Origin of the sequence: Proteus sp. G3927, assembly GCF_963894685.1 — a bacterium.
GTDB lineage: Bacteria > Pseudomonadota > Gammaproteobacteria > Enterobacterales > Enterobacteriaceae > Proteus > Proteus mirabilis.
Window position 1 is genome coordinate 57,672 of the sequence record NZ_CAWQGX010000027.1, and the last position, 57,671, is coordinate 115,342.

Here is a 57,671-nt window from a genome sequence, read left to right on the forward strand (position 1 = left end):
ATTCACGAGTCGTGTGTTTTTCTCTTAATTCTTGAGCGACCAATTGGATCGCCTCACCACTACTCATACCTTCGGACATCAGATGTTGAATTTTTTCTACTGCTTTTTGTTGTTCTTCATGTGTTAATGTAGGCATTCCTAGAAACATAATGTTACTCTTATCTTAATCGATTTCTATGTTGGTCTTTACAATAATGCAATCACTGAACTAATGATTGATAGTGTAAATGATACAGAATACTTGTTTAAATGGTCATAAAATGGATATGCAATTACAGCAACGTGAATTAACTTATACCCCTGATTTAGCATTACGGGTATTTGCACCTATCGCCTCTTTGTCTTGGTCTAGTTTACTGCATTCAGGTTTTGCCGAACATCACCATAATCGTTTTGATATTGTTGTATCCGATCCTGCTATTACCTTAGAAACACGCAAACAAATTACCACTATTAAAGAGAAAACCGGTCGAGTCAAACGCTCTAAAAAAGATCCCTTTACGCTTATCCAAACAGCATTAGACGCTTTTAATTTTCATCCAGTCAGTGATGAAAGGCTTCCTTTTCTAGGTGGCGCATTAGGTATATGGAGTTACGATTTAGGTCGTCGCATTGAAATATTACCAGAATTAGCAAAAAATGAACTTAATTTCGCTGATATGGCTATCGGTATTTATGATTGGGCACTAATTGTTGACCATCAACTGAAAAAAGCCACATTAATAAGCTACCAAGATATTGACGCACGTCTCCAATGGCTAGCAAAGCACGCTGATAATAACACAATAGAAAAAAAAGAACCTTTTGTCTTAACTTCTCCATGGCAATCAAACATGAGTAGTGATGAATACAATGAAAAAATTGCTAAAATTCATCAATACTTACTTTCAGGGGATTGCTATCAAGTCAATTTAGCGCAACGTTTTTGTGCTAATTATAGCGGTGATGAATGGAATGCATTTTTAACACTAAATCAAGCGAATAAAGCGCCATTTTCTGCTTTTATGCATTTACCTCATCATTTTGTTATGAGTATTTCTCCTGAACGTTTTATTCATTTAAGTGATCATAAAATTGAAACACGTCCAATAAAGGGTACCCTTCCCCGTAAAGCGCATCCCGATGAAGATGATGAACAAGCGCAATTGTTGGCCAATTCTCGTAAAGATCGTGCTGAAAACTTAATGATTGTCGATTTAATGCGCAATGATATTGGTAAAGTTGCCACAACAGGATCAGTTAAAGTACCTGAATTATTCGTTGTTGAACGCTTTCCCGCCGTGCACCACTTAGTCAGCACCATTACCGCTGAACTTCCAGAAAATTTAAACGCAACTGACTTATTACGTGCTGCCTTCCCCGGTGGTTCAATTACTGGCGCACCTAAAATTAGAGCAATGGAGATTATCGAAGAACTAGAGCCACATCGTCGCCATGGATATTGTGGTGCCATTGGCTATATTAGTTTTTGTGGTACGATGGATACTAATATCTCAATTAGAACCCTACTAACGGAAAAAAATAAAATTTACTGTTGGGCGGGGGGTGGAATTGTCGCTGATAGCGTTGCCGAACAAGAGTACCAAGAAACCTTTGATAAACTTGGTCAAATATTAACTGTTTTAAGTGAAGTTTCTCCCGATGACACTTATTGATACCTTTATCAATCGCTTTCAACTTACTTTACCCGAGCCGGTAAATCAGCCTATTGATGCTAAAAAATCGGCAGCGGTTTTACTGCCGATTATCAATAAGCCTAATCCAACGCTCCTCTTAACAGAGCGCGCATCAACGCTGCGCTCTCATGCCGGACAAGTTGCGCTCCCCGGAGGAAAACGCGATCCACAAGATAAAAGCCTCATTGAAACGGCATTACGTGAAGCCCATGAAGAGGTCGATATTCCGCCCAGTATGGTTTCTGTGATCGGCCAATTAGCCCCATTACGCAGTTCAGAAGGTTATTTAGTAACCCCCATTGTCGGGGTGATCCCCCCCAATTTATCTTTACGGCATAATCCCACAGAAGTCGCTTCTGTCTTTGAAATGCCATTAAGTTATGTACTCAATACTCAGCGCTATTTACCGTTAGATTTTCGTCGTGCCGGTAAAATGCATCGCATCTATTTTTACCCTTATGAAGGGCATTTGGTGTGGGGACTAACCGCAGCTATTTTACATAACCTCGCGTTGCATATTACTTAATTTATTATTTTATTACCCAACGCTATCTTTTTATCATCACCACTACAACTGTACTTAGCTATTTTAAAAAAATGTTGTAAACTAGACTATTAACGGGACGATATAATCGTAAAAACGTTCCCCTTACTATAAATAACTATATTTTTATTATTTTTTTAACCCTCACTCTTATTAAGGAGTCTGACGTGATTAGCGTTTTCGACATGTTTAAAGTGGGCATTGGGCCATCTAGCTCTCACACCGTAGGCCCCATGAAAGCGGGGAAAGAATTTGTCGATGATTTAGTCAGCCAGGATCTGATTGCGTCTGTCACTCGAGTAGCTGTTGATGTATACGGCTCATTGTCATTGACAGGCAAAGGTCACCACACTGATATCGCAATTATTATGGGCTTAGCAGGTAATGCACCCGCTACTGTCGATATTGACAGCATTCCCGGTTTTATTCGTGAAGTTGAAGAAACTGGCCGTTTACCATTAGCAAATGGATTAAAAGTTGTCGATTTTCCAGCTGAAAGTATGCATTTTAGCAATGATAATCTTTCATTACATGAAAATGGCATGACAATTCATGCTTTTGCAGGTGACAAAGAAATTTATCGTAAAACCTACTACTCTATTGGTGGTGGATTTATTGTTGATGAAGAAAACTTCGGTAAATCTGTGCTTGACAGCCAACCTGTTTCTTATCCTTATGCAAGCGCTGAAGAGTTATTAAAACATTGTAAAGAAACCGGATTATCAATCTCTAGCTTAATGATGAAAAATGAGCTAGATCTTCATACTCAAGCCGAAATTAGTGCCTATTTTGCTGATGTTTATAAAACCATGCAAGAGTGTATCGAGCATGGTTTAAATACCGAAGGCGTATTACCGGGACCACTTCGTGTTCCTCGTCGTGCTGCGTCACTAAATCGTTTATTAACTTCCAGTAATAGCCTGTCTAACGATCCGATGAAAGTCGTTGATCTTATCAATATGTTTGCACTGGCAGTGAATGAAGAAAATGCCGCAGGTGGACGAGTGGTCACCGCACCAACTAATGGTGCATGTGGTATTGTTCCAGCTGTATTGGCTTATTACGATCGCTGTATTGAAAAGGTCACGCCTGAAATTTATACCCGTTATTTCTTAGCCTCAGGGGCGATTGGTATTCTTTACAAAATGAATGCTTCTATTTCTGGCGCTGAAGTGGGTTGTCAAGGCGAAGTGGGCGTTGCTTGCTCAATGGCTGCCGCAGGACTTGCTGAATTACTCGGTGCTAGCCCTGAACAAGTCTGTGTTGCTGCTGAAATCGGTATGGAGCATAACTTAGGTTTAACTTGCGATCCTGTTGCAGGACAAGTACAAGTTCCTTGTATTGAACGTAATGCAATTGCCTCTGTTAAAGCGGTAAATGCTGCTCGTATGGCATTACGTCGCACCAGTGAACCACGAGTTTCACTTGATAAAGTGATTGAAACCATGTACGAAACAGGTAAAGACATGAACGCAAAATATCGCGAAACCTCTCGTGGTGGATTAGCAATAAAAGTTCAATGTGACTAATTAGCCTGATTTTATTTCTAAAGTCCATTTATAATAAATGGACTTTTTTTATTTCAATAATAGTTAAATCGATTTAAAATAATAACCCTATAAATAACACCTATATTATTTATCTATAAATTACTTATCTATTTTAAAATGTCAGTTAATAACTATATACCTACCAAATATAGGTTTATTTAACTTTCATTTAATTTATTCTCATTTTTATAACTTATAATTTATGTGTGTATTAATTTTTTATTTTATCTAAAAAATAAGATAAAAATAAATAAACACATTGTTTATTATATGGTTAATATTTCATCATATTGAATTTTATCATTTTTTTAACATGATAATAATATAAAAAATATATTTTCAAACGAAAAAACAATAATGATAATTATTATCAATATCATCTTTTAAATATATGAAATAATATGTTGCCTTTCATAAATAATATGATATCTTCTGCATCAAGTCATTGGGGAGTAGCCTGTCTTAAAATAAATCTCATTATTTTAAGAAGTCTGTATCAACATACTCGCTTATTTTTATTTAGCGTGGTACAGACGCCATTATTTGGTTGGCAAGACCATAGACACATAATTGTACTTCTTTGGTTGGGGGTCAATTGTGTGTATATGGAAACACCCCAACCGAGGCTATTGTTATGAGTTTTTACGCCACAATTATTCTCGCCCTTGCTCTTTCTATGGACGCATTTGCCGTCGCTGTCTGTAAAGGCGCCACCTTACATAAACCTCATTTTCGTGAAGCCCTCCGCACCGGTTTTATCTTTGGTATTATTGAAGCAAGCACCCCGATTATTGGTTGGGCATTAGGTTTATATACCAGTCAATATATTATTCAGTGGGATCACTGGGTCGCCTTTGGTTTATTGGTTATCTTGGGTGGACGAATGATTTATCAGAGTTTAAAGCGTGGTGATGATTGCATTTGTGAAGAGGCTCCTCAACGTCACGGTTCACTCTCTTTAATTGCGACAGGTATTGCCACCAGCCTTGATGCGATGGCAATTGGTGTCGGCTTAGCCTTTCTACAAGTCGATATTGTCCATACCGCGATGACCATCGGTATGATGACCATGATTATGGCAACACTGGGTATGCTGATCGGTCGCTATATTGGCCCTGTGCTTGGCAAAAAAGCTGAAATTATCGGGGGTATGGTGTTGATTGCTATCGGCTTTAATATTCTTTTTGAACATCTTGATCTGTTTATGTACGCACATTAAGTCGTCATAATATGAAAAAGCTTAGGTATGAACACAACCTAAGCTTTTTTATTCTAAACACGCTGATAAACACGAATTAGAAAATCAGTTTCACAAGCAAATTGCTCTGTTTTATCTAATGTCTCTTTTACCTCTTCACTCGCACGCCAAGCAAAAGGCGTCATTTGTAATAAATCAACCGCTTGTTTACCTGTTAACGCCATATTATAAGCAACTTGATGCTGTGCTATTAGCTTGAACCCAGCAAATATTTCATCTTTTAGTGGATGAAGATGCACTGTTGAATAAATCAACGCTTTGAGTTGATAAAGATGGCGTGGTGCGGGTGTCACCGTAATAATATATCCATCTTGAGCAATAACTCGTGTTAATTCGCTGGCATTGCAAGGGGCATAAATACGTACCACTGCATTTAATGACGCATCACAAAAAGGCAGACGTTGGCTGGACGCAACACAAAACTGAATAGGAGCATAGCGTTTTGCTGCATATTTAATGGCAACCTTCGCCACATCTAAGCCATAGACTTGTGGATTTTTTGACTTTAGTTGTTGATATATCTGATAGGTATAATACCCTTCTCCACAACCAATATCTAACACCTGAGGATTATCTTCCGGTAAATGTTCAGCCACTAATTGAGCCACTTTGTCTCGCATTGGTTGATAAAAGCCCGCATCTAAAAAATCACGCCGAGCACTAATCATCTCTGCACTATCCCCCGGCTCTTTAGAACGTTTAAATTGTACCGGGAGTAAATTAACATACCCCTCTTTAGCGCAATCAAATTGATGGTGATTGTCACAAACCCAACTATGGGCTTTAAGAGCAAGTGGCTGGGAGCAAAGTGGACATTGATAAGACATAATATTTTTACATATTCCAAAATAAAATTGGGAGAGATAATAACATATCTCCCCCAATCATGCGGAAAACCTTAATGCACAGAGACCATTTCAATGCATTGTTGACATATTGTTATTCGGTTAGCTTCGTTTTAATTTTTCGGTATTTGCAATAAATAACGCGATAACGAGCAATAAAATGGCGCCGGACTGAATCAAAGTATCTACCGAGTCTTTATGTTCAACAATAATCAGACGCACAATAGCTGTAATACCTATATAAATAAAATACCTTAAAGGAAAATGACCACCGGATAAAAAATATTTTACAATCAATGCGATAAACTCAAAATAGAGGAAGTAGATCAAAATTCCTTCTAATAACTGATAAGAAGATTCTTCAGCAGCTAAGTTAAATAATAAAGAGGCGATAACATAAGTTTCTTTGATCAAAAAACTGACTAATACGATGGCTAGAATAAGTAATCCGCAATTCAGCACCCATTGTAATATTGTTGCAATACATTTTAATAATTCTTCGCTTGATTTTCTCATAGCTTTATAACCTAAGGTTATCATTTATTGATAACAAATAATGATAGTAAACTACCTGTCGTTAACTTGGCACAAGTTTAATAGAACAATCTTTTTTCCACACCTATTTTTTATCTTTTAGGGCTAAAAACCCCAAAATAATGGCGCCATAATCGCAATATTCATCTTTAAATTTCAGCTTAGCCACTAAATTACCTATACTACTCGAGTGAAAAGGTTAATTTTTTACAGAAGGTAAATTATGGCTAAAACAATACTGGTAGCAATTGACTTATTAGAAGATGATAGAATTCACCGTATGGTTAAAGATATTCAATTTCTAGCAAGAAAAGCTGATCACTATTTTCATTTTGTCACAGTCATGCCTAATTTACGTTCTCTTGAAGCTTATGGGCTTGATTGTGATAGCCCTTCAGTTATAGAGAAAAAACATCAAGCCGTTATTTTGTTAACTGAAAAACTAGCACACTGTGTGCAACAACAATTCCAATTACCTAAAGAGCAGTACCAATGCCATGCCCTTATAGGGACACCAAATTATAATATTCTCGAACTCGCCAATAAGATGGATGTAGACACTATTGTCATTGGCTCTAGCTCTCGTAATAGACATAATATATTGCTTGGCTCTACTGCAGATTATATTGTTAACAACACCAATTGTTCTGTTTTAGTGATCCGTTGATAATTGACGATACATTGTTAATAAAAAATGCTAGGATTAAAATCAAAAACCTTTTTTTAATCCCACACTAAAATCAACCATCCCATTTTTGATTAACATATTGATGTATCATTTAAAAAATAATCTTTGCCCTGTATTAAAATCTTTGGCATTAAGATAGCTACGGCCAAGCGCACCGGTACAATGGCAACCATAAACCTCAACATGGTGACCTATTGCTTTTTTCGCTCTTTTTAACGCCGCCAGTGAGGCACAGCGAAGATGTAGCCCTCCGACAATAGCTTGGATCTTGTCATTTCCTGTTATTTTTTTCGCATGGCGAATAATCGCATCAATACCAGAATGGCTACATCCTGTAATAATCACCAGTCCTTGCTGACCTTGCCAAATTAGAAAACTATCATCAAGTACATAATCATCCGTTTCGCTACTTTCACTGACAATAACGCCATAACGTTTATGTATTTGACGCTCTGTCACTTGACCAGAATAGATAAATCTTTTATCGATAGCTTTAGGTGTCGCTGTTAACTGAAATGAAAACTGCTGTTCTAGCTGCTGTCGGTTAAAAAATGGAGTAAGGCGCTTAAATTTAATAGACTGGCGCCCCATAAAAAGTGCTGAATAACGTACTGAAAATAAATCAGGATGGGCAATAATATGTGGCTTAGTAATAAAGAAATCCTCATTTAAATGAGTTAATCCACCAAAATGATCATAGTGCCCATGGGAAATAACAATTGTCGTTAATGACGTCAAATCAATCGCCATTTTTTTAGCATTATTGATAAAAGTGAGATCTTTACCAGTATCAAATAAAATTTTACTTTCGCTTTCAGTGTCTTCTAATAGCAGTGAAAGGCCAGGATAATGGCTAAGGGCGGGATCGCTTGTCTTATTTTCTAGTAGTGCCGTAATAGTAAGCATAAATTTTAATTATTATCTTATAGGGAATAATGCATGATAATTAAAAACAGCTAGAGTGCCAAATTAAAAAAGCAGTTGATGAGACGCCATCAACCGCTTAATGGTATTACTATATAAAATAAAGAGTCGGCTATCTTGCTACCATCACTGAACGTTTCGCATAACGGGTAATATCTGCCGCTGTTGAGCCTAAATGATAGCTGTCTGCTTCAGGATTATGTGAGCTAACAACAATTAAATCAGCATTAACCTGATCGGCTATCTGCAATATGCCATCCCGTGGTTTACCAATACAGATATGCGTTTCAATACGATCTTCCGGTAAATCAAATCGAGCAATAATTTTTTTTAACTCTTTTTCTGCTGATTTTTTTAAGCATACTTGGTCAAGTTGATCGCCATTCATCACTAAGCGATAATAAGAAGATTGTGGCAACTTTGGTAAAACATACAAAAAATGGACATAGGGATCTTCTCTTTTGGCAATGTTCTCCACTAATGTAATGGCTTTATTTAGTAAGTTATCTTCATCGATATCAATGGGAACCAAAATAGTCTTATACATATCGCCTCCTATTATTTTTTAATTGTAGGATAGTCTATTTTGAAAAAAATACCGGATATAGTTAACATATTTAATAAATAGATTAATAATAATAGATATGTATAATTCACATGCACTTAAAATTTTTGAATTAAATTATACTTAGAGAAAATAAAATTTATTTTAAAATAATACATTACTTTAAATTTTAAATTAAAAAATAAAATAACAAATTTATCTTCAAAATATTCTGACTAATGGTTTAACTCAAATTAAAGTATAACCCTATCGAAAAAGATAGGGTTATATTTATCTAATGACCATTCAATTCAACTAAAAAAGATTAATTTTTTAATTGTGCTTTTTGTTTACGCTTTTTCACAAAATGATACCCTATTCCTAAAGCAATAAACCAAATGGGCGTTACCATCAATGCTTGACGGGTATCATGTTCAAATGCCAATAACACGACCATAAACACAAAAAATGCTAAGCATAGCCATGACATCACTATCCCTAATGGCATTTTATAAATAGATTGTTGATGTAATTGAGGACGTTTCTTACGATATGCTAAATAGCAGCATAAGATCATACTCCAAATAAACATAAATAATAACGCAGAGACCGTTGTTACTAACGTAAATACCCGCATCACATCTGGAATAAAATAAATTAGTACAATACCGCAAGATAAACAGAGACTCGTAAAGAGTAAACCATTGGCAGGTACTGAACGTTTTGATAGCTGGCTAAACTGTTTTGGTGCCTCCCCCTCTTTCGATAAACCAAATAGCATACGACTGGTTGAGAAGATACCACTATTTGCTGAAGAGGCGGCTGCCGTTAATACCACAAAATTAACTAAACTGGCTGCGGCTGGAATACCAATCATGACAAAGAGTTCTACAAACGGGCTTTTGTCTGCCAAAATCGAACGCCACGGCGTTACTGACATAATAATCGCCAAAGCCAAAACATAAAAAGTAATAATACGAATAGGAATAGCGTTAATCGCTTTAGGTAACGATTTCTCAGGATCACGTGTTTCAGCCGCTGCTGTACCTACTAGTTCAATCCCCACAAAGGCAAAGATAGCAATTTGAAAACCAGCAAAAAATCCGCTGATCCCTTTAGGGAACATACCGCCATCATTCCAGATATTTTCAATAGTTGCCGTGTGGCCGGCTGGAGATTGAAAATTTATGCTAATCAATACGATACCAACAATAATTAAAGAGACGATAGCGGTGATTTTGATCATCGAAAACCAAAATTCCATTTCCCCAAATAATTTTACTGTGGCTAAATTCAAAATAAGTAGTGTCAGCACACAAATAAAAGACGTTCCCCATTCAGGAAAATTGGGCGCCCAATAACTAATATAGGAGGTAATGGCAACAATATCAGCGATACCGGTGATAACCCAGCAAAACCAATAACTCCATCCAACAAAAAAGCCAGCCCAAGGCCCTAATAAATCCCCGGCAAAATCGCTAAATGATTTATATTCTAAATTTGATAATAATAGCTCTCCCATTGCTCGCATAACAAAGAACAGGACAAAGCCGATTATCATGTAAACAAAAATAATCGATGGCCCAGCTAGCGAAATGGTTTTTCCAGACCCCATAAATAAACCAGTACCGATAGCACCACCAATAGCGATTAATTGGATATGACGATTGGTTAGCCCGCGTTGTAGAGTGGCATTTTTCACTCTAACGGGCTGAGTAACTTCTGTTTGCTCTTCCATACAATACCTGAAATGTTTTCATATTTTTGATGTTGTTACGCCACTTTTTTATTTTTTCGCCGTGGCTAAGTTTGCGAAATTATTGTGACACAAATCTCAGAATAAGTAATGAAAAGATCACTTTTAGTAAAATGAGTGACGATTTGATAACCAAATAATATCCTTTCTTCATTTTAATAGACGATATTTTATACATTTGGAAAAAATTTCAAATTAAGGGTTGACCCGCCCTTAAGAGAGGAGAATAATTAGCGCATCGGGTTGTTAGCTCAGTTGGTAGAGCAGTTGACTCTTAATCAATTGGTCGGGGGTTCGAGCCCCCCACAACCCACCAAATTTACGCTGAGTAATCAGGCAGATAGGCCACTTAGAGATAAGTGGCTTTTTTGTATCTGGAAGAGAATGGCGACAAAATGGCGATAACAGCTAGCTATTATCAGGCTCATTAATTGCGTTATATAGCTGACTAATATTTAACCTATGAATTGTAATTGTAAAATAAGTGTATTACAAAATATTAAACCAATAAAAATATAAGTATTAGTATTATTGACCAATAACGGTATCAATGAAGTTTGATGGGCTAAATATCGCTTTGATTAAGCAATCTTAATGCTATTAATATCATGCTAAACAAAACCCTTTAATGGTTAATATTTACTGTTATTTTGCCAAAAAAATACCACCTATATTTTTATATAGATGGTATTTCATTAAATAAAATCTTACTGCTTATTAATAATTAAGTGTTACGATATTCCGCTTCTGCTTCATCAAAACGTTGTTGATTTTCTGCCGTTGGTGACTTACCCATTAAACTGACAATAACAATGGCTATGGACGCGAAAATAAAGCCCGGAATAATTTCATAAAGACCGAACCATTTATATTGCATCCATACCAATACCGTTAATGCACCAATTAACATTCCCGCAAAAGCACCATTACGAGTCATACGTTTCCAAGTGACAGAGATAAGGATCACCGGACCAAATGCAGCGCCAAATCCTGCCCAAGCATTACTCACCAAATCAAGTACTTTATTTTCTGGATCACGGGCTAAATAAATAGCGATAACCGCAACTAATAACACCATGCCACGACCAACCCAAACTAGCTCTTTTTGACTGGCATTTTTACGAATAAAAGGCTTATATAAATCTTCAGTTAATGCACTGGCGCAGACTAATAATTGGCAGCTTAACGTACTCATTACCGCAGCTAAAATCGCAGATAACAAAATACCAGCTATCCACGGGTTAAAAAGTAACGAAGCTAATTCCATAAAGATACGCTCATTTTTAGCCATAACTGGACCTGCAACGGCCGGATTAACTTCAAAATAAGCAATACCAAAGAAGCCCACCGCCACCGTTCCGCCTAAACAGAGGATCATCCAAGTCATACCAATACGACGCGCTTTACGAATAGTTTGATTTGAATCTGCAGCCATAAAACGCGCGAGAATATGAGGCTGTCCAAAATAACCTAATCCCCAAGCTAATAATGAAACAATAGCAATAAAATCAAGCCCTTTAAACATATCAAGATAAGCCGGATCTTTCGCTTTAATGATCTCTATAGAGGTGTCAATTCCACCAATTGAGAAAATAACAATAATTGGTGTCAGAATAAGTGCGAAAATCATTAATGTGGCTTGTACCGTATCCGTCCAACTTACCGCTAAAAAACCACCTAGGAAAGTATATGCAATGGTTGCTAGTGCACCATAAATCATCGCTTCATGATAAGGAATGCCAAAGGTAGACTCAAAAAGCATACCTCCTGCGACGACACCTGATGCACAATAAATAGTGAAGAAAATAAGAATAACTAACGCAGAAATAATGCGTAGCATTTTGCTTTTGTCATCAAAGCGAGAAGTTAAATAGTCTGGTAAAGTCAGTGCATTATTGTTTTTTTCTGTTTGTAAACGTAAGCGCCCTGCAACTAAACGCCAGTTAAGCCATGCACCTAAACATAAACCAATGGCTATCCAACTTTCGGAGATCCCCGCAAAAAAAACCACACCTGGTAACCCCATTAATAGCCAGCCACTCATATCAGAAGCGCCCGCAGAAAGTGCCGTTACTACACTACCAAGCCTTCGGCCCCCTAAAATATAATCATCAAAATTTTTTGTTGATCGATACGCTAGATAGCCGATAAAAAGCATCCCCAATATATAGATCGTAAAGGTAATTAGCATTGGCGAATTTAGAGCCATAATCGCAGTTCTCCATATATCTGTTACGATCAATTGCTATGCTTTCAACTTATGCAGGAACGTTGCACTTCGTTGCACACCAATGACCTTATCAGTTTTTATTTAAAATAATTTCTTACTGTAACAAATAAAACATTCATATCAATCCTAGAATAGGTTATAAGCATTTAACAAGAAATTAACGTATCGGTGTTTAATTTTTGTATGTAACTTCACACTATTTGCTTCGGTTGAAAGAGATTAATATTATCTCCCCATTGAAGAAAAATATATAACCTAATGAATTATAAGCATTATTTATTTATCTATCTAAGATAGTATTTTTTAACCATTTATAAAACCTGACAACTTTCACATTATTTATAAATTTATTGTTAACAATGTTGCACAAAGTTGCAACATGGCTGATATTAAGAAAAATAACTGGTCAATGTGCCGTATAAGTAAGATGCACGATATGAGGAGCACTGCATGAGTAGCACAACAATGGGTGTTAGACTTGATGAAGAAACCCGTAATAGATTAAAAGATGCTGCACAAAAATTAGATAGAACATCTCATTGGCTAATTAAACAAGCCATCTTCAATTATCTTGAACAAATTGAAAATGATCAGCTCACCCTAACCCCTATCACACAGGCTGAGCAAGATATTGAAGAAAGCACAGCCCCCCTAACGGCACATTATCAACCGTTTTTAGAATTTGCAGAGCAGATCCACCCACAATCGGTGTTACGCTCGGCAATTACTTCTGCTTATCGTATACCTGAAACACAAGCGGTGCCTATGCTACTACAGCAGGCAACACTACCTGAGCATGAGGCTCAAGCCACGCATAAACTGGCTTACTCCATTGCAGAAAAATTACGCAAACAAAAACAGGGTGTTGGACGCTCAGGTCTGGTACAAGGCTTACTGCAAGAGTTTTCTCTCTCTTCCCAAGAGGGGGTTGCCTTAATGTGTTTAGCCGAAGCTTTATTGCGTATTCCTGATAAAGCAACCCGTGATGCCCTGATCCGAGATAAAATTAGCCATGGCAATTGGCGCTCGCATTTAGGGCAAAGCCAATCTATGTTTGTCAATGCCGCCACTTGGGGTCTACTGTTTACAGGTAAACTCGTCTCTACTCATAACGAAGAGAAATTATCTAATTCTCTAAATCGCATTTTAACTAAAAGTGGTGAACCTTTAGTGCGTAAAGGCGTTGATATGGCGATGCGGTTAATGGGGGAACAATTTGTCACCGGTGAAACTATCTCCCAAGCGTTAGCCAATGCACGCAAACTTGAAGAAAAAGGCTTTAGATATTCCTATGATATGCTAGGAGAAGCGGCCTTAACGGAAAAAGATGCGCAAGACTATTTAGTCTCTTATCAACAAGCCATCCATGCCATTGGTAAAGCCTCTAATGGACGAGGTATTTATGAAGGACCGGGGATCTCCATTAAACTTTCAGCGTTACATCCCCGTTATAGTCGAGCTCAATATGATAGAGTGATGTCGGAGCTTTACCCTCGCCTACTCTCTTTAACGCTACAAGCCAAGCAATATGATATTGGTATTAATATTGATGCAGAAGAAGCGGATAGACTGGAAATATCCCTCGATTTATTAGAAAAACTCTGCTTCGAGCCTGAATTAGCGGGTTGGAATGGTATAGGATTTGTTATTCAGGCCTATCAGAAACGCTGCCCTTTAGTGATTGATTATATTATTGATTTAGCTCGCCGCAGTCGTCGCCGTTTAATGATCCGTTTAGTAAAAGGGGCTTATTGGGATAGTGAGATTAAACGCGCGCAAATGGATGGACTGGAAGATTACCCTGTTTATACCCGTAAAGTGTATACTGATGTCTCTTACCTTGCGTGTGCGAAAAAACTGCTCGCTTCACCGAATTATATTTATCCGCAATTTGCCACGCATAATGCCCATACTTTATCAGCCATTTATCATCTAGCGGGTCAAAATTACTATCCTGGTCAATATGAATTCCAATGCTTACACGGTATGGGTGAACCCCTCTATGCACAAGTTGTGGGTAAAATTGCTGATGGTAAACTTGGTCGCCCTTGTCGTATCTATGCGCCAGTAGGTACTCATGAAACCCTACTGGCTTACCTTGTGCGTCGATTATTAGAAAATGGTGCAAATACCTCGTTTGTAAATCGTATCGCTGACACCACCATCTCCTTAGATGAATTAGTTGCCGATCCGGTTAAAGAGATCAATAAAATTGCGCAAGCTGAAGGACAAATCGGACTTTCACATCCTAAAATCCCGCTCCCAATGCAGCTTTATGGTGATGAGCGTAAAAATTCACCGGGGATTGATATGTCTAATGAGCATCGTTTAGCCTCATTATCCAGTGCATTACTGACCTCTGCGATGGAAAAAATTCACAGCCATCCGCTCATTGGTGGTGAGTGTAATAGTGCAGAAGAAGTAATTGCACCACAATCTATACTCAATCCGGCAAATCACACCGATGTCGTCGGTACAGTACGTGAAACAACGGCCGCCGAAGCTAATTTTGCTTTAGATATTGCCCAAGAAAATGGTGAAATTTGGTTTGCAACCCCACCTGCGGAAAGAGCGGCGTTTTTAGTCCGCACAGCAGAACTGATGGAACAGCAAATGGGTCCATTAATGGGGGTCTTAGTCAGAGAAGCGGGTAAAACCTATAGTAATGCTATTGCAGAAGTGCGTGAGGCGATTGATTTTCTTTATTATTACTCAGCACAAGTGGCAAATGATTTTGATAATAATACCCATCGTCCTTTAGGCCCTGTTGTCTGTATTAGTCCTTGGAACTTCCCATTAGCCATCTTTAGTGGACAAATTGCAGCGGCGTTAGCGGCAGGTAATACCGTACTGGCCAAACCTGCGGAGCAAACCCCTCTGATTGCTTTTAAAGCCGTAGAACTATTTTATCAAGCAGGAGTACCTCGCAGTGCATTACAACTCTTACCGGGTCAAGGGGAGACCATTGGTGCACAATTAGTGGCAGATGAACGCGTGCGTGGTGTGATGTTTACAGGCTCTACCGAAGTTGCCCACATTTTGCAAAAAACCTTAGCGGGTAGACTCGATAGCGAAGGTCGCCCTGTTCCTTTAATTGCTGAAACAGGTGGCTTAAACGCTATGATTGTCGACTCTTCTGCCTTAACGGAACAAGTGGTCACTGACGTTATGGCCTCTGCTTATGATAGTGCGGGTCAACGTTGTTCTGCTTTGCGTATTCTCTGTATTCAAGAAGAAGTGGCTGATAGCACGATTGAAATGTTAAAAGGTGCAATGGCACAAGCCATAATAGGTGATCCAAGTCTCTTATCAACAGATATCGGCCCTGTAATTGATAAAGAGGCAAAAGCGGGTATTGAAAAACATATTCAAACTATGCGCACAGCGGGTTTTGACGTTTATCAAGCAACCTATAATCAACTTGCTAAACAGACTGAAAATAACAGTACTTTTGTACCTCCTACCTTAATTGAGTTAGATAAAATTAGCTCACTTAAAAAAGAGATTTTTGGCCCTGTACTGCACGTCGTACGTTACTCAAGCCAAGATCTGCCTGCTTTATTAGATGAAATTAATGCGACTGGATATGGATTAACGATGGGGGTTCATACCCGTATTGATGAAACTATCGCTTATGTAGCGACTCATGCAAAAGTAGGAAATTTATATGTGAACCGCAATATGGTAGGTGCTGTTGTCGGGGTACAACCTTTTGGTGGTGAAGGCTTATCGGGCACGGGGCCAAAAGCTGGAGGCCCTGCTTATCTGTATCGTTTATTATCAAAACGTCCTGAAAATGCCATAACACAAACCTTAGCACGTCAAGATGAAACATTACCCCTTGATGCCTCTATGCGACAAAAGTTATTACAAACCTATCATCACTATATGACGTGGTTAGCAAATAAAACGGAACCTGCACATTATCAGGCGCTAGAAGAATACGCCAATGCATCACAAGCTGGCACATTGCGCGTATTGCCGGGGCCTACTGGCGAGCGTAATACCTATCAATTAGTCCCTTGTGGCAAGGTGCTTTGTCTCTCAGATAATGAGCAAGATATATTTACTCAGTTAGCGGGAGTCTTTGCATCAGGATGCCATGCTATTGTCCATAATGCTGTTTTCTCCCAAAAAACCTATCGTGAATTGCCTGATATGATCAGAAAAGCAATCACACTCACGGACAACTGGCAAGATGAGTCACTAAGCATTAATGCCGTTATTTATCATGGCGATAGTGATCAGTTAAAAGAAACTTGTCAGCAAATTGCACAACGTAAAGGGGCTATTATTTCAGTACAAGGCTTCTCACGTGGTGAGACAGCATTGTTATTAGAGCGTTTATTGCATGAACGAGCATTAAGCGTCAATACCGCCGCTGCCGGAGGCAATGCCAGCTTAATGACAATCAGTTAAACCCAGCGTTCTCTTTCTCACTTTATTTTTGAGACCACCTTTAACTTACTTATCTATTAAAGGTGGTTTTTTTATTTCTGGAATAAAAAATAAAAAGGAGCAACATAATGTTACCCCTTTTTTTAGGTCTCTCTTGAATGCGATTAGTGACCACTACTCATCGAGGTTGGCGTTTGGCACCAATCAAGATATTGCTCATACTTACGTAGGGCAATGTTGTAGTTACTAAATGCGGAGGGAGTGAGCTTTTTACTCAAGTCTGACTGAATTTTCTCTGTCGTAAATTCTTGACGAGGAAAATTAGTGGAAGTCAGCAATTCATCGAGTCGACGTAAACGAACCACATACTCACGAACAGTACTGTGGCTCATCTCCGTTTGTTCGAACAAATACTGCTTAAAAGACATAATGTCAAAGTAATCAGTTTCACTATTACAGTAAATCTCACTACAAAAACGGCACAGCGCAGAAAACTTTCCTTGCAAGGTTTCCCATGTTTCATCATCAATTAAATCTGTCATTTCAGAAATGGCTTCTTTATTGATAACTTGGCGATTGAATACGAGAGAAATCCGATCAAGCGCCTTATGGCAATGCAAACAATGAGTTTGGCTGTGTTTATAGTCTTTAATGTAACGGCTTAGCGGCCGTTTCTTTTGTGTTGAAACAGACATAAGAGATAAAGCCCTGTGTTGTAGTCTTAATAAATAAAAACAAAAATAAGCAAAACTTCTATTTCTCTGGGTTTAAGCGTGCTCGCAGCCTTTTGATTGCTTGGCTGTGTAGCTGACTTACGCGGGATTCCCCGACATTAAGCACTGCGCCTATTTCTTTCAAATTAAGTTCTTCCTGATAATACAGGGTAAGAACCATTTTTTCCCTTTCGGGAAGCAATTCTATCGCGTCTATGACTCTTTGGCGAATATCACTTTCCAATAACATTTGTAAAGGATTGTCATCGTGATCTTCGTCTTGAGACGGTTCACAGCTTTCACCGTAAATTTCATGCCATTCGTCATAAGAGAACAACTGGCTGTTATTTGTATCCAATAGGATCTGCCGGTATTCTGCTAACTCAATCTGCAAATGATCAGCAACTTCCTGTTCTGATGGTGGTCGTCCTAGATCCTGCTCTAACTGATGAATGGATTGTGTCACTTCTCTTGCATTACGGCGCACACTGCGGGGCGCCCAATCACGACTTCGTAGCTCATCTAACATAGAGCCTCGAATACGTTGCACAGCATAAGTAGTAAAGGCGGCACCTTGCATTGAGTCATAACGCTCAACGGCATTCAGTAGGCCAATCCCCCCTGCTTGCAAAAGATCATCCAATTCAACACTCGCAGGTAACTTGACCTGTAATCGTAATGCTTCATGGCGAACCAAAGGGACATATCGCTCCCAGAGGCTATTTTTGTCCATCACGCCTTCGGCGGTATACAAATCACTCACAACAAAAGACACCTTTGGATAAAAGACCGGAAACCATTATCCGACGAAATAGTGTTAGCAATCGGCTGAACAGTGAAGCAAAAGCCCCTCTTTTTCACCTATGCTAAATTTTCAGCGAAAATTGGGTTTTCATTGATAATTTAATTTGTTATTGCATTACAAGTACATACTGTACCTTAAGATGGGTCATACTAATCCGCAGAAAAACCGTTAAATAAATTGATATTTTGTCTTATTGAAAGAAATGTATTCATCAAATCTGTATTTTGTTGATAAAAAAATAACATATAAATCATATTACTTATCTTTTATCTATTTTTACCTACAACCCATCAATGGGAATACCTATCCATAATTAATAAAAAAAACAATTGTTTTGATGAAAAAACACCCACAACCAAAATGGCTGTGGGTGGGATCTGAAGATGAGTTTAATGAAGGATTAACGTAACAGAGACAGAACAGTTTGTGGTACTTGGTTTGCTTGAGCCAGTACAGCAGTACCTGCTTGTTGCAAGATTTGATTTTTACTCATATTGGACACTTCTGTCGCATAGTCAGCATCTAAGATACGGCTACGTGAAGCAGATAAGTTATTAACAGTGTTGTTTAAGTTATTGATAGTAGATTGGAAACGGTTTTGAATTGCACCTAATTTAGAGCGGCTTTCATCAACCTTACTAATTGCGTTATCTAAAGTTGCTAAAGCGTTATCCTTAACATTTAAAACTTTAACATCTTTACCTGCATCTGCAGTAAATTTAGTGGTTTTACTACCAGTAAACTCAACTTCACCAGTAGTAGTACCTGATTTTAATGTAAAGTCTGATTTGCTTACTACGTACTCGTCGCTACCATCATTTAAGACAACTTTACTAGCAGAAACCTTACCATCTACTTTATACTCTTTTACTGAAATACCAGTCGCATATTTTGCACCACCTGAAACACCGATATCTTTCGCATCGATTGCATCACCTGCTGCTGTAACCCCTTTTTTCTCTGTTTTAGCATCAAACAGTTTATCACTAGCAACACCTAATGTGTCGTTATCAATTTTATCTAAATTGAATTCAATCACTTCATTGTCATTAGTACCCACTTGAATGGTCATTTTTGACTTTTCACCACTCAACACTTTTACACCGTTAAACTGAGTTTGTTCTGAAACACGATTGATTTCATCTAAACGTTGATTAACTTCGTTTTGGATAGAGTTGATATCTGAGTTAGAGTTAGTCCCGTTTTTCGCTTGAACGGTTAATTCACGAATACGTTGTAAGTTATTGTTGATTTCGTTCAATGCACCTTCAGTGGTTTGAGACACTGAAATACCATCATTCGCATTACGAGATGCTTGAGTTAAACCGTTAATATTTGAAGTGAAACGGTTAGCAATAGCTTGACCTGCCGCATCGTCTTTCGCGCTGTTAATACGCATACCTGAAGATAAACGTTCAATTGCATTACCAAGTGCGCTTTGTGAACGATTTAGATTATTTTGAGTGACTAAAGACAGATAATTAGTATTAATAACTTGTGCCATACAATATTCCTTCAATTTTATTTGAAAATTTTTAATTAATAGGTTTGTTATTACACTCCTGTAATAACGTTGCCTAAACACTATCGTCATTAAATCGAAGGTATTTATGTGTTTTCGCGTCGCGAAAATAGTAAAAAAAGCCAATTAATTAATTTATAAGAGATAATGACTAGCAGAAAAAACAAAAATAGATGGAGAGAAAAAAATAAACTAAAACAGAGTGAGTTTAAATATAAAATAAAATGACAAAAAAGACCCTCAGATGAGGGCCTTTGATATAGAAAGGTATCTTTTGTGTCAGGGTACGAATTAACGTAACAGAGACAGAACAGTTTGTGGTACTTGGTTTGCTTGAGCAAGTACTGAAGTACCCGCTTGTTGCAAGATTTGACCACGGCTCATGTTAGAAACTTCTGTTGCATAGTCAGCATCTAAGATACGGCTACGTGAAGCAGATAAGTTGTTAACAGTGTTGTTCAGGTTGTTGATAGTAGATTCAAAACGGTTTTGAATCGCACCTAATTTAGAACGGCTTTCATCAATGGTATTGATAGCTTTGTCTAAAGTTGCTAAAGCGTCATCTTTAACGTCTAAAGTTTTAACTTCTTTAGCATCAGCCTCAGCAAATACTGTTTTTGAAGCACCTGCTTTCAGTGCTAATTTGTCATCACCATTTTTTTCTAAATCAGATTTATTAACAACAAATTTGTCACCAGCGTCATCTTCAATGATAACTTTATTAGCATCTGCAGTACCATCTACATTATATGCAGCAGCAGATTTTACAGTACCATTAGTACCGTCACCGAAATCCGCACCAGCAGCTAAAGTTTTAGCATCTGTAATTGCAGTACCTTCTTTAATTTCACCTTTTGTCACTGTAGTTTCAGTGAACAGTTTATCACTAGCAACACCTAATGTATCGTTATCAACTTTATCTAAGTTAAATTTGATAGTTTCATTATCGTTAGTACCAACTTGGATAACCATTTCTGATTTCTCACCGCTCAGTACTTTAACGCCGTTAAACTGAGTTTGTTCAGAAATACGGTTGATTTCGTCTAAACGTTCTTTCACTTCGTTTTGGATAGAAGTGATATCTGAATTAGAGTTAGTACCGTTTTTCGCTTGAACAGTTAACTCACGGATACGTTGTAAGTTATTGTTGATTTCGTTTAATGCACCTTCAGTTGTTTGAGCGATAGAGATACCATCGTTCGCATTACGTGAAGCTTGAGTTAAACCATTTACGTTTGAAGTGAAACGGTTAGCAATTGCTTGACCCGCTGCATCGTCTTTTGCACTGTTGATACGTAGACCAGAAGACAGACGCTCGATTGCACTTCCTAAAGTTCCCTGAGATTTGTTCAGGTTGTTTTGAGTTACCAGGGATAGATAGTTGGTATTAATGACTTGTGCCATAGCTAGATTCCTTTAAAATCAAGTCGATAAAATAAAAGTTTGCCTATTCATTTACGGTGTCAATCACCGGCAACAAGTTTATCGGCACCCCAGATACAACCTTTAACTTTTCCAACAAATTTTTCTGTGATTTTTTATAGAATCGTCATTAACTAAATGATATATAAAGAAATTAATTTATTATTTTTTTATATTATTTTTATCAATTCCCGTCATAAACCTTTTTTCTTATGCAAAATTCGACTTTAGTATTCAATGACAATAAAAGGCTTCTATATGGCGGTCTGTTTCCCTCATCAAAAATAGTAAATAGACGTAAACTTTTCGCCAATTCTTCCGATAACGCTGTGTAGGGATTATTTTACGAACACAGAAAGGAGACCAGTATGGCTGGTATTAGTGCACTAGGAATAGGCTCAAAGCTGCCACTTGGCGAGACATTAATGCAATTAGAAGCAGCAGAAAATAAGCGCCTTGAACCTTTAGACAAACAGATGAAAAGCTACGATGCACAAATTACTGCATATGGAAAAATTCGTAGCCAATTAGATAAATTACAGAAAGCATCTGAAGAATTAAAAAAATTCGATAAAATCGTCGCCACCAAAGTTGATGATGAGTTTGATGCCTTTAAAGTAACCACTGATGGTAAAGCAAGCATTGGTAATTATACGGTCTCGGTAACAGAGCTTGCCCATGCTCAAACACTGAAATCAAAAGCCGTCAGTGATATCAAAGATCCTATTGGTGAAACATTAGGTGAAGGCAAAACACGGACTTTAGTGATCACCCAAAAAGGTGAAAAAGAGCCTTTAAAAATAGAGTTAACAGACAGCCAAACTTCTATTATTGAATTACGTGATGCTATCAATAAAAAAGAAGGCAACGTTTCTGCCACTATTGTAAAAGCCCAAGATGGCGTTAACCATTTAGTTCTGACTTCTCGTAAAGAAGGTACAGATTCTCAAATGGAAATCACTGTTGAAGGTGATAGTAAGCTTAACGATTTTATTAGCTACTCCACTGAAAAAACCAGTGGTGCAATGACAGAGATCGTTAAAGCAAATAATGCAAAGTTAACGATTAATGGGATTGAAATTGAACGTCAAACTAATGAAATTAAAGATGCGCCTGAAGGGATCACATTAAATCTTAAGAAAAAAACCAATGATAATAAAGATGGCGTAGATAAGCCTGAAATTATTACGGTTGCGCGTGATATTGAGCCAATGAAAAAGGCCATAAAAGCCTGGACAGACGCTTATAATGAATTAAATAAAACCTATAAAGATTTCACCAAGTACACCCAAGTTGAAAAAGGTGAAGATGCCTCTAAAGACAATGGTGTGTTATTAGGTGATACCACTAGCCGGATGATTATGTCTGAGCTAAAAAGCTTTATCACTCGTTCTCAATCTTCATCTGAGATTGATACCCTTAATAAAATGGGCATTAAATTTAAAGTTGATGGCACATTAGAAGTTGATGATAAAAAACTCGATAAAGCATTAAAAGAAAAACCCGCTAACGTCAAAGAGTTTTTTATGGGGGATGGTAAAGAAACAGGTTTTGGTACTCAAACCTATAATTACCTGAAAAAAACGCTGCAATCCAACGACGGAACACTTGATATTGCCACTGATGGTGTTAAAAAACGTAAAAAATCGTTAGATAACCAAATTAAAAATACCAAACGTACTATTGAAGCGACGATGGAACGTTATAAAAAACAGTTTCAATTATTAGATAAAATGGTCAACTCCATGACTAACTCAAGTGCATCAATTGAACGTTTATTACGTTAATTTTTAAGTAGGATATTAGGATATTATGTATCAACAATCAGCCAGTAAAATGTATGCTCAAATTGATGTTGAAAGTGAGATTTTAAATGCTTCACCTTACCAGCTGATCCAAATCCTATTTAATGGGGCGCTAAGCGCCCTTCGCCGTGCATTAATATTAATGGAACAAGGAAATATCGCCGGTAAAGGAGAAAATATTTCTAAAGCCATTAACATTATTGGCAACGGCTTAAAACAGGGGCTGGATAAAGAAAAAGGGGAAGAGCTTGCTGAAAATTTAGCATTACTTTACGACTATATGATCACTCAACTACTCGATGCCAATTTAAAAAATAATCCAGAAAAAATTCATGAAGTCATCAAGTTATTAACTGAAATTTCTGATGCTTGGCAACAAATTGGCACACAGATTAATTCTTATTAAAAAGCGTGGACAGCAAATATGGATATAATGGCAGCTTACGAGCAGGTTTTGAAATTAAGTGAGCAAATGTTAACGCTTGCCAAAAATCAGCAGTGGGATCAGCTGATAGAAATGGAAATGGATTATTTAAAAAGTGTAGAAATTATCACTAAGATGATAAAACCCACTGAGGGTGAGCTGATAATACAACAGCAGCTCACCAATATGTTAAAGAAAATACTCGAAAATGAAAATGAGACGCGAAATTTATTACGAGCAAGATTAGATAAGCTCGCTGTTTTAATAAGACAGACTGAACAAGAGCAGAGGGTACAAAATAGCTATGGTCAGTTTTCAGAGCATAGTTATTATCCTGATCTCAATCTAAAATAACTTTCCTCTGCGCCAAAAGCGGTTTTATTAGCTAATGGCGTCTTTATTTACCGAGTTATATCTTGCTATACGATATTATTTGTTATCGGTAACGTTGTGACAATTAAATGATATGATATAAAAATAACATAATAAAAACTCAATTTATTACACTATATCATTAGACTATCGCTATCATCACCTACTCTTCCCCATCTATTTGTTCTCCATTTACTGATATCATCACCGATAAATAAAAATCGCCTACACATGGCAGGCGATAAACTTACTGTTTCAAATAGATAATAAATGATTTATTTGATCACATCGTAGAGTTGAGGGTTTGCAAAATAGTCTGCGGTTAATGCCATAGAAGGCTCATATTGTGCCCCATATATATCAGAGAATGCTTTACCCTCTTTACCTAATGAAACTTTACGTTCATCATCACCGCTACTTTCATATATGGAATAAGTTTTACGGCGCATAGCAATATATTTATCCACATCATTTTTAATATCAGTATGATGCTCAAATATCTCCTTATCAGTTAATTCTAGCTTGTTCGCTAATTGACATCCCCAACGTGTTAAACATCTTTCTGCAAAATGTCGCACAATTAACCCCGGTGAAAATAGTGCATTTTTACCTTCACTACCATCAATAGCAGCATTGCCTACTAAGGTCGCATGGCGTCCAGAAAGCGGGAAAATATGCATTTTCGTCTCAGCAGTCACTGTTGGAATAACGCAAGCAAATCCTTTTGAGCGTTCATCAATGGCATAAAATCCGACATATTCCTTAACATTGCTACCTAGTGTCACCTTTTCTGGTTGGAAATTAAGTGGCCCTGGAACTGGGTCAATAGCAAAAATATTGACTGGAATATCTTTTAATAGGGGATCTTTTAACATGGCATTGGCAAGCATATGACAGGTGATGCCACCACGGCTCCAACCAATTAAATTCACTTGGGTGGGAATGATGCCATCTTTGCGAAAGGTACGAATAATTTGTTGCTGAAGTTGTTGTTGAGTGACATAGCGGTCACCATAATTATATTTACGCCATAAAAAAGAGCCGGTCACTTCAACATCTTCAATGGGAATGCCCGCTTTTTTCAGTTGATTATATTGTTGTTCTGTTAACTTTTCACGTTGCCAGTCAAAGTTGCCTTTCATTAAGCACAGTGCATGTTCAACATTTTCTTCCCATCCACTGCCAAATAAAGAGCCTTTTATATCTGAATAATTAGGGCTTTCAACCCATAAATCATCTTCTTGCAAATTACCGCTACCTGGGCCATCTACAATAAACCACTGAGCAAATTCGCGATCTAGATTATTATGCGCCAAGGTGGAAACAAGCTCACCTTGCCAATAAACAGGATTATTATGATTATTATTATCAAAAGATGAAGCGCCGGTACCACATAAATAAACGGTTAATACTGTCATAATTAAAAATTCCTTGTATGTTTTACTAAAAAATCAAAATATGATCTCTATTTCCTTGTATCGAGCTATTCCTTAGCTCAAGTAAACTTTAACGACGACACTTTTTTTATTCAAATATAAAAAAGTCATTATCACAGTTCAGATCACATAATTAATAACTATTTAAGTTAAGTTGTATATTAATTGCTGTATAGCCATCTTAATTAAACTAATGCTATTCATTATCTGCTTTTTTAGCGAAAAAATTATTTTGATTATAAAAATAATATCGAATATTTCACGAAGTTAAGAGACTAAATCTTAATAGATTTATGATTTATTGTGATAGTGAAGAGAGTGGTTAAAAATAAATCATTAACGAAGTGTTTATTTTTCTTCTTACCGTTGAAGTTGAGATAAAAACAAAAAAATCTCGCTAATGATCTTAGCGAGATTTTTATCAATTGATACGCTTATAAACGATTAAATGCCACAACTCTCACCGCAGGAATATCAGCTTGAGCCCCTTGTGCAACTTCCTGACATGCTTTTTCTAACGCAATATGGGGTGTGATCCCACTCTCAGTTTCTACTATTTTATGCCCGGCGTAGGTATCACCATTTCTGGAACGCACTTTATACGCAATAAACCAATATTCCATATCATCACCGTTTACGTTATTAATCATAAAATTACCATAACGGTTTATGACTAACGTTAATGTGATAATAATCAATAATTTTCAGTTTTTTCGTATCAGGTTGATAAAAATGATAACAGCGTACAGATCTAGCGATTAGCTTCCATTTCAGTTTGTATCATTTTCTTAATTTTTGTGGCTTTTTCAAAATGATCTAATTTATGCGTCATTATCCACCAAGTTGCCGCTTCCATTAATAATTCAGGATCATCATTTTTATTAGCAAAAAAAGCATAAAAAGAGAGGCCTACCCCTTATCCCTTTTGTGCTATTTTTGTATCACATACTTGGATGATTTTTTGCTGTAACATTCTGCGCATCGTTTGTGTCACTCAGTGCGTTGTTAGTTAGTACAGCTTACATAGGAAGTATTGTCTTGTGAAGATGAAAATGACGAAAAGGGTTTTATTAAAAATGAGCGTTTTAAAGTTGATTAATTTAATTATATTTATATAAAAATATAAAACAATCTAAATAAGAGTATCTAATTAAAAATCTTATTTAATTAATATAAAACCCACATTTACCTATCGGGATTAAAACACTATTTTTAATTATTTCTTTTAGAGAACATCGGATAGTAAAATAAACTCACTTTAAGAAAGTCTAAATTAGATATATTAAAGAACATATTTATTTAACATTAAATAAATAAAAGGTGTATTATATAATATTGTTTTGTTATTTATCCTCTAAAAAAGAATAAAGGAATAATGATATGAAAAAAGTATTACTCAGTCTTGCTATGCTGAGTGTAATATCAACGCCAGTATTGGCTAAAACGCCTGTTGCTAACTTAAAAATCAATGGTGATATTAAACCACCAACTTGTACTATTAATGGTGGCAATGTTGATTTAGTCTACAATCTAGGGAATATTTCACCGTCCGTGATACCTAACGATATGACCTATAATCAACTTCCATCTATTTCGAATACACTGACAGTGACATGTGACTCATCAACTTTTTTAACTTTTAGAGCAACTGACGGCTATCCTAATTCCTTTATCCAAACTCCTGATATGAATATCAATTTTAGAGCACACGCTTTTAATTTAGTGGATAGTGCCGATACATCTAAAACCGTAGGTGGAATTACATACTGGTGGAAGAATGTAACAGTTGATGAAAAAGATGCTTATCTTTCACGAGCTAATGATGGCAGTTATGATAATGGTAATTGGTCTCGTGAGTACGAAATGGTAAAAGGTGCTACCGTTGGATGGACTGCTGAACAACAAAAATATGTCTCTCCTGATAAGCTTAACTTATTGTCTGGAAAGGCTTTTAAAGCTACATTCTATAATGATAATCAAATAGTGTATAATGTTGCGCAAACTTATTTGCACTCAAAAAAAATGTTAACGGAAGATGGCATTGATCTTACCATGGGTCTTGATTATACAGGCCAAGTGATTCTCGCTTTTAACTTTGGTGTCTAAATTTTAGAATAATTGATAATCACAATATAACCACATAAACATTTATATTGTGATTATCTTTTTATATTAATATGAATGAATACTATTTATGTATGAAAGTCACATCAAACAAGACATATTTATGATGCTTAGATGACTGAGAACGATCAAGGCCCAATATTGCTATTAAGCCAAACATTGAATGATCCTGTCCCCTATATGTCCCCATTGAGCCACAACAAAGATAATATTCTTTTATCTCAATGAGTTAACTTTATCACACCTGCATTGACATAATCTCTTGATAAGCGGCGACCAGCTTATTACGCACTTGTACGCCCATTTGTAATGAAATACTGGATTTTTGCATATCCACCATCACATCATTTAATTCAACGCCGGGCGTACCTAACGTAAATGCTTGTACTTTGTTGGTTGCATTAACACGAGTTTCGTTAATTTTACCTACTGCTTGAACCAACTGAGTTGCAAATCCTGCCTGTACTGGCTGGGGTTTGGCAATATTGGATGCTTGTAAAGTTTGAATTTGCATTTTATCCAGAACACTTTCAATAGCTGGAATTGACATATAAACCTCTGCGTTAATCATCTAATTCAATTTTTGAATCAATGTCATAGTAAGTAGGTGAACCAACACGCTTACCGAGTAATACCCTAACACAGGGGCTTCATTCCAAAGCGAGTAATTAACGCAAAAGTTAAAGGCTAATTACGCCATTAAATGAAACGCAAAAGGCCAATAATGAGACACCTGAGAGTAGGTTTATTTATTTGCGTAAGGGGAGTCTGTTTTGTTACGCCACGCTTTTAGTATTCATCCCGAACTACAAGGCAAGGATTGTCTATGAATGCCGAAAAAACCGACGTTGTGAACCAGAAAAAAGGTTTTAACGCCATTATTAACCGGATAAAAGCCGATCCGAAAATTCCGCTTATTATTGCGGGATCGGCGGCGATTGCCATTTTTGTTGCTGCTTTTTTATGGCTACAAAGCCCTGATTATAAAGTGCTTTATAGTAATCTTAGTGATAAAGATGGTGGCGAAATTGTCACACAGTTAACACAAATGAATGTACCCTATCGCCTATCACAAAATGGTTCTGCGATTATGGTACCTGACAATCAGGTTCATGAATTACGCCTGAAACTCGCACAAGCGGGGCTTCCAAAAGGTGGAGCTGCCGGTTTTGAACTACTTGATAAAGAAAAGTTTGGGATCAGCCAGTTCAGTGAACAGATTAACTATCAACGTGCACTTGAAGGGGAGCTTGCTCGTACCATCGAAACCTTAGGTCCAGTGCAAAATGCTCGTGTTCATTTAGCATTGCCTAAACCCTCTCTTTTTGTTCGTGAGCAAAAATCACCTTCTGCTTCTGTAACAGTAGGTCTGCTGCAAGGTAGAGCCTTGGACGAAGGTCAAATTAATGCCATCGTACATATTGTAGCAAGTAGTGTTGCAGGTATGCCCGATAGTAATGTGACCATTGTTGATCAAAGCGGTAAGTTATTAACACAGCCCGATGCTTTAGGTCGTGATCTTAATTCTATTCAACTCAAATATGTCCAAGAGTTGGAAAGTCGCTACCAGCAACGTATTGAAACACTATTAGGCCCTATTGTTGGGCGTGGTAATGTTCATGCGCAGGTCACCGCTCAAGTTGATTTTTCTCATACAGAAGAAACCGCTGAAGAGTACAAGCCTAATCAGCCCCCTAACCAAGCTGCAGTACGCTCAAAACAAGTGAGCCAAAGTGAGCAAAATGGAGGCATGTTAGCTGGCGGTGTGCCCGGTGCGTTATCTAATCAACCTGTTGCACCACCGCAAGCGCCGATTGAAAAAGCCAAAGACACGGCGGCTGATGAGAAAGCAACATCTACCAATGCTAATCGTTCAATGACGCGTAATCCAAACAGCAATAGCCGTTTAGATGAAACAACCAACTATGAAGTAGATCGTCGTATTCGTCATGTTAAACGACCTGTTGGCAATATTGAGCGCCTTTCTGTTGCGGTAATCGTCAATTACAAAACCGTAGAAGACAAGAAAAAAGCAACAGAAGGTGAAGAGCCTATTGTCGAAAATAAACAAGTTCCGTTAACCGATGAACAGCTTCAACAAATTGAAAGTTTAGTACGTGAAGCGATGGGTTATTCCCAAGAGCGCGGTGACTCTTTAAGTGTGGTTAATTCTCAATTTAACGATACCGAAGAGCCAGTGATTAGCGTTCCTATGTGGGAAAATCCACAAATATTGGCTAAAGCATTAGATTTAGGCCGCTGGTTATTGCTTGTTATCATCGCGCGGATCTTATGGCGTAAATTAGTGAAACCGCAACTTGAAAAACGCCGTGAAGCAGAAGTCGCCGCACAAAAAGCGATTTTGAAAACCAAGCTTGAAGTGACAGATGATGTCAACGAAGCCGAATTAGATGAAGAATCAAGACGTAAACAAGCACGTCAACGTGTTAGTGCCGAATTACAAAGCCAACGCATTCGAGAGATGGCAGAAAAAGATCCTCGTGTTGTAGCCATGGTAATTCGTCAATGGATGAGTAAAGAACAATGAGTAATGACTTAACTGGAACCGAAAAAAGCGCCGTTATGTTACTGACATTGGGTGAAGATCGCGCAGCAGAAGTATTTAAACATCTAACGACACGTGAAGTGCAACAACTGAGTATTGCGATGTCTTCTATGCGTCAGATCTCCAATCAACAACTCATTGATGTGATGGCAAGCTTCGAAGAAGATGCTGTTCAGTATGCAGCATTAAATGTGAATGCTAATGATTATTTACGCTCTGTACTTGTTAAAGCCTTAGGTGAAGAGCGTGCTAATAATCTGCTCGATGAGATCTCAGAAACCCGTGAAACCACAACAGGTATTGAGACACTTAACTTTATGGAGCCACAAATGGCTGCCGATATTATCCGTGATGAACATCCACAGATTATCGCCACCATTTTAGTTCACTTAAAACGTGGTCAAGCTGCTGATATTCTTGCTCTGTTTGATGAAAAATTACGTAATGACGTTATGTTACGTATCGCAACATTCGGTGGTGTTCAGCCATCAGCCTTAGCTGAATTAACGGAAGTACTGAACAATTTACTTGATGGTCAAAATCTCAAACGTAGCAAAATGGGTGGTGTTCGTACTGCAGCTGAAATTATCAACTTGATGAAAAGTCAGCAAGAAGAAAATGTTATCACCGCAGTACGCGATTACGACGGCGAATTGGCACAGAAAATTATCGACGAAATGTTCCTGTTCGAAAACCTTATCGATATCGACAACCGTTCAATTCAGCGCATTCTACAGGAAGTGGAATCCGAATCCTTGGTTGTGGCATTAAAAGGTTGCGATCAAGAACTACGCGATCATTTCCTCAACAATATGTCGCAGCGTGCTGCTGAAATTATGCGTGATGACTTGGCGTCTCGTGGACCTGTTCGCATGTCTCAAGTGGAAGCTGAGCAAAAAGCAATTCTGCTTATTGTACGTCGCTTAGCTGAGAGCGGTGAAGTTGTTCTTCATGGAGGAGACGATACCTATGTCTGATAAAAATACTGATACAAACTGGAAGCCTTGGGTTCCAAAAGAACTTATTGACTGGGAATTAAAAGTCAAGGAAGACACGGGGTTAGACGAGAAGGAAGACGAAAATCAAGAAAAAGAAGTCGTTCAGCAACAGAAAGTCCTCGAGCAAATTAATATGCTTGATGACATGAAAGAAAAGGCTCAAAAACTGGGCCATGCTGAAGGCTTTGAGGCAGGGAAAAACCAGGGTTATCAGGAAGGCTATCAGGCAGGATTACAATCGGGTATCGAAGAAGGTATCCGTCAAGGCATTGCTAAACAAGAACCTTTTATTAATGAATGGCAAGGCTTATTAGCTGAATTTAGGCATTCATTAAATGGTTTAGATAGTGTTATTGCCTCACGATTAATGCAGATAGCACTCACAGCAGCCAAAGAAGTACTTGGACAACCTGCGGTCTGTGATGGCTCTGCATTACTTGCTCAAATTACACTAATGTTGCAACAAGAGCAGATGTTTGCAGGGGATCCACAGCTACGGATTAACCCTAAACATATCCCTCTGATTGAAAAGGAATTAGGCGATTCTCTTACCGCCCACGGTTGGAAAGTGGTGGCTGATAATAGTATCCATGTAGGGGGATGCCGTGTTGTAACCAATGATGGTGATCTTGATTCCACAATTGCGACACGTTGGCATGAATTGTGTCGTCTTGCTGCACCGGAGGCGTTGTAATGACCGCAAGATTGGGGCGTTGGTTAGAAAAGCTCAATGAAGCAGAATCTCGTTTAAATAAAATTCCGCGCATACGCCAATATGGTCGCTTAACCCGTGCTACAGGCTTAGTCATGGAAGCTAAGGGGCTAGTTATGCCCCTTGGCTCTACCTGCTTAATAGAACGTACCATTGGTAAAACGGTTGAAGAAGTTGAAAGTGAAGTCGTCGGATTTAACGGTAGCCAAATGTTACTCATGCCACTACAAGAAGTGGAAGGATTAACCCCAGGTGCTCGAGTCTACGCTCAATCGATCCCCGGTCGTGAAGGCGAAGGCCGACAATTGCCCCTTGGTGATGCCTTATTAGGCCGCGTACTTGATGGCTCTGGTGATCCGCTAGATGGTTTACCGCCGCCAGATACCAGTTATCGAGCCCCACTGATTACACCACCTATCAACCCATTACAACGTACCCCTATTACAGATGTACTTGATGTGGGTGTACGTGCCATCAATGCACTACTTACGGTCGGCCGTGGCCAACGTATGGGACTCTTTGCCGGCTCAGGTGTCGGGAAAAGTGTTCTATTAGGTATGATGGCGCGTTTTACTCAAGCCGACGTCATTGTCGTGGGGCTTATTGGTGAACGTGGTCGTGAAGTTAAAGACTTCATAGAGAATATCCTAGGTAAAGAAGGATTAGCACGCTCAGTGGTAGTAGCAGCACCTGCTGATGTTTCGCCACTCTTACGAATGCAAGGTGCTTCTTATGCAACCCGTATTGCCGAAGATTTTCGTGATCGCGGTAAACATGTTTTATTAATTATGGATTCGTTAACTCGCTATAGCATGGCGCAGCGTGAAATTGCCTTAGCCGTTGGTGAACCGCCGGCGACAAAAGGTTATCCCCCTTCTGTATTTGCAAAATTACCCGCACTTGTTGAGCGTGCCGGTAATGGCGTTGATGGTGGTGGCTCCATTACTGCTTTCTATACCGTGTTAACAGAAGGTGACGATCAGCAAGATCCAATCGCTGATTCTGCCCGTGCTATTTTGGATGGCCATATCGTGCTTTCGCGTTCACTGGCGGAATCGGGTCACTACCCTGCTATTGATATTGAAGCGTCCATTAGCCGTGCGATGACCTCACTGATTGATAAAACACATTATCGCCGAGTACAAGTATTTAAGCAGCTATTATCCAGTTATCAGCGCAATCGCGACTTAATTAATGTAGGGGCTTATGCTGCAGGCAGTGATCCTATGCTGGATAAGGCGATTGCCCTTTATCCATCATTAGCAAAATTCTTACAACAAGATATTCAAGAGCAATGTAGCTATCAACATGCTTGTGAACAACTTAATCAACTGATCACACTAGATTCATTCTGAGCATAATCAGAAAAAGTAAAGAGGGTTCCAATGCGGGAGCAGTCACCTTTAGTGACACTGAGGGAACTGGCACAGACAGCGGCAGAACAAGCCGCTGTCCAACTAGCCCAAGTCCGCCAGAGTCATCAACAGATGGAACAGCAACTCAATATGTTGATCGGGTATCAGGATGAATACCGTGTTCGTCTCAACCAGACGTTAAATGTGGGAGGCATGTCATCAGCATCATGGCAAAACTATCAACAATTTCTCAAAACACTTGAATTAACTATCGAGCAACATAAACAACAACTTCGTCATTGGCAAGCGCAACTCGACCTTGCAACGGAACATTGGCGAGAAAAACAGCAACGACTCAATGCGTTTGAGACATTGGAGCAACGCGCTGAAGATAGCCGTAAGCGACAACTTGATCGTATTGAGCAGAAACAAATGGATGAGTACGCACAGCGTAGTACTTTACGGAGAACAACTTGATGGAGATAACGCTTCTGACCATGGATGTCACAGCAACCTCTCCGGGAACGACATCCGCTACAACAAGTCAACCCGGTGATAATGCGTCGACATTTGCACAACTTCTGAGTACTCAACCTCAGAATACACCCAGTGATAAAAAAAACGCCTCTATTTCAGGCCATTCCTCAAAAGAGAATAAGGCGCACAATCACACTGAAAAAAATAAAGACCAACAAAATGATGACGATATTGATACTATTGTCACTGAATATGCGGCATTAGAGGCGCCAGCAACGAAAAATACCCATCTTGCCCTCTCGTTACCTGATAATGAGCAATTTAGCTCAATTCTTGAAAATAAAACGGCCTCTTCATTAATGTCCGCAGAAGAATTAGCGGCAGAACTTCCAGTACAACTTGCTGGGCTTGCAGGGTTAAAATCTACATCGCTTTCAGCCAACCAAGCTCATCAGCCACATTCGTTGGGAACCTCGTTAAAGCATGCTGGGAATGGAAACGAGTTATCTCATCTTATGGCAGAAAATGCCCGTGCTGAGCGTGATCTTGTCGATAAATGGCAACAATTCAATACGCAAGCTAATGCAGATGACAAATCATTGCTTGCTCAATTACGACCTGAAACAGCGTCATTAACCCAACTTGCAACACATGAAGCTCGCCATTTAACAAATGGGCATTCAGCAAAGAAAGTCGATAACGCTTCACTGTTATCTTCCGTGGCAGAAAAAGCGGATGGATTGTTAGCCGATGACAAAGCATCAGCCAATACAAAATTAGCCGATAATCTGGCAAACCAAATAATCGGTAATAACCGTATTGCTGAACGCGATCTACACAATAGATTATCAACCTCTTCGGTGTTTGCCTCTTCATCAGTAGCAAGTCATGCACAACCGTCATCAATGATGCAAGCGCAAATGCACTTTCCTTCGATGCCTACCCCGATGTTAAATGCACAAATAGGCACACCGGAATGGCAACAGCAACTCAATCAGCAAATTGTGATGTTTAGTCGTAATGGTTTACAAAAAGCTGAGCTACGTTTACATCCCGAGGAGTTGGGTTCATTACATATTCGCATGAAAATTGAAGATGGACAGGCTCAATTACATCTTGCCTCTCAAAATGGACAAGTGCGTACTGTGTTAGAAAATTCCCTGCATCATTTGCGTCAAGCGCTCTCTGAAAATGGGATACAACTCACACAAAGTCAAGTGTCTAGCGACAGTCATGACGGTTGGCAACAACAAAATATGTCAGATTCCTCTCAATTTAGTGGAAATGGTGCCGATAATCATCAAAGAAGCGAGGGTAATTCTATGCAATTAGCCTCAGAAACGGCACAAAAGATAACCCTTACGCCTCAAGAGTTAGCCTCTGCTCGTGGTGGTGTCGATATTTTTGCCTAATACAAATGTATTGGGAGGACACACTATGTCAATAAACGTAAGAGTTAATGGTTTTTTCCCTATCTGTTTCTGCCATTAAAAAACAGAAATAGCGGGATAATTAAGGTTGATTTAGATGGATATGGAAGTCCACAAAAGTGAACACGTATCCACTACAAAACAGGAATTTAACTGTCCATGTCTAATTACAGCAATGAACGTAAAAGCTATAGCTTAATTCTGATCATCCTATTATTGGTGATCGCCATTATTGCAGCGGCATTCGGTGGATATAGTTGGTGGGCATTGAAGCATGCTAAATCAGGTACTACGGGCACTAGTCAGCAAAAAGTTATACCGGCCCCCGTTTTTATGTCATTAGAGCCTTTTACCATCAATCTGATTGATGAAGAAGAACATTTAGATCGCGTACTCTACATAGGGATCACGTTACGCTTACATGATGAGAATACACGTAAGCGCTTACATGATTATTTACCCGAAGTTCGTAGTCGCTTGCTACTACTTCTTTCTCGTCAACACGCTAATAAAATTGCAACAGATGCGGGGAAACAACAACTCATGACAGAAATAAAAGAAACGCTGAGACCGACTCTTGTACCGGGTGAATCTGAACAGATCCTCTCCGATGTACTGTTTACCACGTTTATTCTGCGATAATCATTATGAGCGATAATATCCTTTCACAGGCAGAGATAGATGCTCTGCTGAATGATGACACATCAGGTGACGACGCCCAAAAAAGCGCGAACAGGGAACCTGCGATAGCGAAGGATCCGAATGAACCGGATATTCAGCCTTATGACCCGAACACGCAACGTCGTGTCGTTCGAGAACGGTTACAGTCGTTAGAAATTATTAACGAACGTTTTGCGCGTCAATTCCGTATGGGGCTGTTTAATATGCTTCGCCGAAGCCCTGATATCACGGTTGGTGGCATAAAAATTCATCCTTATCATGACTTTGCCCGTAACCTACCTGTACCAACTAATCTAAATTTGGTGCATTTAAAACCGTTACGTGGCACAGCGTTATTTACCTTTGAGCCGAATCTGGTTTATATCGCGGTTGATAACCTGTTTGGTGGCGATGGGCGTTTTCCAATTCCCGTTGAAGGACGCGAGTTCACCAATACAGAGCAGCGTATTATCAACAAAATGTTAAAACTGGCACTTGATGCCTATCGTGATGCTTGGGACTCCATCTTCAAAATTCAAGTTGAATATGTTCGTTCTGAGATGCAGGTAAAATTTACCAATATCACCTCATCACCAAATGACATTGTGGTGACGACACCTTTTCAAGTAGAAATTGGCTCTATGGTAGGGGAATTTAGTATCTGTATTCCTTTTGCCATGATTGAACCGCTACGTGAACGGCTAATCAATCCACCAATTGAAAACCTTCGCCAAGAAGATAGCGTTTGGTTAGACAGTTTAGTAAACCAAGTTAAGCACTCAGAGCTTGAGTTGGTTGCTAATTTTACTGACATTCCGCTGCGTTTATCAAAAGTCCTTACCCTGAAAAAAGGGGATGTGCTCCCTATTGATAAACCAGAAAGATTGATTGCACATGTTGATGGTGTGCCGGTATTAACAAGTCAATACGGTACAGTCCATGGGCAATACGCCCTTCGTGTTGAACATTTAATTAACCCTGTTTTAAACGCTCTGGATGAGGAACAAACCAATGAGTGATGAAAATCGCCCAACTGATAATTCACAATCGGCTGAGGATATGTGGGCTGATGCAATGGAACAGCAAACTGGCAAAAGCCAAGATAATAGTTCCGACGTATTCGAACATCTGTTACCTGAAGATGATACGCTTAATCATCTATCTGATATCAATTTGATTATGGATATTCCTGTCAAATTGACAGTAGAGTTAGGGCGTACCAAAATGACGATTAAAAAACTCCTAAGCCTATCACAAGGCTCTGTAGTGTCATTAGATGGGCTTGCGGGTGAACCCCTTGATATTCTTATCAATGGCTACTTAATCGCCCAAGGAGAAGTCGTGGTCGTTTCTGATAAATATGGTATTCGCATTACCGATATCATCACTCCTTCAGAACGTATGCGCCGTCTGAGTCGTTGATCTATGGAACAGATCCCTTCCTTTTCCAGCCAAGGTGCGGTTAATACTGCCGCACCCGCCACAACGCAAACTATCCAAACACCGGCGCAACCTTTACCCGTTGGACAAAGCCTTGTGCAAGTCAGCACCGCGCTTGCGGGTATTATTGTACTGATCATTGTTGCAATGTGGCTTTTCCGCCGTTTTGGCTTTGCTCGCGGTACATTTAAAGCTAATCAAGCACAACTCACGGTTAAAGCGAGCTGTTCATTAGGTACCAAAGAGCGTGTTGTCGTTGTTGAAATCGAGCAGGAATGGCTTGTATTAGGGGTTACGGCATCGCAGATTAATCTGTTACACACCTTACCCATTCCTAATCATGCCTCGCAGGAAGCGCCTATACCACCTTCTTCACCGTTATTTATTCAATTATTACAAAAAACGCTAAAGCGAGATAAAGGCAACTCATAATGCATCAGTGTGTCTCTTATTTTAACGCATTAAAGCGCTGGCCTCTCTTCGCTAGTGTCCTTATTTTGTCACTATTGCCAAGCCATGCGTTTGCTCAATTCCCCAGTGTTATTTCACACCCATTACCGGGAGGTGGCCAAAGCTGGTCATTGCCAGTACAAACACTGATTTTTATCACAGCCCTAGGTTTTATTCCCGCCGTATTACTGATGATGACGAGTTTTACTCGGATTATCATTGTGCTGGGTTTATTGCGTAATGCGTTAGGTACACCTTCTGCTCCCCCTAACCAAGTGGTACTGGGTCTTGCGCTATTTATGACATTTTTTATTATGGCACCGGTGTTTGATAAAATTTATCAAGATGCTTATCTCCCTTTTAGTGAAGATAAAATCACTTTTGAACAAGCACTCGATAATGGCTCACAACCACTGCGCCAGTTTATGATGCAACAAACGCGCGAAACCGATCTTGCACTTTTTGCTCGTCTTGCTGATGCCCCCGCATTTGAAACACGCGATAGCGTACCTATGCGAATTTTAGTACCTGCTTATATTACCAGTGAGCTAAAAACCGCTTTTCAAATTGGTTTTATGATTTTTATCCCTTTTCTCATCATAGACTTAGTCGTTGCCAGCGTCTTGATGGCACTCGGTATGATGATGGTGCCACCCGCCACCGTTTCACTGCCTTTTAAACTCATGTTATTTGTATTAGTCGATGGCTGGCAGTTAATACTTGGCTCATTGGCTCAAAGCTTTTTTAACTAGCAAAGAGGTTCTTTATGACGCCTGAATCTGTTTTAGCATTAGGAACGGAAGCGATGAAAATTGCCTTATCCCTTGCTGGACCTCTATTATTGTCTGCACTGGTTACCGGTTTAGTAATAAGCATGCTGCAAGCAGCAACACAAATAAACGAAATGACACTGTCGTTTATTCCTAAGATCCTTGCTGTATTAGCGGCTATTTTAGTCGCAGGCCCGTGGATGCTCAGTTTGTTATTAGACTATATGCATAACTTATTTACTGGCATTCCAGGAATGATTGGCTAATAACAATGATAACCTTGACCAGTGAAATACTTAATGGCTACATCAGTGATTTTTTCTGGCCATTTGTGCGTATTTTGGCACTCTTTAGTACCGCGCCTTTGTTTAGTGAAAAACAGACACCTAAAAAATTTCGTATTGGACTCGCCTTTTTAACCACGGCGTTAATTGCACCAGGGCTACCGCAAAGTCAAGTACCTCTCTTTTCTATCATGGCTTTTTGGGTACTGATCCAACAAATTTTAATTGGCACAATTTTAGGCTTATCTATGCAGTTAGCTTTTGCTTCTGTACGTCATGCAGGAGAAGTGATTGGTTTACAGATGGGGCTGTCATTTGCGACTTTCGTCGATCCTTCAGGTGGCCCGAATATGCCTATTCTTGCTCGTATCTTTAACATGTTAACCATGTTGCTTTTTATGGTGTTTGATGGGCATTTATGGCTGTTATCAGTATTAGCAGATACTTTCTATGTTGTTCCTATTGGAAATCAGACCTTTAATTCATTGGGTATCCTTACTTTAGTACAAAGTGGTGGCACTATATTTATTAACGGGATGATGTTAGCCATGCCATTAATCACTCTACTATTAGTACTCAACCTTTCATTAGGTATTTTAAACCGTATGACACCACAGCTTTCTGTTTTTGTGGTCGGTTTCCCTCTTACCCTCACGATCGGTATGTTGGCGTTATCACTGATTATGCCAGCATTACCTGTGTTTACTGAGCGCGTCTTTAGCGATACATTCAATCGTATTACCTTAATATTGCAGCAATTAGTTTCTTGAAAAACCTGATGATTGAGATTGTGTTATCTATTTTTCCATTGGCTAATTAAATTTAATCTGCTTTTTGTCACTTGTTTTGTTTATTCCACAATTAATATATCATTTGCTATAAACCAGTGATGAATAAAGTCAGCTAGATAACTTAATATTCGTGCTAAAGGATCAGCACGGGCACTTACTGCTACTGCGACTAAAGTCATGCATAAACCTTGTACTGACTTCATTCGTTACAGATAAAAAAATCCCCTGATAAATATCGGGGGATAATCGCTTATTTTATAGAATAAGATGCTATTTACTATTGTGACTAAATTAACGATACATCTTAAACATCGACATCTCTTTCATGTCATTAAAGACTTTATAAGATGCCTGTAATACCGACTCTTCTTGATAATAATCTGAAATTGCTTGTGTCCAATCTAAGTCACGTAACTCACTTAAGCGTTTAGCATTTCTTAATGAGGTATCTGCACCTAAATCATCTAAATTATCAAGTTCTTGAAGCTGTAAACCTAATTTAGCTTCCACACTAGAAATATTATTTAATGTGGCGCGATTAACACGGTTAGCCGTATTAATCTTATCTAATGCAGCATCACGATCAGCTTGTGGTTTTCCAACTAGAGGTTCACGTAGTGCACTGATGGCTTCATCTAAGGCATTAAAAATATCTGGCTCTGTGCCTTTTCCTCCCGATGATTGTAACGTTTCTATCCCTGTAAAGTTGGATACCATTTCAATATTACTATCAACTTTTTGAGTAATTTGCTTGTCTCCACCTTGGTAGGTGATTTTACCCGTTTTGTCAGCAACAAAAGGTGGTTTATCTGTTTGGAAACCAGCAAAAACATAACGTCCAACACCATCTTTCGTATTGCCAATCCCCACTAACTGATCTTTTAAACCACTTAATTGTTCCGCAAGAGAGGCACGATCTTCATCACTTAATGCGCCATCATTACCGGCAGCCACTAATGTTTCTTGAATTTTTGTGGTGATATTGACCATTTGGCTTGAAAGGCTCATTTGCAATGACATGCTGTTTTTAGCAAATCCACGTGCTGTCGCATATTGCTGATTACGCGCTTCAGATTGCTTAACCATTACCGCTTGTGAGGCCGCCATCGGATCATCAGAAGGTTTTTCAACACGTCGACCACTGGAAATTTTATTCCCTTCTGTCATCCATCTACTTTGCGAGCTAGTAATATTATCCACTCGCTGAGTGTAAATTTGATTTGAACTTAAACGCACGATTTATTCCTTAATCAAAGAGGGTTTATAAGACCTGCATAATCGCATCAAACATGGTATTTGCAGTTTGAATAACTTTTGCATTTGCCATGTAATACTCTTGGATACGATACATTTCGCCGTATTCTTCATCCAAGTTGACCCCTGAAACCGATTGTTGCTGTGTTAAAATACTGCTGGTGATCGCATTTTGCGCATCATAATCAACTTGCGCAGTATTCACTTTATTACCCACCATACTTATTAGTGAGCCATAACCACCAGCAATTGTTGCTTTACCATCGATAAGTTTTTCATCGGGTAATTCGAACAATTTTTTCATGTTCTCATTATCACTAGGTCCAGAGTCTTTTGTACCCGCGGCAGCTATTTTGCTTGGATCGCTGATTGCAACACTCATTCCTGCAATCACGTTGCCTACAGATTGAACAACGATAGAATCGCCCTCTTGTGCAGCTCCATTGACTTTGATGCTCATTCCTTCGAATTCTAATTCACCCGTTGTTGCATTAGGTGTTGCTGTAAATTTACGATTCCCCGGCTCTACAGTGACATTCCATTTACCACCTTCATACTTAACCGTATAATCCGCAGCTTTAACTTCTCTTGTGTCAGTGTATTTGACATCGAAAGTCGCATCACCTTTGTTCTTACCATTAGGCATGGTATGTGCCCCACCTAGGTTGAAGAACTTATCACCTTTATCGCCGTTTAAATCAAAACCTTGCTCATGTTGTTTATTAAATTGATCGCCCAACACTAAAGCTAATTGGTTTAATTGATTTCGGCTGGCATCTAATACTTCATTACGGCTACGGTAAGCGCCACCTAATTCACCGCCATTAATACGTTTAGCATCAACTTCACGGACTTCATCAATACCGTTGCTATAACCAACAACAAGGCGTTCACTGTTTTTACTGGAAGGAATAGCAGAGACTTCATAAGAGCGCGTCCCTGCAACAAGAGGAAGACCATTGGCAAAGCTGACATTAACAAACCCGCCATCTTGTTGGGTCACTTGTACATCAACTAGCGTATTTAGCTCTTGAATTAAGCGGTCGCGTTGGTCGAGCAGATCATTAGGCTCGGCACCATTAAAACCTTGTGAGCGGCTAATTTCTTGATTTAATTTAGCTATCTGCTTGGAATATTCATTAATATTCTTAGTGGTATTAGTGACTTGGCTATTAATGTCTTTTTCGAGATCGCGTAATGATTGATCCGCTTTGTTAAACATATTCACCATTGCTTCCGCTTTACCCAGTATGGTGGTACGAGCTGGGTTATCTTCCGCATTGTTCGTTACATTAGGTAAGCTGGTAAAGAAGTCATCAATTGCACTGGAAACATCATTGCCTTTATCCGCTAATAAATTATTTATTTGCGAGATATTTTTGTTATAGCTATTTAAAGCACTCTGTTTTGTTACCGCACGATTCATTTGCCCCGCTAGGAACTCATTATATTCGCGATGAATACGACTCACATTAACACCATTTCCAATATAACCATTACTGGTCATCGTGCCACCGTTTTCATTAAATACGGTCATTTGACGGTTATACCAATTTACTTTTTGGTTAGCGATATTATTACTAATTGTGCTCATCGCAGCTTGTGCTGCATTAAGCCCGCTCATCGCTGTATTAATTAAATTGTTGGACATTTGTCTATCCTTTTACGTTTAGTCATCTCCTGTATGTTCGGAGCATAACTAGGCAATTGATATGGATGCTCTGCTATTTGTTATCGGTTATTCCCCCCTAAACTTGAGGGGAGAATAGTTAAAAGAGTTCACTTAAATCATGCGTATAAGTTTTCGCAACTTGCTCACCCTGTCCCTTTAATTGCCCTATAATAGAAACAAGTTTTTTGGCATACCCCGGATCGGTTGCATAACCGGCTTCTTGAATATGATAAGCAGCCTGTTCTGGTGTTTTGGCTTGCGGTACTTTGGCATAGCGCGGGCTTTCCGTAAGCAATCTTAGATAATCTTGGATAGCCTCCACATAAGAGCCGTAGACACGGAAATTATCACGCATCTTGATCGATTTACCGTCAATCACTTCCGTTGTCATAATATTAGTGACAGGCCCTTTCCAATAACGCCCCGCTTTAATACCAAACAGGTTGTAGCTCGGTTTTCCATCACCCGTTAAAATTTCTCGTTTACCCCAGCCAGATTCTAGTGCCGCTTGTGCTACAACTAAAAGATGATGAATACCTGTACCTTGTGTCGCTTGTTTAGCAGGCCCTAACAATTTAGCGGCAAAAGAAGCGCTACTTTCAGACAGTCCTTTTAACTTGCCTACCGTACTTTCAACTGCATTTTGTAACGGTTGCATCGCACGATAGAGCTGGCCTAATGCTTGTGTTGGCATTGATTGAAAAATATCACTGCTGTCTAATGGCATCGGCGTTTTACCGGCCAGTTCGCTCGGTTCCATCGTTACTTTAGCTGATAGTTGTTTTTCAATCATGTCAGCAAACCCCAAGCCTTTTTTGGATAAATCTTGAGCAATTTGCTGATCATAAAGAGAGGTGTACATTTTAGTGCTTTCTGAATTGAACATACTCTCTTGTGGAATAGCTTCACGCATACTTTTTAACATCATTTGCACAAAAACCCCCTCAAGTTGCTGCGCCACTTGGCGCAGCCCTTGCTGATCGGCATTTTGTCCAACCTGATATTTAAGTTTATTCAATGCGTTACTATCATATGCCGGCGTTGAAATATTCGGCATTGAAGAAAGCAGAGATAACTCTTTCATCAGATAATCTCCAATCTCGCCCGTAAACAACCCGCACTTTCCATCGCTTGTAATATCGACATGAGATCTGTTGGGGTCGCACCTAGCGCATTGAGTGAACGGATCACTTCATTGAGGCTAGCACTGGCGTTGACTTTTTGTAATGAACCACCCTTTTCATTGACATTAACACTCGTATTACGTGACACAACCGTACTGCCACCTGCAAAAGGAGTATTCGGTTGACTCACATTCACTTGGCTATCTACCGTAACAGATAAGTTGCCTTGTGCGATGGCACAGCTACCTAATACCACATCACGGTTCATTACAACGGAACCTGTTCTTGCATTGATAATCACTTTAGCATCAGCAATAACTCGTTTTACCTCAAGGTTTTGCACATCTGCTAAGAAACGAACTTGTTCACTTTTACCAAGAGGTACACGTAATTGCACCGTACGGGCATCAAGAGGAAGCGCCGTTCCTACCCCTCGTAGTTTATTAATCGCATCAGCAATACTTTGTGCTAGCGTGAAGTTTTCTTCGTTAAGCTGTAAGTTTAATAATCCCGTTTGACCAAACTGAGAAGGTAACTCACGCTCAATAATGGCACCGTTACTAATACGTCCACCCGCTAATTGATTGACTTTTACGCTGCTGCCCCCCGCAGAAGCACCAGAGCCACCGACAATAATATTCCCTTGGGCTACCGCATAAACCTGACTATCTACCCCTTTAAGTGGGGTCATCAGTAACGTACCACCTCGTAAACTTTTGGCATTACCTAATGAAGAAACAACCACATCGATAGATTGCCCAGTACGACCAAAAGGAGGTAGTTTTGCTGTCACCATCACTGCCGCGACGTTTTTTAACTGCATATTGGTGCCCGCAGGTACGGTGATCCCCAATTGTGAGAGCATGTTATTTAGACTTTGCGTGGTAAAAGGTGTTTGCATGGTTTGGTCACCCGTACCATCGAGGCCGACAACCAAACCATAACCAATCAGCGCATTTTCTCTTACCCCTTCAACCGAAGTAAGATCTCTGATCCGTTCGGCATGGGCAGAAAAGCCGACACATGTCATCACGATAAAGAAAAGGCTAATCGCTAATTTTTTCATCTAGATCCTACTCGTTAAAAAGGTGATACATTTAAGAAGAAACGTTGTAGCCATCCCATGGATTGCGCTTCATTAATATAACCGTCTCCGATATATTCAATACGCGCATCAGCAACTTGGGTTGAATTTACCGTGTTTGAGCCACTGATAGTGCGCGGATTCACAACGCCTGAAAATCGAATAAATTCAGTACCTTGGTTTATCGCAATTTGTTTTTCACCCACAACGTGTAGATTGCCATTTGCCAATAACTGATCAACCGTTACCGTAATGGTGCCTTTAAAGGTGTTATTTGCATTAGCACCACCTTTACCACCGAACTCACTGTTTCCTTCCATGCCCATATCAGTACGGCTATTCCCTAATAATCCTTCTAAGAACCTTGGTGTAATAGAAGCAAGGAAACCGGCTTTACCATTGCGACTGGCATTCGCCGACGAGTTTTTACTGGCACTGACATTTTCTTGCAAGGTGATAGTCAATGTATCGCCAATATTTCGCGGTCGCCTATCTTCAAATAATGGCTGATAACCAAAATAAACCGGCTGGGTAGCCTGAAAAATAGAGCCATTAGGTGCTGGTGTGGTAGGCGCAGTAGGTATTGCCGTGGTGTGTCCTTCAACCAATGGTTTTTTCGGTATCTGAGCGCACCCTGCTAGTGTCAGTACCAACAGGGCGGTACCTAAACGTTGATGACGACGCCATCTGACACTAAGCTTGCTTGCCCCAGAATTGTCAGTAATGACCTTTGTATCCATCTTCGATACTCTTTTAGTAATACGCCTGACAGAAATTCTGTCAGGCAAATGAATCAACGAAATTAGAGTTGCGTGAGTTTCTGTAACATCTGATCAGAAGTTGAAATCGCTTTACTATTAATTTCATAAGCACGCTGAGTTTGGATCATATTGACCAATTCTTCCGCGACATTAACGTTAGAGGTTTCAACATATCCCTGATATAACAAGCCTGCACCGTTAATACCCGGCGCATTTTCAGTGGGTGCTCCGGAGCTGGCTGTTTCTAAGTACAGATTTTCCCCAACACTTTCTAACCCGCTATCATTAATAAATGTGGTGAGGGTTAATTGTCCTACTTGTTGAGGTGCAGGCGATCCTTCAATCTCCACACTGACAATACCATCACGACCTACCATCACCTTTTTAGCGGTTTCTGGCAAAATAATCGCTGGGACGATTTGAAAGCCACTGGAGGTCACTAATTGCCCATTTTGGTCCATTTGAAAAGAGCCATCACGAGTATAAGCATCCGTACCATCAGGTAATTGAACATGGAAAAAACCTTGCCCTTTGATAGCAACATCACGCGTACCATTAGTTTGGGCTAAATTACCTTGGCTATGTAAACGTTCTGTCGCCACTGGGCGAACACCAGTACCAATTTGTAAACCAGAAGGCGCATTCGTCTGCTCGGATGTCATCGCTCCCGGTTGACGAATAGTTTGATAGAGTAAATCCTCAAAAACCGCACGCTGGCGTTTAAAACCATTTGTGCTGACGTTTGCGAGGTTGTTGGAAATCACATCCATGTTAGTTTGTTGTGCATCCAACCCTGTTTTAGCAATCCATAAAGAACGGATCATGGTTTTCCCCTTACACTATTTAACTCATTGATAGCAATTGGTTAGCGCGCTGCGCATTATCATCTGCACTGTGGATCACCTTCATTTGCATTTCGAAACGGCGGGCATTGGCAATCATATCGACCATAGCTTCAGCAGGATTGACGTTGCTACCTTCTAATACACCAGCAAGGACTTTGACGTTATCGTCCGCAGGTAACGTTTCACCCACTCGTGCTGTACCTTGAGGTGATAGGTGAAATAGACCATCATCGCCTCGTACCAAATCATTTTGTTCTGGCTTCACCATTTTTAGGCGACCAATTTGCCCTAGCATTTTTGGTGGATCGGTAGGGACATGAGCCGTGACAATGCCGTTATTAGCAATGCTAATTTCCGCTTGTGGTGGCACTTCAATTGCGCCATTATCGCCCATCAAAAGACGGCCTTGTACCATCAACATGCCATCAGCGTTACGCTCAATATTGCCGTTTCGGGTATACGCTTGCGTACCATCTTCAAGTTGAACAGCCAAATAGCCATTATCACTTAAAGCAACGTCCATCGGTCTGCCGGTGTAATTCATCGTTCCCTGACGCTGATCACTACCGGGCGTTGACGCGACGGTAAGTGTACGCGTCGGTAAGGTTTCGCCATTGATAGGTACGGCTCGCATCGCACTAAGTTGCGCTTTAAACCCTGGTGTTGATGCATTTGCTAAATTGTTCGCCACGACAGCTTGGTTTTCCATTGAGTGTCTGGCACCGCCCATCGCGGTATAAATCACATGATCCATAACAGATGATTTCCTGCGTTATTAGCGCATGCTAACTAGTGTTTGCAGGATCTGATCCTGAGTTTTGATAGTCTGCGCATTAGATTGATAGTTACGTTGAGCAACAATCATGTTAACTAACTCTTGGCTCATATCTACGTTAGAGGCTTCTAAGGCATTGTTGGTTAATTTACCGAATACGCCAGAGCCTGCCACACCAACAATGGGTGAGCCTGAACCATTGGTTTCAGACCACATATTGTCACCTTGTGAACTTAAGCCACCAGGATTGGCAAAGTTAGCTAATGCGATTTGACCAACCACTTGGCTTTGTTGGTTTGAGTAGGTCGCCATAATGGAACCATCTGGCTCAATACGGAAATTGGTAAATTCCCCTGCTTGATAACCATTTTGCGCGAGTTTAGAGACACTTGATTCAGCGACTTTTTGCTGCGTACTACCACTAAAGTTCATTTCCATATCCATGGGTTGTGAACCTTTATAAGCAACGGTAGTAAAGTTTTTCAGCTTAGGTGCTGTTTCATCTAGTACCCCGTTATCCTTATAAACTAATTTACCCAGATCTTGTGCTGGCTCACCTGTTGTGGTGTCTTGAGCATAAACACTCCATTCGTTATCTTTGGTTTTAACAAAGAATAAGTTCAGGTTATGTTCATTACCTAAGCTATCGTAGGTTGTCACGTTAGTACTAAAGTTATAAGAATCGTTATCTTTGGGATCAAATTTATGTGTTGTTTGATCGATAGCCTCTTCAGCTGAATTCAAGTTAACCGTCATATCCATTTTATCGGTTGCACTTGCATTCATCATATCGGTAGGAATAATGATAGGCGTTGGTGTTGCCCCTTTTTGTACTACATTTTTACCGTCTACGTTTTGTACTGGATAACCTGTAATACGCATGCCTTGCATATTAGTGAGATAGCCGTTTTTATCTTTGCCAAATTCACCATTACGTGAATAGAAAACGCCACCGTTACTATCTTCAATACGGAAGAAACCACCACCAGAAATCGCCACATCGGTTGGGCGGTTAGTAGTAGTGATACTACCATCTTTAAAGTTTTGGCTAATGCCTGATACTTTTACACCAAGCCCTGCACCAGAGCCGGCAAAAACATCGGCAAAAGAGACTGTTGCCCCCTTAAAACCGTAGGTTGCAGAGTTTGAGATATTATTACCAATAGTATCTAAATTAGCGGCTGCTGCATTTAAACCACTGACTGCTTGAGAAAAGGACATGCGCCCTCCATTATTGAATTAATGTTGATTAAAAAACTTTACGAATTTCGTCCAATGAAACGATGACACCGAGGCCAACATCAAGATGAGGTTTTCCCTCTTTCATAGAAACGGAATTGACTATCGCACTTTTAAGTGTTTTTACTGGAACTTGAGCATCATTAAATGTGGCATTTACTGTAAATTGATATTTTCCAGTAGGAACTTTATTACCATCATCATCAGTGCAATCCCAAAAGAAGTGATAAACATCCGGCAGAATTTTTGAATTCATTTCGATCGTGCGAACTTTAGCCCCACTACTATCAGTAATATTGACTGTAAGCGTATCTATTGGACTAAAGGATTCAAAACCAAAAGCGCTGGAGAAGATATTTTCATTATCTGTCGCATCAGTAGATGCACGTAACTTACCTAATTTAGTATCAGGTGTTGTATCTGTATCTTTATCTGTATCAGATCCAGCGTTTTCACCATTATTAATCTTATCAACGCTGATTTCATTACCGGCAATCATCACCATATGATTAACCAATGAGGTCGCACGTAATGCCTGACTTTGGTCAATTTGCCCAACAATAGTATTGACTGTTTTATTTAGCGTCTCTATCCCTTCAACCGTAGAAATCTGTGCTAACTGTGACGTTAACTCATTATTCTGCATTGGATTGGTGGGATCTTGGTTTTGCATCTGCGTGATAAGCAACGTCAGGAAATTACCTTTAATATCATCACTCCCCCCTTTTTTAGTGTGGTAGGATGAAGGCGCTTCCCCGATAATGGTATTATCAGTAGGTTCATTCATTGAGGCAGAAATACCCACAATTTATTCTCCCTATTGACCTATCATTAACGTTTTTTGCATCAGCGATTTCGCTGTATTCATCACTTCAACGTTAGCCTGATAACTTCTTGACGCCGAAATGGTGTTGATCATTTCACCGACTACATCGACATTAGGCTTACGCACATAGCCTTTTTCATCTGCAAATGGATTTCCTGGCTGGTATTCCATACGAAAGGGTGTCGGATCATCCACTACTTGCGTAACATGAACACCACCAATATCTTGACCCGCTGGCGCATTCACTTGGAAAACCACTTGTTTTGCACGGTAAGGTTCACCATCAGGCCCCACAACGCTATCTACGTTGGCCATATTACTTGCACTGACGTTTAAACGTTGTGATTGTGCTGAAAGTGCAGAACCTGAAATATCGAAAATACTAAATAAAGACATACTCTTTATCCTTGTTGCAATACAGCCATCATGCTTTTAACTTGAGAGTTAATAAATGTCACATCTGCCTGATATTTAACGCTATTATCGGCAAAATTGCTCCGTTCCATATCCATATCGACCGTGTTACCATCCATCGATGTTTGATGAGGAACCCGATAAAGCAAATCAGCCTCTAAGCGATAACCGGGCTTAATGGGAATATGGCGTTCTGATGTCATTGTCAGTTGCAATCCATGACTACCAGTACGCCCATTTTCCATGGTTTTTTTCAACTCAGCCGCGAAATCAATATCCCGTGCTTGGAAGCCTGGCGTATCAGCATTAGCAATATTTGCCGCCAAAATTTCTTGGCGTTTATTACGTAGTGAAAGCGCTTCTTGTTGAAAATGAAACGTATTTTCTAATTTATCGAGCATCTTCTATCCTTGGTGGCTAAACCACTCACCTCAGCTGATAAAACAATTTCAGTTAACAGAATAAACGCTCAAAAAAAAGATGATTGGAGGAATAGGGGTAAATTGAATTGCTATTTATGCGTTTAAGGTATGTGAAGAGGATGTACACTATTTTGGCTAAATAAGTTTAACCACACCATTAGCATAAACTTTATAAGGTGATACAAACTATGTCTGTTAGAACGTTTATCGGTGTTATTTCTTTTTTCTTTATAGTAAATAGCGGTATAGCCAATCCCCTACCCGAAGCGCTACAGCAATTTTTCCAAACGCGCCACCACAAAGACGATAAAGTCACCGTAACCGTTTTAACCCCAGAGGATAAATGGCCACATTGCCAACAACAAGAAATCCTACAGCATGCAGGCTCTCGCAACTGGGGACGTCTTTCTATCCCCATTCAGTGCGATAATCAACGTCGTTTTATACAAGTAGATGTGAGTGTTTATGGACAATATTTAGTCGCTAAAAAAGAGATTAATCGTGATGATGTAATAACAAAATCTTCGATTAAGATCATAAAAGGAGATTTAGAAAAGCTACCTTATGACGTGTTAAGAGATGCTGTTTTTATTAAAAATGCCATTGCTATGCGCCATATTGCGACCGAAAAACCAATAACATCAACTATGGTTCGTCGCCCTTGGGCCATTTTAGCGGGGCAGACTGTAACGGTTTTTGCACAAGGTGATCACTTTCAAATCCGTTATGAAGGAAAAGCGATTAACAATGCCGTTGCCAATGAAAGTATTCGTATACGGGTCAAATCAGGGCAAATTATTACTGGTGAAGCGCTGGAAAATGGCTCTGTACGTATCCCCTTGTAATACATTAAAGATAACAATTAAAGGTAACGATAAGCAGAATAAGCCTATATTAAATGACTTGTTAACCGTTTTAATGATAGCAAGGCAAGGTAAACTCTCTTGCACTATAAGTTGAATAAAAACGCTGCTTGTAGACTAGTGCTAATGAGTACGCTACAGCTTGAAGTATGACGAGAAAATACTCTAAATAATTCAAGTTGTAGCTAGGCGGCAAGCGAATGAGTTGCTAGGAGCATACATAAGTATGTGACTAGTGCGAATGAGTGACGCCAACAACGCTACAGCTTGAAGTATGACGAGTAAGATAACATTAAAGTTTATATCTACACTGCCGATATAAAGCTACAAGATGATAGGCGAAAACACATAGGTTGTTTACAATGGCTTCATCTGACGATTAATTGATGCCTAACAAAGGATTTTCCTATGAGTATTGAACGCACAAATCCACTTATCCCAATCACGGCCATTTCTCAGCGTAACCTTAATGAAGGTGCCCAAGAAGCACGAAAAACCGGTAATACGCAAACAAAAGCAATGGCAGGTGATACTTCTGTGAAACTAAGTGAAGCACAGAAAAAATTAGTTCAACCTAGCAATCAAGACATCAATGTCGAGAAAGTTGCCCGTTTAAAAGCAGCGATTGCCGATGGAACATTAACAATGGACAGTAGCAAAATTGCGGAAGCACTTTTCCGAGAAGCTGCTGAAAGCATAACTAAATAATATTAAAGATTATGATGGAAGAACTCCGCCAGACCTTAGATCTTCAGTTATCACAGCTCAATACCATTGCGAGTATTTTACGTGCTGAGCAACAGTTATTATGTGCAGGAAGTATTGATATCAATAAGCTGCATGAACTAACTGAACAGAAGAATTTTGTATTAACAGCCCTAGGTCATACCGATCAAAAACGTCAAATACTCAGTAAACAAGTCGGTATTGATAGACCCTATCAAGGACAGCCTTTTTTAGCTGATTTATGGGGGCAACTGGTTGATCTAACGGAAGAGTTAAAACATCTTAATCAACACAATGGCTTATTGTTAGAGCAACATATTACTCGCAATAGTGAAACGCTACATTTTCTACAGAAAAATCATAGCCCAACACTTTATGGTGCAGATGGGCAAGCACAGCGTTCAATATTAGCTGGGCGAAAAATACAAATATAATTTTCTTTTATAATTAAAGAATAGTCCCTGTATTATCTCAATATAATACAGGGAGTATTTTATTTAATATATTGATTTATATGTAACAACCTTCAGATAAATATTGAATTAGCGTTAGGATTTAAATCGATAGTAATAATTAAAATAGCCTTATTTGTATTCAGTATAATCTATAATAGTTGATCTACCTAATTTATATTTTGTTCCCCCCTCTAATCTTAATCCCTCTGTTCCTATTAACAAGTTTTTACCTTCAATATCAACTTTATCATCATTTAATTGTAATATAACATGACCATCCCCCTGGATTTTACCACCAAGAGATATACTATCCTCAGCGACAATATGAAAAACACTATTATACGACAATGATATATTACCTATTCCTATGGTTCCTAGGGTTCCTACTCTTCCATATAAATAACTATCATCAATATTAAATGTTCTATCTAAAAGCAACGTATCCGCTTTCATAAATAGAATACTATTTTTAACATTAAATGATGAATTATTAAGATAAGAAGAATAATTATAAACCATTACTTTTGATTGTTTCGTCCCATCATAAGCTGTTCTATATAAATTATCATCTTGATTTATATTTATGTTTCCTATGTTAATCAAGTTATAAGACTCATGATTTAGTGACAAAGTATTTATATTACCATGATTATAAATATCACCCTTTTTTGTTTTTATTATTAAATATCGACTATTTATTCCTGCCTCTGTCCTTAACAAAAAATGGCTGTATTTATTATAATCATTTTTAGCTCCAAGATTAAACTCACTTAACCCCATATCAAAACGAATATATTCAGCATTTAAATCACCTTTAATCAAGTCTATATCATTAGAGATAATATTTATTATTCCAGATGAAATATCTTTATAATTGCGATGAATATGCATATGTTCATTTTTATCTAATTTATTTCTCATATCAAAAACAACACTCGAATCTATACCAGCTATAGTGAATGTCTTAGAAAATTTCCCTGTACTGCTTCCAGTAATTAACTTAACATCATCAATTCCAGAGAAAGAACAATCATGACAAATAATTCCATTAGGATTAGCTATAACCACTGTCGCCTTTTTTCCTTGTAACTCAAGCTCACCTCTTAGAATTGAAAACTCTTTAGAAACAACCTCATTAATAATTAATTCTGCTTCAGCATTATTTTTTAATGATAAACCAAAATCACCAACATCAAGACGATCATAATAGATATGGGCGGTACCATCTTGATTAGTATTTATCACTTCAATTTGTGTTTTCCCTGTGTCATCATTAATAGATACTTTTGCATCTGATAATGAATCAGCATGTAAAATAACATCTTGATGAGCATAACAAGATAATGAAATAAATACAGATAACAGTGAGACAGTAAATAGAGCGTTTTTTTTCATGGACATTTCCTTTGGTTTTAAAACTGATTATCATAATTAGCACAAGGAACAATTAATTTTAAAAAAAATCCATATAAAAAACATATAGACAAAGCATTAAAAAAACATATAAATAATATATTAACGATTAAGTATTTATATTAAAAAATACAAATAATATCTTTAAATATTAATAATAAGATATATAAACAGCCCTATTACCAAACAAGCCATTAATATTTAATTTTCTTTCTATTATTCTATAAGCTTCTTTATCAAAATAAATCTCACCATATCCATGCTTAATATTAATTTTATTTAAAAATATACTCTATATATAGAACAATTACTTATATTCTTCTTATTTAAACTAAAAAAAACCACTAAATGATGATTTAGTGGTTTTAGTAGATTTTTATCAATGATTAATAATTAATGATTTTGTCCACCAATCATTGATGTCATACGAATATGACGACCTTCGCTAATTTCCATATTTGATAATACCGCTAACTGTGGCAAGCTACGGCGTAAAAAGCGTGATAACAGCGAACGTAGTGCATGGTTAACCAAGAGTACTGGCACGCCCCCTGACATCTCTTGACGGCGTACCGCATCTAAGGCTTGTTGTTCAATGTTTTCAGCAAGGCCAGGCTCTAATCCCCCCCCACTTTGCATCGCTTGTAATAATAGACGCTCTAGTCCCGCATCTAATCCGATAACTTGTATCTCTTCTTTATCACCAAACCAGTGTTGTGTTATCGCCCTGCGTAATGCAACACGAACTACCGCCGTTAATTCTGCCGGATCTTTTTGCTCAGGTGCATGCTCTGCAAGTGCTTCTAATATGGTTCTCATATCGCGAATAGGCACTTGCTCTGCCAACAGGTTTTGCAATACTTTATGTAACACCGTTAATGACAGCATATCGGGGATCATATTTTCCGTCATTTTCGGTAGTTCTTTGCTTACCCTATCAAATAGCATTTGCGCTTCTTGGCGACCAAATAACTCTGATGCGTATTGGTTAAGTACATGATTAAAATGTGTTGCAATCACCGTACTTGCCGCCACAACCGTATAGCCTTGTACTTGTGCTTGCTCTCTTAAACTGTCATCAATCCATACTGCAGGTAAACCAAATGCCGGCTCTTGAGTATTATCACCTTCTAGCGTTCCGACTGCATTACCGGGGTTTATGGCCAACCAACGCCCAGGATGAGCTTCGCCATGGCCGATTTCTACCCCTTTCATTAAAATGCGGTAGGAGGAAGGTTTTACTTCCATATTATCGCGAATATGTACAACAGGAGGTAAATACCCCATTTCTTGTGCAAACTTTTTGCGAATACCACTAATTCGACCTAACAATTCACCATTTTGGCGATTGTCGACCATGGGAATAAGACGATAACCCACTTCCATTGACAGCGGATCTTCTAATTGCACATCTTCCCAAGAGGCTTCAACAACCCGATTTTGTTTTTCAACTTGTTCCAACTCTTTTTGTTGTTGCACTTGAGGACTGCTATGGCGTTTTAAGATATACCATCCTAATCCTGCTAATGCAGCCGTAAAGAAGAGGAAAACAAAGTTTGGCATACCTGGTACTAACCCCAGCAATCCTAAAACGCCCGCAGTTAGCATTAGTACACGAGGGTTATCAAAGAGTTGCGTCACCATTTGTTGACCGACATCTTCATCGGTTGCAACGCGAGTAACAATAACACCCGCCGCTGTTGATATAATCAGTGCTGGTATTTGTGCCACCAGCCCATCACCGATGGTTAATAAGGTATAAGTGCTTGCCGCATCGTTAAGTGCCATATTATGTTGTGCAACACCGACCACTAAACCACCAACGACGTTTATTACCAAGATCATTAAGCCGGCAATCGCATCCCCTCGGACGAATTTACTTGCACCATCCATAGATCCATAAAAGTCAGACTCAAGCGAGACTTCTTTACGACGTTTTTTAGCTTCTTCTTCGTTTATGATCCCAGCATTTAAATCAGCATCGATAGCCATCTGCTTACCCGGCATCCCATCTAATACAAAGCGTGCTCCTACTTCAGCAATACGCCCTGCACCTTTGGTGATAACCATAAAGTTAATCAGAATAAGAATGATAAAAACAACGATACCGATAGCAAAATTGCCACCTACGAGGAAATGACCAAAAGCTTCAACAACACGCCCTGCAGCTGCTGAACCTGTATGTCCTTCCATCAAGATAATACGTGTTGATGCAACGTTAAGCGATAAGCGTAACAATGTAGTGAACAGGAGTATTGTAGGAAAGGCAGCAAAGTCCAATGTGCGCCTAGTAAACATGGCCACTAATAGCACCATGATAGAAAGGGCAATGTTAAAGGTAAACAATAAGTCCAATAGAAAAGGTGGCAATGGCAGTACCATCATTGACAGTATAAGCAAAATAAGTACTGGCCCTGCCAGTATCTGCCACTGAGAACTTTTCCAATTTCCCGGCAAGCGGAGTAATGAGGCCAAATTAGCCATGACGATTATCTTCTCCAGCAAAGTCCAGTGCGGGAGGCACTGGCAAGTTCATAGGTTGTTTAGGTTTTAAACCACCTTCGGTTTTCCATCGTCTCAGTTGATAGACCCAAGCTAAAACTTCTGCAACAGCGGCATAGAGTGTTGCAGGAATAGCCTGTCCTATCTCACTGTGACGATATAACGCCCTAGCAAGCGGTGGCGCTTCTAGAAGCGGAATTCGATGTTCAGCACCAATTTCTTTAATTTTTAAGGCAATGACACCCGCCCCTTTAGCAAGTACTTTTGGGGCAACCATTTTGTCGTTATATTGCAAAGCAACCGCGTAATGCGTTGGGTTAGTGACAATGACATCTGCTTTTGGCACATCTGCCATCATTCGTCGCCGCGACATCTCGTGTTGTTGTTGGCGAATACGCGCCTTTAATTGCGGATCACCTTCTTGTTGTTTAAATTCGTCTTTGATTTCTTGGCGTGTCATGCGTAACTTTTTCAAATGGCTACGAATTTGAAAAATAATATCGAATGCCACCATCGGGATAAGCATAAAAACCGCAATATAGACCGCAAAAATAAGCAGTTGCATCGCATTAGCTAAAGCACTTAAAGGAGGAAGCGTGATCAAATGAAGAATATCGTTCCAGTTGTGCCATAAGAAAACCGTTGCGGCTAAGCCGACAAAGAGTGATTTTAAAATCGCTTTAAATAATTCAGCTAACGCATTCATTGAAAAAATACGTTTTAAGCCAGAAATAGGGTTCCATTTTTTCGGATCAAACTTGATAGATTTGCTACTAAAATTAATCCCCCCCAATACGGCTGAACCACCAATTGCCACTAAGACCAAGCCTAGAAACACTGGCGATAACGCAAATACAGCCTGTTTCATTAAACTGGCAAAACGGGGGATCAATAAATTCTCGTTGCCGATTATGTGGTGATTAAAAGTAAAACCTTCCGTTAACATGGCATAAAGCTCACGAGTGATAAAACGCCCACTCATCCACAGTAAACTGACGCCCCCTAAAATCATTAATACGGACGAAAGCTCTTTGGAACGAACAATTTGCCCATCCTTTTTCGCTTTTTCCCGTTTATGGGGAGTGGGTTCTTCTGTCTTTTCGAGATCGCTATCTTCAGCCACAGTCTGTCCGATTTAGATAATTAGATTAAAGCCTGAATGAAATGTCTCTTAGCATGACAAATTCAGAAGAAATTGATGGGTTGAACAATCGCAAATTTACGGGGCTTTTTGGGCTATGAAGGTATAAACAGCAAAAAAGTGTGCTACTTACACATCACCTTTGAAACAACATATTTATTTGGTGCAAATATGGAGAGTTTATCGCAAGAATAATTCTGTGGTGAATATAAAGTAAAAGCGTGTATTTCTCACCATCAAACAAAAGCCGCTTAGATAAAGCGGCTTACATTTTCTTCAATAGCCTGCGCTATCAACCTGTTTTTTGGTTGTTTTTTATCCATAAAATAGAACATCCTCAAAGAGCAGAGATAGAGCGAATGCCTCCTGCAAGCCAGTTATGTCCTTATCGCCCTAAACTCACCAATAGATTAGAAACCTAAACTTTCCAGTAAATCATCAACCTGATCTTGATTCTTAATCACACCAGCATTGTTTTTATTGACTTGTGGGCCATTTAATAATGAATCACTCTCTTTTTTCGCATTGGATTTTTCAAGTTGCTCTGGTGGCAGATTTTCCATTAATACCATAACAAGTTGTTTTTCAATTTCTTGAACCACACTCATCATACGTTTAATCACTTGGCCTGTTAAATCTTGGAAATCTTGCG

The 57,671-nt window shown here is 39.0% G+C and carries 55 protein-coding genes, 1 tRNA gene, 1 pseudogene and 1 riboswitch (2 of these 58 cut by a window edge); of the genes and pseudogenes, 27 read left to right on the plus strand and 30 right to left on the minus strand.

What is annotated here, in order from left to right:
* Nucleotides 1-148, minus strand: the 5' portion of a protein-coding gene (locus AACV00_RS09740; protein WP_004243469.1) for a YoaH family protein. Its footprint begins 35 nt before the window's first position; the window shows 148 of its 183 coding nt (coding positions 1-148); its start codon is at nucleotides 146-148; its stop codon lies off the left edge, out of view.
* A gap of 79 nt (nucleotides 149-227) precedes the next feature.
* Between AACV00_RS09740 and pabB the strand changes: the two genes are divergently transcribed.
* From pabB to mntP, 4 genes are all read left to right on the plus strand, one after another.
* Entirely contained in the window at nucleotides 228-1,655 is a 1,428-nt protein-coding gene (pabB, locus tag AACV00_RS09745) for an aminodeoxychorismate synthase component 1 (protein WP_371319569.1), read from the plus strand.
* A complete protein-coding gene (locus tag AACV00_RS09750) occupies nucleotides 1,642-2,202 on the plus strand; it encodes a CoA pyrophosphatase (RefSeq protein WP_049213218.1) in 561 nt (186 codons plus the stop codon). The genes pabB and AACV00_RS09750 overlap by 14 nt, the downstream gene beginning before the upstream one ends.
* A gap of 185 nt (nucleotides 2,203-2,387) precedes the next feature.
* A complete protein-coding gene (locus tag AACV00_RS09755) occupies nucleotides 2,388-3,749 on the plus strand; it encodes an L-serine ammonia-lyase (RefSeq protein ID WP_004248310.1) in 1,362 nt (453 codons plus the stop codon).
* A gap of 456 nt (nucleotides 3,750-4,205) precedes the next feature.
* Nucleotides 4,206-4,344, plus strand: a riboswitch (yybP-ykoY riboswitch).
* 60 nt (nucleotides 4,345-4,404) lie between these two features.
* Nucleotides 4,405-4,989 carry a manganese efflux pump MntP gene (mntP, locus tag AACV00_RS09760; RefSeq protein WP_004248311.1) on the plus strand — a complete coding sequence of 195 codons (585 nt, stop codon included), beginning with the start codon at nucleotides 4,405-4,407 and terminating at the stop codon, nucleotides 4,987-4,989.
* A gap of 53 nt (nucleotides 4,990-5,042) precedes the next feature.
* Here mntP and rlmA read toward each other — a convergent pair whose 3' ends face one another.
* Both rlmA and psiE read right to left on the minus strand, forming a co-directional pair.
* On the minus strand, nucleotides 5,043-5,855 hold the full coding sequence (gene rlmA, locus AACV00_RS09765) for a 23S rRNA (guanine(745)-N(1))-methyltransferase (RefSeq protein WP_017827496.1): 813 nt from the start codon (nucleotides 5,853-5,855) through the stop codon (nucleotides 5,043-5,045).
* 120 nt (nucleotides 5,856-5,975) lie between these two features.
* Nucleotides 5,976-6,389, minus strand: a complete 414-nt coding sequence (psiE, locus tag AACV00_RS09770) for a phosphate-starvation-inducible protein PsiE (RefSeq protein WP_004248313.1) — start codon at nucleotides 6,387-6,389, stop codon at nucleotides 5,976-5,978.
* Nucleotides 6,390-6,630: 241 nt separating this feature from the next.
* Here psiE and AACV00_RS09775 point away from each other — a divergent pair, with 241 nt between their 5' ends.
* Nucleotides 6,631-7,074, plus strand: a complete 444-nt coding sequence (locus tag AACV00_RS09775; protein ID WP_004243477.1) for a universal stress protein — start codon at nucleotides 6,631-6,633, stop codon at nucleotides 7,072-7,074.
* 108 nt (nucleotides 7,075-7,182) lie between these two features.
* On the opposite strand, the gene AACV00_RS09780 is transcribed toward AACV00_RS09775, so the two are convergent.
* From AACV00_RS09780 to cycA, 3 genes are all read right to left on the minus strand, one after another.
* A complete protein-coding gene (locus tag AACV00_RS09780; protein WP_017827497.1) occupies nucleotides 7,183-8,001 on the minus strand; it encodes an MBL fold metallo-hydrolase in 819 nt (272 codons plus the stop codon).
* A gap of 130 nt (nucleotides 8,002-8,131) precedes the next feature.
* Nucleotides 8,132-8,566: a universal stress protein gene (locus tag AACV00_RS09785; RefSeq protein ID WP_004243479.1), complete on the minus strand. Its 435-nt coding sequence runs from the start codon at nucleotides 8,564-8,566 to the stop codon at nucleotides 8,132-8,134.
* A 322-nt stretch (nucleotides 8,567-8,888) separates the two neighbouring features.
* Entirely contained in the window at nucleotides 8,889-10,301 is a 1,413-nt protein-coding gene (gene cycA, locus AACV00_RS09790; RefSeq protein WP_004243480.1) for a D-serine/D-alanine/glycine transporter, read from the minus strand.
* A gap of 258 nt (nucleotides 10,302-10,559) precedes the next feature.
* On the opposite strand from cycA, the gene AACV00_RS09795 reads away from it, so the two are divergent.
* Nucleotides 10,560-10,635 (plus strand) — tRNA-Lys (locus AACV00_RS09795).
* A 408-nt stretch (nucleotides 10,636-11,043) separates the two neighbouring features.
* Here the strand turns inward: AACV00_RS09795 and putP are convergent.
* Nucleotides 11,044-12,528: a sodium/proline symporter PutP gene (gene putP, locus AACV00_RS09800; protein ID WP_004248317.1), complete on the minus strand. Its 1,485-nt coding sequence runs from the start codon at nucleotides 12,526-12,528 to the stop codon at nucleotides 11,044-11,046.
* A 471-nt stretch (nucleotides 12,529-12,999) separates the two neighbouring features.
* Here putP and putA point away from each other — a divergent pair, with 471 nt between their 5' ends.
* Nucleotides 13,000-16,968, plus strand: coding sequence for a trifunctional transcriptional regulator/proline dehydrogenase/L-glutamate gamma-semialdehyde dehydrogenase (gene putA / locus AACV00_RS09805; RefSeq protein WP_110706597.1), 3,969 nt, complete (start codon nucleotides 13,000-13,002; stop codon nucleotides 16,966-16,968).
* 143 nt (nucleotides 16,969-17,111) lie between these two features.
* Here putA and fliZ read toward each other — a convergent pair whose 3' ends face one another.
* The 4 genes from fliZ to AACV00_RS09825 form a co-directional block, all read right to left on the minus strand.
* A complete protein-coding gene (gene fliZ / locus AACV00_RS09810) occupies nucleotides 17,112-17,642 on the minus strand; it encodes a flagella biosynthesis regulatory protein FliZ (protein ID WP_104459747.1) in 531 nt (176 codons plus the stop codon).
* 58 nt (nucleotides 17,643-17,700) lie between these two features.
* Nucleotides 17,701-18,423, minus strand: a complete 723-nt coding sequence (locus tag AACV00_RS09815; RefSeq protein WP_004248319.1) for an RNA polymerase sigma factor FliA — start codon at nucleotides 18,421-18,423, stop codon at nucleotides 17,701-17,703.
* A gap of 442 nt (nucleotides 18,424-18,865) precedes the next feature.
* Nucleotides 18,866-19,969: a FliC/FljB family flagellin gene (locus tag AACV00_RS09820; protein WP_004248321.1), complete on the minus strand. Its 1,104-nt coding sequence runs from the start codon at nucleotides 19,967-19,969 to the stop codon at nucleotides 18,866-18,868.
* A gap of 309 nt (nucleotides 19,970-20,278) precedes the next feature.
* Nucleotides 20,279-21,391, minus strand: a complete 1,113-nt coding sequence (locus tag AACV00_RS09825; RefSeq protein WP_104459748.1) for a FliC/FljB family flagellin — start codon at nucleotides 21,389-21,391, stop codon at nucleotides 20,279-20,281.
* 386 nt (nucleotides 21,392-21,777) lie between these two features.
* Between AACV00_RS09825 and fliD the strand changes: the two genes are divergently transcribed.
* From fliD to fliT, 3 genes are read left to right on the plus strand one after another with little or no spacing between them, the layout of a single operon-like run.
* Nucleotides 21,778-23,196, plus strand: a complete 1,419-nt coding sequence (gene fliD, locus AACV00_RS09830; RefSeq protein WP_004248323.1) for a flagellar filament capping protein FliD — start codon at nucleotides 21,778-21,780, stop codon at nucleotides 23,194-23,196.
* Between the two features lie 25 nt (nucleotides 23,197-23,221).
* Nucleotides 23,222-23,620, plus strand: a complete 399-nt coding sequence (gene fliS / locus AACV00_RS09835) for a flagellar export chaperone FliS (protein ID WP_004243499.1) — start codon at nucleotides 23,222-23,224, stop codon at nucleotides 23,618-23,620.
* A gap of 18 nt (nucleotides 23,621-23,638) precedes the next feature.
* A complete protein-coding gene (gene fliT / locus AACV00_RS09840) occupies nucleotides 23,639-23,992 on the plus strand; it encodes a flagellar protein FliT (protein ID WP_004243500.1) in 354 nt (117 codons plus the stop codon).
* A gap of 293 nt (nucleotides 23,993-24,285) precedes the next feature.
* Here fliT and AACV00_RS09845 read toward each other — a convergent pair whose 3' ends face one another.
* From AACV00_RS09845 to AACV00_RS09855, 3 genes and pseudogenes are all read right to left on the minus strand, one after another.
* Entirely contained in the window at nucleotides 24,286-25,428 is a 1,143-nt protein-coding gene (locus AACV00_RS09845) for a hypothetical protein (protein WP_104459749.1), read from the minus strand.
* A gap of 452 nt (nucleotides 25,429-25,880) precedes the next feature.
* The gene (locus AACV00_RS09850; RefSeq protein ID WP_004243502.1) at nucleotides 25,881-26,096 is read right to left on the minus strand and encodes a hypothetical protein; all 216 of its coding nucleotides are present in this window, start codon (nucleotides 26,094-26,096) and stop codon (nucleotides 25,881-25,883) included.
* A 101-nt stretch (nucleotides 26,097-26,197) separates the two neighbouring features.
* Nucleotides 26,198-26,428: pseudogene (locus AACV00_RS09855) on the minus strand (DUF6500 family protein).
* A gap of 398 nt (nucleotides 26,429-26,826) precedes the next feature.
* On the opposite strand from AACV00_RS09855, the gene AACV00_RS09860 reads away from it, so the two are divergent.
* Complete coding sequence (locus AACV00_RS09860; protein ID WP_104459750.1) at nucleotides 26,827-27,552, plus strand: fimbrial protein; 726 nt, start codon at nucleotides 26,827-26,829, stop codon at nucleotides 27,550-27,552.
* Nucleotides 27,553-27,808: 256 nt separating this feature from the next.
* Here the strand turns inward: AACV00_RS09860 and fliE are convergent, their stop codons facing one another.
* On the minus strand, nucleotides 27,809-28,120 hold the full coding sequence (gene fliE, locus AACV00_RS09865; RefSeq protein WP_004248328.1) for a flagellar hook-basal body complex protein FliE: 312 nt from the start codon (nucleotides 28,118-28,120) through the stop codon (nucleotides 27,809-27,811).
* Between the two features lie 276 nt (nucleotides 28,121-28,396).
* On the opposite strand from fliE, the gene fliF reads away from it, so the two are divergent.
* From fliF to fliR, 13 genes are all read left to right on the plus strand, one after another.
* A complete protein-coding gene (gene fliF / locus AACV00_RS09870; RefSeq protein ID WP_104459752.1) occupies nucleotides 28,397-30,118 on the plus strand; it encodes a flagellar basal-body MS-ring/collar protein FliF in 1,722 nt (573 codons plus the stop codon).
* Nucleotides 30,115-31,113, plus strand: coding sequence for a flagellar motor switch protein FliG (gene fliG, locus AACV00_RS09875; RefSeq protein WP_004243510.1), 999 nt, complete (start codon nucleotides 30,115-30,117; stop codon nucleotides 31,111-31,113). The genes fliF and fliG overlap by 4 nt, the downstream gene beginning before the upstream one ends.
* A complete protein-coding gene (gene fliH / locus AACV00_RS09880; protein ID WP_004243511.1) occupies nucleotides 31,106-31,828 on the plus strand; it encodes a flagellar assembly protein FliH in 723 nt (240 codons plus the stop codon). Before fliG ends, fliH begins: the two co-directional genes overlap by 8 nt.
* Nucleotides 31,828-33,201 carry a flagellar protein export ATPase FliI gene (fliI, locus tag AACV00_RS09885; RefSeq protein ID WP_046334241.1) on the plus strand — a complete coding sequence of 458 codons (1,374 nt, stop codon included), beginning with the start codon at nucleotides 31,828-31,830 and terminating at the stop codon, nucleotides 33,199-33,201. The genes fliH and fliI overlap by 1 nt, the downstream gene beginning before the upstream one ends.
* Before the next feature lie 30 nt (nucleotides 33,202-33,231).
* Nucleotides 33,232-33,678 carry a flagellar export protein FliJ gene (fliJ, locus tag AACV00_RS09890; protein ID WP_004243513.1) on the plus strand — a complete coding sequence of 149 codons (447 nt, stop codon included), beginning with the start codon at nucleotides 33,232-33,234 and terminating at the stop codon, nucleotides 33,676-33,678.
* Nucleotides 33,678-35,090 (plus strand): flagellar hook-length control protein FliK, encoded by a 1,413-nt coding sequence (locus tag AACV00_RS09895; RefSeq protein WP_036969829.1) that lies wholly within the window; start codon nucleotides 33,678-33,680, stop codon nucleotides 35,088-35,090. Before fliJ ends, AACV00_RS09895 begins: the two co-directional genes overlap by 1 nt.
* A 177-nt stretch (nucleotides 35,091-35,267) precedes the next feature.
* Nucleotides 35,268-35,750, plus strand: coding sequence for a flagellar basal body-associated protein FliL (gene fliL, locus AACV00_RS09900; RefSeq protein WP_004243519.1), 483 nt, complete (start codon nucleotides 35,268-35,270; stop codon nucleotides 35,748-35,750).
* Between the two features lie 5 nt (nucleotides 35,751-35,755).
* Nucleotides 35,756-36,787, plus strand: coding sequence for a flagellar motor switch protein FliM (gene fliM / locus AACV00_RS09905; protein ID WP_004243520.1), 1,032 nt, complete (start codon nucleotides 35,756-35,758; stop codon nucleotides 36,785-36,787).
* The gene (fliN, locus tag AACV00_RS09910; RefSeq protein ID WP_004243521.1) at nucleotides 36,780-37,190 is read left to right on the plus strand and encodes a flagellar motor switch protein FliN; all 411 of its coding nucleotides are present in this window, start codon (nucleotides 36,780-36,782) and stop codon (nucleotides 37,188-37,190) included. Before fliM ends, fliN begins: the two co-directional genes overlap by 8 nt.
* Nucleotides 37,191-37,193: 3 nt before the next feature.
* Nucleotides 37,194-37,640, plus strand: coding sequence for a flagellar biosynthetic protein FliO (fliO, locus tag AACV00_RS09915; RefSeq protein ID WP_004243522.1), 447 nt, complete (start codon nucleotides 37,194-37,196; stop codon nucleotides 37,638-37,640).
* Nucleotides 37,640-38,410 carry a flagellar type III secretion system pore protein FliP gene (gene fliP / locus AACV00_RS09920; protein WP_004248331.1) on the plus strand — a complete coding sequence of 257 codons (771 nt, stop codon included), beginning with the start codon at nucleotides 37,640-37,642 and terminating at the stop codon, nucleotides 38,408-38,410. Before fliO ends, fliP begins: the two co-directional genes overlap by 1 nt.
* A gap of 14 nt (nucleotides 38,411-38,424) precedes the next feature.
* A complete protein-coding gene (gene fliQ / locus AACV00_RS09925; RefSeq protein WP_004243524.1) occupies nucleotides 38,425-38,694 on the plus strand; it encodes a flagellar biosynthesis protein FliQ in 270 nt (89 codons plus the stop codon).
* A 5-nt stretch (nucleotides 38,695-38,699) separates the two neighbouring features.
* On the plus strand, nucleotides 38,700-39,482 hold the full coding sequence (fliR, locus tag AACV00_RS09930; protein ID WP_004243525.1) for a flagellar biosynthetic protein FliR: 783 nt from the start codon (nucleotides 38,700-38,702) through the stop codon (nucleotides 39,480-39,482).
* A gap of 312 nt (nucleotides 39,483-39,794) precedes the next feature.
* On the opposite strand, the gene flgL is transcribed toward fliR, so the two are convergent.
* The 11 genes from flgL to flgB form a co-directional block, all read right to left on the minus strand.
* Nucleotides 39,795-40,739 (minus strand): flagellar hook-associated protein FlgL, encoded by a 945-nt coding sequence (gene flgL, locus AACV00_RS09935; protein WP_004243527.1) that lies wholly within the window; start codon nucleotides 40,737-40,739, stop codon nucleotides 39,795-39,797.
* 25 nt (nucleotides 40,740-40,764) lie between these two features.
* Complete coding sequence (gene flgK, locus AACV00_RS09940; RefSeq protein ID WP_004248337.1) at nucleotides 40,765-42,408, minus strand: flagellar hook-associated protein FlgK; 1,644 nt, start codon at nucleotides 42,406-42,408, stop codon at nucleotides 40,765-40,767.
* Between the two features lie 118 nt (nucleotides 42,409-42,526).
* Nucleotides 42,527-43,513: a flagellar assembly peptidoglycan hydrolase FlgJ gene (gene flgJ / locus AACV00_RS09945; RefSeq protein WP_004243530.1), complete on the minus strand. Its 987-nt coding sequence runs from the start codon at nucleotides 43,511-43,513 to the stop codon at nucleotides 42,527-42,529.
* Nucleotides 43,513-44,619: a flagellar basal body P-ring protein FlgI gene (locus AACV00_RS09950; protein WP_004243531.1), complete on the minus strand. Its 1,107-nt coding sequence runs from the start codon at nucleotides 44,617-44,619 to the stop codon at nucleotides 43,513-43,515. Before AACV00_RS09950 ends, flgJ begins: the two co-directional genes overlap by 1 nt.
* A gap of 14 nt (nucleotides 44,620-44,633) precedes the next feature.
* A complete protein-coding gene (locus AACV00_RS09955) occupies nucleotides 44,634-45,377 on the minus strand; it encodes a flagellar basal body L-ring protein FlgH (RefSeq protein WP_004243532.1) in 744 nt (247 codons plus the stop codon).
* Between the two features lie 62 nt (nucleotides 45,378-45,439).
* A complete protein-coding gene (flgG, locus tag AACV00_RS09960; RefSeq protein ID WP_004243533.1) occupies nucleotides 45,440-46,222 on the minus strand; it encodes a flagellar basal-body rod protein FlgG in 783 nt (260 codons plus the stop codon).
* A 19-nt stretch (nucleotides 46,223-46,241) separates the two neighbouring features.
* Nucleotides 46,242-46,997, minus strand: coding sequence for a flagellar basal body rod protein FlgF (locus AACV00_RS09965; RefSeq protein ID WP_004248338.1), 756 nt, complete (start codon nucleotides 46,995-46,997; stop codon nucleotides 46,242-46,244).
* Nucleotides 46,998-47,018: 21 nt separating this feature from the next.
* Nucleotides 47,019-48,239 (minus strand): flagellar hook protein FlgE, encoded by a 1,221-nt coding sequence (flgE, locus tag AACV00_RS09970; RefSeq protein ID WP_004243535.1) that lies wholly within the window; start codon nucleotides 48,237-48,239, stop codon nucleotides 47,019-47,021.
* Between the two features lie 28 nt (nucleotides 48,240-48,267).
* Nucleotides 48,268-49,062: a flagellar hook assembly protein FlgD gene (locus tag AACV00_RS09975; RefSeq protein ID WP_004248339.1), complete on the minus strand. Its 795-nt coding sequence runs from the start codon at nucleotides 49,060-49,062 to the stop codon at nucleotides 48,268-48,270.
* Nucleotides 49,063-49,074: 12 nt separating this feature from the next.
* A complete protein-coding gene (gene flgC / locus AACV00_RS09980; protein ID WP_004243537.1) occupies nucleotides 49,075-49,479 on the minus strand; it encodes a flagellar basal body rod protein FlgC in 405 nt (134 codons plus the stop codon).
* Nucleotides 49,480-49,484: 5 nt separating this feature from the next.
* Nucleotides 49,485-49,898, minus strand: coding sequence for a flagellar basal body rod protein FlgB (flgB, locus tag AACV00_RS09985; protein ID WP_004243538.1), 414 nt, complete (start codon nucleotides 49,896-49,898; stop codon nucleotides 49,485-49,487).
* Between the two features lie 209 nt (nucleotides 49,899-50,107).
* Between flgB and flgA the strand changes: the two genes are divergently transcribed.
* From flgA to AACV00_RS10000, 3 genes are all read left to right on the plus strand, one after another.
* Nucleotides 50,108-50,764: a flagellar basal body P-ring formation chaperone FlgA gene (flgA, locus tag AACV00_RS09990; RefSeq protein WP_004243539.1), complete on the plus strand. Its 657-nt coding sequence runs from the start codon at nucleotides 50,108-50,110 to the stop codon at nucleotides 50,762-50,764.
* A 426-nt stretch (nucleotides 50,765-51,190) separates the two neighbouring features.
* Entirely contained in the window at nucleotides 51,191-51,490 is a 300-nt protein-coding gene (gene flgM / locus AACV00_RS09995) for a flagellar biosynthesis anti-sigma factor FlgM (RefSeq protein WP_004248342.1), read from the plus strand.
* 11 nt (nucleotides 51,491-51,501) lie between these two features.
* The gene (locus tag AACV00_RS10000) at nucleotides 51,502-51,942 is read left to right on the plus strand and encodes a flagella synthesis protein FlgN (protein WP_107336930.1); all 441 of its coding nucleotides are present in this window, start codon (nucleotides 51,502-51,504) and stop codon (nucleotides 51,940-51,942) included.
* Nucleotides 51,943-52,092: 150 nt separating this feature from the next.
* Here the strand turns inward: AACV00_RS10000 and AACV00_RS10005 are convergent, their stop codons facing one another.
* The 4 genes from AACV00_RS10005 to cheZ all read right to left on the minus strand — a co-directional run.
* Nucleotides 52,093-53,358, minus strand: coding sequence for a two-partner secretion domain-containing protein (locus tag AACV00_RS10005; RefSeq protein WP_104731697.1), 1,266 nt, complete (start codon nucleotides 53,356-53,358; stop codon nucleotides 52,093-52,095).
* Between the two features lie 411 nt (nucleotides 53,359-53,769).
* Entirely contained in the window at nucleotides 53,770-55,860 is a 2,091-nt protein-coding gene (gene flhA / locus AACV00_RS10010; protein WP_004243546.1) for a flagellar biosynthesis protein FlhA, read from the minus strand.
* Entirely contained in the window at nucleotides 55,853-57,001 is a 1,149-nt protein-coding gene (gene flhB / locus AACV00_RS10015) for a flagellar biosynthesis protein FlhB (protein ID WP_104459757.1), read from the minus strand. The genes flhA and flhB overlap by 8 nt, the downstream gene beginning before the upstream one ends.
* A 428-nt stretch (nucleotides 57,002-57,429) precedes the next feature.
* Nucleotides 57,430-57,671: the 3' portion of a protein phosphatase CheZ gene (gene cheZ / locus AACV00_RS10020; RefSeq protein WP_004250768.1), read on the minus strand. The gene runs 415 nt beyond the window's last position; 242 of the gene's 657 nt are visible here — the last part of the coding sequence; the start codon falls outside the window, past its right edge; its stop codon occupies nucleotides 57,430-57,432.

Excerpts from the sequence above, each read along its gene's own strand:
- pabB (WP_371319569.1), top strand. The coding sequence starts at position 228 with ATGATACAGAATACTTGTTTAAATGGTCATAAAATGGATATGCAATTA.
- AACV00_RS09750 (WP_049213218.1), top strand. The coding sequence starts at position 1,642 with ATGACACTTATTGATACCTTTATCAATCGCTTTCAACTTACTTTACCC.
- mntP (WP_004248311.1), top strand. The coding sequence starts at position 4,405 with ATGAGTTTTTACGCCACAATTATTCTCGCCCTTGCTCTTTCTATGGAC.
- rlmA (WP_017827496.1), bottom strand. The coding sequence starts at position 5,855 with ATGTCTTATCAATGTCCACTTTGCTCCCAGCCACTTGCTCTTAAAGCC.
- psiE (WP_004248313.1), bottom strand. The coding sequence starts at position 6,389 with ATGAGAAAATCAAGCGAAGAATTATTAAAATGTATTGCAACAATATTA.
- AACV00_RS09775 (WP_004243477.1), top strand. The coding sequence starts at position 6,631 with ATGGCTAAAACAATACTGGTAGCAATTGACTTATTAGAAGATGATAGA.
- AACV00_RS09780 (WP_017827497.1), bottom strand. The coding sequence starts at position 8,001 with ATGCTTACTATTACGGCACTACTAGAAAATAAGACAAGCGATCCCGCC.
- AACV00_RS09785 (WP_004243479.1), bottom strand. The coding sequence starts at position 8,566 with ATGTATAAGACTATTTTGGTTCCCATTGATATCGATGAAGATAACTTA.
- cycA (WP_004243480.1), bottom strand. The coding sequence starts at position 10,301 with ATGGAAGAGCAAACAGAAGTTACTCAGCCCGTTAGAGTGAAAAATGCC.
- putP (WP_004248317.1), bottom strand. The coding sequence starts at position 12,528 with ATGGCTCTAAATTCGCCAATGCTAATTACCTTTACGATCTATATATTG.
- putA (WP_110706597.1), top strand. The coding sequence starts at position 13,000 with ATGAGTAGCACAACAATGGGTGTTAGACTTGATGAAGAAACCCGTAAT.
- fliZ (WP_104459747.1), bottom strand. The coding sequence starts at position 17,642 with ATGTCTGTTTCAACACAAAAGAAACGGCCGCTAAGCCGTTACATTAAA.
- AACV00_RS09820 (WP_004248321.1), bottom strand. The coding sequence starts at position 19,969 with ATGGCACAAGTTATTAATACTAATTATCTGTCTTTAGTCACTCAAAAT.
- AACV00_RS09825 (WP_104459748.1), bottom strand. The coding sequence starts at position 21,391 with ATGGCACAAGTCATTAATACCAACTATCTATCCCTGGTAACTCAAAAC.
- fliD (WP_004248323.1), top strand. The coding sequence starts at position 21,778 with ATGGCTGGTATTAGTGCACTAGGAATAGGCTCAAAGCTGCCACTTGGC.
- fliS (WP_004243499.1), top strand. The coding sequence starts at position 23,222 with ATGTATCAACAATCAGCCAGTAAAATGTATGCTCAAATTGATGTTGAA.
- fliT (WP_004243500.1), top strand. The coding sequence starts at position 23,639 with ATGGATATAATGGCAGCTTACGAGCAGGTTTTGAAATTAAGTGAGCAA.
- AACV00_RS09845 (WP_104459749.1), bottom strand. The coding sequence starts at position 25,428 with ATGACAGTATTAACCGTTTATTTATGTGGTACCGGCGCTTCATCTTTT.
- AACV00_RS09850 (WP_004243502.1), bottom strand. The coding sequence starts at position 26,096 with ATGATTAATAACGTAAACGGTGATGATATGGAATATTGGTTTATTGCG.
- AACV00_RS09860 (WP_104459750.1), top strand. The coding sequence starts at position 26,827 with ATGAAAAAAGTATTACTCAGTCTTGCTATGCTGAGTGTAATATCAACG.
- fliE (WP_004248328.1), bottom strand. The coding sequence starts at position 28,120 with ATGTCAATTCCAGCTATTGAAAGTGTTCTGGATAAAATGCAAATTCAA.
- fliF (WP_104459752.1), top strand. The coding sequence starts at position 28,397 with ATGAATGCCGAAAAAACCGACGTTGTGAACCAGAAAAAAGGTTTTAAC.
- fliG (WP_004243510.1), top strand. The coding sequence starts at position 30,115 with ATGAGTAATGACTTAACTGGAACCGAAAAAAGCGCCGTTATGTTACTG.
- fliH (WP_004243511.1), top strand. The coding sequence starts at position 31,106 with ATGTCTGATAAAAATACTGATACAAACTGGAAGCCTTGGGTTCCAAAA.
- fliI (WP_046334241.1), top strand. The coding sequence starts at position 31,828 with ATGACCGCAAGATTGGGGCGTTGGTTAGAAAAGCTCAATGAAGCAGAA.
- fliJ (WP_004243513.1), top strand. The coding sequence starts at position 33,232 with ATGCGGGAGCAGTCACCTTTAGTGACACTGAGGGAACTGGCACAGACA.
- AACV00_RS09895 (WP_036969829.1), top strand. The coding sequence starts at position 33,678 with ATGGAGATAACGCTTCTGACCATGGATGTCACAGCAACCTCTCCGGGA.
- fliL (WP_004243519.1), top strand. The coding sequence starts at position 35,268 with ATGTCTAATTACAGCAATGAACGTAAAAGCTATAGCTTAATTCTGATC.
- fliM (WP_004243520.1), top strand. The coding sequence starts at position 35,756 with ATGAGCGATAATATCCTTTCACAGGCAGAGATAGATGCTCTGCTGAAT.
- fliN (WP_004243521.1), top strand. The coding sequence starts at position 36,780 with ATGAGTGATGAAAATCGCCCAACTGATAATTCACAATCGGCTGAGGAT.
- fliO (WP_004243522.1), top strand. The coding sequence starts at position 37,194 with ATGGAACAGATCCCTTCCTTTTCCAGCCAAGGTGCGGTTAATACTGCC.
- fliP (WP_004248331.1), top strand. The coding sequence starts at position 37,640 with ATGCATCAGTGTGTCTCTTATTTTAACGCATTAAAGCGCTGGCCTCTC.
- fliQ (WP_004243524.1), top strand. The coding sequence starts at position 38,425 with ATGACGCCTGAATCTGTTTTAGCATTAGGAACGGAAGCGATGAAAATT.
- fliR (WP_004243525.1), top strand. The coding sequence starts at position 38,700 with ATGATAACCTTGACCAGTGAAATACTTAATGGCTACATCAGTGATTTT.
- flgK (WP_004248337.1), bottom strand. The coding sequence starts at position 42,408 with ATGTCCAACAATTTAATTAATACAGCGATGAGCGGGCTTAATGCAGCA.
- flgJ (WP_004243530.1), bottom strand. The coding sequence starts at position 43,513 with ATGAAAGAGTTATCTCTGCTTTCTTCAATGCCGAATATTTCAACGCCG.
- AACV00_RS09950 (WP_004243531.1), bottom strand. The coding sequence starts at position 44,619 with ATGAAAAAATTAGCGATTAGCCTTTTCTTTATCGTGATGACATGTGTC.
- AACV00_RS09955 (WP_004243532.1), bottom strand. The coding sequence starts at position 45,377 with ATGGATACAAAGGTCATTACTGACAATTCTGGGGCAAGCAAGCTTAGT.
- flgG (WP_004243533.1), bottom strand. The coding sequence starts at position 46,222 with ATGATCCGTTCTTTATGGATTGCTAAAACAGGGTTGGATGCACAACAA.
- AACV00_RS09965 (WP_004248338.1), bottom strand. The coding sequence starts at position 46,997 with ATGGATCATGTGATTTATACCGCGATGGGCGGTGCCAGACACTCAATG.
- flgE (WP_004243535.1), bottom strand. The coding sequence starts at position 48,239 with ATGTCCTTTTCTCAAGCAGTCAGTGGTTTAAATGCAGCAGCCGCTAAT.
- flgC (WP_004243537.1), bottom strand. The coding sequence starts at position 49,479 with ATGTCTTTATTTAGTATTTTCGATATTTCAGGTTCTGCACTTTCAGCA.
- flgB (WP_004243538.1), bottom strand. The coding sequence starts at position 49,898 with ATGCTCGATAAATTAGAAAATACGTTTCATTTTCAACAAGAAGCGCTT.
- flgA (WP_004243539.1), top strand. The coding sequence starts at position 50,108 with ATGTCTGTTAGAACGTTTATCGGTGTTATTTCTTTTTTCTTTATAGTA.
- flgM (WP_004248342.1), top strand. The coding sequence starts at position 51,191 with ATGAGTATTGAACGCACAAATCCACTTATCCCAATCACGGCCATTTCT.
- AACV00_RS10000 (WP_107336930.1), top strand. The coding sequence starts at position 51,502 with ATGATGGAAGAACTCCGCCAGACCTTAGATCTTCAGTTATCACAGCTC.
- AACV00_RS10005 (WP_104731697.1), bottom strand. The coding sequence starts at position 53,358 with ATGAAAAAAAACGCTCTATTTACTGTCTCACTGTTATCTGTATTTATT.
- flhA (WP_004243546.1), bottom strand. The coding sequence starts at position 55,860 with ATGGCTAATTTGGCCTCATTACTCCGCTTGCCGGGAAATTGGAAAAGT.